The sequence below is a fragment of the Nonomuraea sp. SBT364 genome (assembly GCF_001083785.1).
GTDB lineage: Bacteria > Actinomycetota > Actinomycetes > Streptosporangiales > Streptosporangiaceae > Nonomuraea.
In genome coordinates this window covers 1-57,671 of sequence record NZ_LAVL01000026.1, presented here as the reverse complement: position 1 = coordinate 57,671, position 57,671 = coordinate 1, and the positions used below count along the sequence as shown (strand labels likewise).

47 protein-coding genes and 1 pseudogene (1 of these 48 running past the window's edge) are annotated in these 57,671 nt (G+C 71.9%); 36 read left to right on the top strand and 12 right to left on the bottom strand.

Annotated elements, in window-relative coordinates:
• The 9 genes in view from ADY59_RS15255 to acnA are tightly spaced (at most 29 nt apart) and all read left to right on the top strand, a layout consistent with a single transcriptional unit that may run on beyond the window.
• Positions 1-1,691, top strand: partial view of an ABC transporter permease gene (locus ADY59_RS15255; RefSeq protein WP_049562636.1) — the 3' portion only. The gene continues 82 nt to the left of window position 1, outside the view; 1,691 of the gene's 1,773 nt are visible here — the last part of the coding sequence; its start codon lies beyond the left edge, outside the window; the stop codon is at positions 1,689-1,691.
• Positions 1,684-2,793 carry an ABC transporter ATP-binding protein gene (locus tag ADY59_RS15250; protein ID WP_049562634.1) on the top strand — a complete coding sequence of 370 codons (1,110 nt, stop codon included), beginning with the start codon at positions 1,684-1,686 and terminating at the stop codon, positions 2,791-2,793. The genes ADY59_RS15255 and ADY59_RS15250 overlap by 8 nt, the downstream gene beginning before the upstream one ends.
• Positions 2,794-2,822: 29 nt before the next feature.
• Complete coding sequence (locus ADY59_RS15245; protein ID WP_231618730.1) at positions 2,823-3,872, top strand: isocitrate/isopropylmalate dehydrogenase family protein; 1,050 nt, start codon at positions 2,823-2,825, stop codon at positions 3,870-3,872.
• Complete coding sequence (locus tag ADY59_RS15240; protein WP_049562630.1) at positions 3,869-4,516, top strand: aspartate/glutamate racemase family protein; 648 nt, start codon at positions 3,869-3,871, stop codon at positions 4,514-4,516. Before ADY59_RS15245 ends, ADY59_RS15240 begins: the two co-directional genes overlap by 4 nt.
• Positions 4,513-5,745: a 3-oxo-tetronate kinase gene (gene otnK, locus ADY59_RS15235; RefSeq protein ID WP_049562628.1), complete on the top strand. Its 1,233-nt coding sequence runs from the start codon at positions 4,513-4,515 to the stop codon at positions 5,743-5,745. The genes ADY59_RS15240 and otnK overlap by 4 nt, the downstream gene beginning before the upstream one ends.
• Positions 5,742-6,353: a 3-oxo-tetronate 4-phosphate decarboxylase gene (otnC, locus tag ADY59_RS15230; protein ID WP_049562626.1), complete on the top strand. Its 612-nt coding sequence runs from the start codon at positions 5,742-5,744 to the stop codon at positions 6,351-6,353. Before otnK ends, otnC begins: the two co-directional genes overlap by 4 nt.
• On the top strand, positions 6,350-7,396 hold the full coding sequence (locus ADY59_RS15225; protein WP_049562623.1) for an Ldh family oxidoreductase: 1,047 nt from the start codon (positions 6,350-6,352) through the stop codon (positions 7,394-7,396). Before otnC ends, ADY59_RS15225 begins: the two co-directional genes overlap by 4 nt.
• Positions 7,384-7,689, top strand: coding sequence for a putative quinol monooxygenase (locus ADY59_RS15220; RefSeq protein ID WP_049562621.1), 306 nt, complete (start codon positions 7,384-7,386; stop codon positions 7,687-7,689). Before ADY59_RS15225 ends, ADY59_RS15220 begins: the two co-directional genes overlap by 13 nt.
• On the top strand, positions 7,686-10,256 hold the full coding sequence (gene acnA / locus ADY59_RS15215; protein ID WP_049562619.1) for an aconitate hydratase AcnA: 2,571 nt from the start codon (positions 7,686-7,688) through the stop codon (positions 10,254-10,256). The genes ADY59_RS15220 and acnA overlap by 4 nt, the downstream gene beginning before the upstream one ends.
• Before the next feature lie 109 nt (positions 10,257-10,365).
• Here the strand turns inward: acnA and ADY59_RS15210 are convergent, their stop codons facing one another.
• Positions 10,366-11,259, bottom strand: a complete 894-nt coding sequence (locus ADY59_RS15210; RefSeq protein WP_049562617.1) for an NADP-dependent oxidoreductase — start codon at positions 11,257-11,259, stop codon at positions 10,366-10,368.
• A gap of 70 nt (positions 11,260-11,329) precedes the next feature.
• Here ADY59_RS15210 and ADY59_RS15205 point away from each other — a divergent pair, with 70 nt between their 5' ends.
• Positions 11,330-11,917, top strand: a complete 588-nt coding sequence (locus ADY59_RS15205) for a TetR/AcrR family transcriptional regulator (protein WP_049562615.1) — start codon at positions 11,330-11,332, stop codon at positions 11,915-11,917.
• A 188-nt stretch (positions 11,918-12,105) separates the two neighbouring features.
• On the opposite strand, the gene ADY59_RS15200 is transcribed toward ADY59_RS15205, so the two are convergent.
• Positions 12,106-12,621, bottom strand: a complete 516-nt coding sequence (locus ADY59_RS15200; RefSeq protein WP_049562613.1) for a hypothetical protein — start codon at positions 12,619-12,621, stop codon at positions 12,106-12,108.
• Positions 12,622-12,785: 164 nt separating this feature from the next.
• On the opposite strand from ADY59_RS15200, the gene ADY59_RS15195 reads away from it, so the two are divergent.
• Together ADY59_RS15195 and ADY59_RS15190 are read left to right on the top strand one after the other, a co-directional pair.
• Positions 12,786-13,862 carry a serine hydrolase domain-containing protein gene (locus ADY59_RS15195; RefSeq protein WP_049562611.1) on the top strand — a complete coding sequence of 359 codons (1,077 nt, stop codon included), beginning with the start codon at positions 12,786-12,788 and terminating at the stop codon, positions 13,860-13,862.
• A gap of 77 nt (positions 13,863-13,939) precedes the next feature.
• The gene (locus tag ADY59_RS15190; protein WP_197093652.1) at positions 13,940-15,469 is read left to right on the top strand and encodes an alpha/beta fold hydrolase; all 1,530 of its coding nucleotides are present in this window, start codon (positions 13,940-13,942) and stop codon (positions 15,467-15,469) included.
• Here the strand turns inward: ADY59_RS15190 and ADY59_RS15185 are convergent.
• Complete coding sequence (locus ADY59_RS15185) at positions 15,409-16,638, bottom strand: sensor histidine kinase (RefSeq protein WP_049562610.1); 1,230 nt, start codon at positions 16,636-16,638, stop codon at positions 15,409-15,411. The genes ADY59_RS15190 and ADY59_RS15185 overlap by 61 nt on opposite strands.
• On the bottom strand, positions 16,635-17,291 hold the full coding sequence (locus ADY59_RS15180; RefSeq protein ID WP_049562609.1) for a response regulator transcription factor: 657 nt from the start codon (positions 17,289-17,291) through the stop codon (positions 16,635-16,637). Before ADY59_RS15180 ends, ADY59_RS15185 begins: the two co-directional genes overlap by 4 nt.
• 327 nt (positions 17,292-17,618) lie before the next feature.
• On the opposite strand from ADY59_RS15180, the gene ADY59_RS15175 reads away from it, so the two are divergent.
• Complete coding sequence (locus tag ADY59_RS15175) at positions 17,619-18,098, top strand: hypothetical protein (protein ID WP_049562607.1); 480 nt, start codon at positions 17,619-17,621, stop codon at positions 18,096-18,098.
• An 18-nt stretch (positions 18,099-18,116) separates the two neighbouring features.
• Here ADY59_RS15175 and ADY59_RS15170 read toward each other — a convergent pair whose 3' ends face one another.
• From ADY59_RS15170 to ADY59_RS15155, 4 genes are all read right to left on the bottom strand, one after another.
• Positions 18,117-19,484 (bottom strand): alpha/beta hydrolase domain-containing protein, encoded by a 1,368-nt coding sequence (locus tag ADY59_RS15170; protein ID WP_231618729.1) that lies wholly within the window; start codon positions 19,482-19,484, stop codon positions 18,117-18,119.
• Positions 19,485-19,581: 97 nt separating this feature from the next.
• The gene (locus tag ADY59_RS15165) at positions 19,582-20,412 is read right to left on the bottom strand and encodes an alpha/beta fold hydrolase (protein ID WP_049562605.1); all 831 of its coding nucleotides are present in this window, start codon (positions 20,410-20,412) and stop codon (positions 19,582-19,584) included.
• Between the two features lie 52 nt (positions 20,413-20,464).
• Positions 20,465-21,007 carry a MarR family transcriptional regulator gene (locus ADY59_RS15160; protein ID WP_082310114.1) on the bottom strand — a complete coding sequence of 181 codons (543 nt, stop codon included), beginning with the start codon at positions 21,005-21,007 and terminating at the stop codon, positions 20,465-20,467.
• 58 nt (positions 21,008-21,065) lie between these two features.
• Positions 21,066-22,253, bottom strand: a complete 1,188-nt coding sequence (locus ADY59_RS15155; RefSeq protein WP_231618728.1) for a PP2C family protein-serine/threonine phosphatase — start codon at positions 22,251-22,253, stop codon at positions 21,066-21,068.
• A 193-nt stretch (positions 22,254-22,446) separates the two neighbouring features.
• Here ADY59_RS15155 and ADY59_RS15150 point away from each other — a divergent pair, with 193 nt between their 5' ends.
• The 3 genes from ADY59_RS15150 to ADY59_RS15140 all read left to right on the top strand — a co-directional run bounded on the left by ADY59_RS15150 (position 22,447) and on the right by ADY59_RS15140 (position 29,666).
• Positions 22,447-26,637, top strand: coding sequence for a HAMP domain-containing protein (locus ADY59_RS15150; protein WP_442937701.1), 4,191 nt, complete (start codon positions 22,447-22,449; stop codon positions 26,635-26,637).
• Positions 26,638-26,691: 54 nt separating this feature from the next.
• Positions 26,692-29,070, top strand: a complete 2,379-nt coding sequence (locus ADY59_RS15145) for a SpoIIE family protein phosphatase (RefSeq protein ID WP_049562601.1) — start codon at positions 26,692-26,694, stop codon at positions 29,068-29,070.
• Between the two features lie 98 nt (positions 29,071-29,168).
• Positions 29,169-29,666, top strand: a complete 498-nt coding sequence (locus tag ADY59_RS15140; RefSeq protein ID WP_049562599.1) for a beta-class carbonic anhydrase — start codon at positions 29,169-29,171, stop codon at positions 29,664-29,666.
• A gap of 726 nt (positions 29,667-30,392) precedes the next feature.
• On the opposite strand, the gene ADY59_RS53375 is transcribed toward ADY59_RS15140, so the two are convergent.
• Positions 30,393-30,527, bottom strand: coding sequence for a hypothetical protein (locus ADY59_RS53375; RefSeq protein ID WP_269433603.1), 135 nt, complete (start codon positions 30,525-30,527; stop codon positions 30,393-30,395).
• A 45-nt stretch (positions 30,528-30,572) separates the two neighbouring features.
• On the opposite strand from ADY59_RS53375, the gene ADY59_RS48715 reads away from it, so the two are divergent.
• From ADY59_RS48715 to ADY59_RS15125, 3 genes are all read left to right on the top strand, one after another.
• Positions 30,573-31,313, top strand: a complete 741-nt coding sequence (locus ADY59_RS48715; protein ID WP_049562598.1) for a helix-turn-helix domain-containing protein — start codon at positions 30,573-30,575, stop codon at positions 31,311-31,313.
• Positions 31,310-34,444: a WD40 repeat domain-containing protein gene (locus tag ADY59_RS15130; RefSeq protein WP_049562596.1), complete on the top strand. Its 3,135-nt coding sequence runs from the start codon at positions 31,310-31,312 to the stop codon at positions 34,442-34,444. The genes ADY59_RS48715 and ADY59_RS15130 overlap by 4 nt, the downstream gene beginning before the upstream one ends.
• A 77-nt stretch (positions 34,445-34,521) precedes the next feature.
• Positions 34,522-34,989, top strand: a complete 468-nt coding sequence (locus ADY59_RS15125) for a hypothetical protein (protein ID WP_231618727.1) — start codon at positions 34,522-34,524, stop codon at positions 34,987-34,989.
• 3 nt (positions 34,990-34,992) lie between these two features.
• Here ADY59_RS15125 and ADY59_RS15120 read toward each other — a convergent pair whose 3' ends face one another.
• Both ADY59_RS15120 and ADY59_RS15115 read right to left on the bottom strand, forming a co-directional pair.
• A complete protein-coding gene (locus tag ADY59_RS15120; RefSeq protein ID WP_049562595.1) occupies positions 34,993-36,000 on the bottom strand; it encodes a hypothetical protein in 1,008 nt (335 codons plus the stop codon).
• Entirely contained in the window at positions 35,997-37,031 is a 1,035-nt protein-coding gene (locus tag ADY59_RS15115; protein WP_197093651.1) for a M48 family metalloprotease, read from the bottom strand. Before ADY59_RS15115 ends, ADY59_RS15120 begins: the two co-directional genes overlap by 4 nt.
• 261 nt (positions 37,032-37,292) lie before the next feature.
• Between ADY59_RS15115 and ADY59_RS15110 the strand changes: the two genes are divergently transcribed.
• The 15 genes and pseudogenes from ADY59_RS15110 (at position 37,293) to ADY59_RS15045 (ending at position 53,975) form a co-directional block, all read left to right on the top strand.
• Entirely contained in the window at positions 37,293-37,820 is a 528-nt protein-coding gene (locus ADY59_RS15110) for an effector-associated constant component EACC1 (protein WP_231618726.1), read from the top strand.
• A gap of 207 nt (positions 37,821-38,027) precedes the next feature.
• Entirely contained in the window at positions 38,028-38,624 is a 597-nt protein-coding gene (locus tag ADY59_RS15105; protein ID WP_197093649.1) for a TetR/AcrR family transcriptional regulator, read from the top strand.
• Positions 38,624-40,360: an ABC transporter ATP-binding protein gene (locus ADY59_RS15100; RefSeq protein ID WP_049562589.1), complete on the top strand. Its 1,737-nt coding sequence runs from the start codon at positions 38,624-38,626 to the stop codon at positions 40,358-40,360. The genes ADY59_RS15105 and ADY59_RS15100 overlap by 1 nt, the downstream gene beginning before the upstream one ends.
• The gene (locus ADY59_RS15095; RefSeq protein ID WP_049562587.1) at positions 40,357-42,309 is read left to right on the top strand and encodes an ABC transporter ATP-binding protein; all 1,953 of its coding nucleotides are present in this window, start codon (positions 40,357-40,359) and stop codon (positions 42,307-42,309) included. The genes ADY59_RS15100 and ADY59_RS15095 overlap by 4 nt, the downstream gene beginning before the upstream one ends.
• 71 nt (positions 42,310-42,380) lie before the next feature.
• Positions 42,381-43,049, top strand: coding sequence for a hypothetical protein (locus ADY59_RS15090; RefSeq protein ID WP_049562586.1), 669 nt, complete (start codon positions 42,381-42,383; stop codon positions 43,047-43,049).
• A gap of 6 nt (positions 43,050-43,055) precedes the next feature.
• Positions 43,056-44,069 (top strand): HEAT repeat domain-containing protein, encoded by a 1,014-nt coding sequence (locus ADY59_RS15085; protein WP_049562584.1) that lies wholly within the window; start codon positions 43,056-43,058, stop codon positions 44,067-44,069.
• 210 nt (positions 44,070-44,279) lie between these two features.
• Positions 44,280-45,719: an MFS transporter gene (locus ADY59_RS15080; RefSeq protein WP_049562582.1), complete on the top strand. Its 1,440-nt coding sequence runs from the start codon at positions 44,280-44,282 to the stop codon at positions 45,717-45,719.
• A 41-nt stretch (positions 45,720-45,760) separates the two neighbouring features.
• On the top strand, positions 45,761-47,062 hold the full coding sequence (locus ADY59_RS15075; RefSeq protein WP_049562581.1) for an SGNH/GDSL hydrolase family protein: 1,302 nt from the start codon (positions 45,761-45,763) through the stop codon (positions 47,060-47,062).
• A 31-nt stretch (positions 47,063-47,093) separates the two neighbouring features.
• A pseudogene (locus ADY59_RS54025) lies at positions 47,094-47,309 on the top strand (hypothetical protein); the annotation flags it as partial.
• Positions 47,310-47,397: 88 nt separating this feature from the next.
• Entirely contained in the window at positions 47,398-48,765 is a 1,368-nt protein-coding gene (locus ADY59_RS15070; RefSeq protein WP_053174772.1) for an amidase family protein, read from the top strand.
• A gap of 300 nt (positions 48,766-49,065) precedes the next feature.
• Complete coding sequence (locus ADY59_RS15065) at positions 49,066-49,614, top strand: TetR/AcrR family transcriptional regulator (protein ID WP_049562579.1); 549 nt, start codon at positions 49,066-49,068, stop codon at positions 49,612-49,614.
• A gap of 123 nt (positions 49,615-49,737) precedes the next feature.
• The gene (locus ADY59_RS15060) at positions 49,738-51,135 is read left to right on the top strand and encodes an MFS transporter (protein WP_231618725.1); all 1,398 of its coding nucleotides are present in this window, start codon (positions 49,738-49,740) and stop codon (positions 51,133-51,135) included.
• Positions 51,136-51,359: 224 nt separating this feature from the next.
• Positions 51,360-51,938, top strand: coding sequence for a DUF1989 domain-containing protein (locus tag ADY59_RS15055; RefSeq protein ID WP_197093648.1), 579 nt, complete (start codon positions 51,360-51,362; stop codon positions 51,936-51,938).
• A 7-nt stretch (positions 51,939-51,945) separates the two neighbouring features.
• Positions 51,946-53,067, top strand: coding sequence for an oxidoreductase (locus ADY59_RS15050; protein WP_049562576.1), 1,122 nt, complete (start codon positions 51,946-51,948; stop codon positions 53,065-53,067).
• On the top strand, positions 53,064-53,975 hold the full coding sequence (locus ADY59_RS15045) for a polysaccharide deacetylase family protein (RefSeq protein ID WP_156325508.1): 912 nt from the start codon (positions 53,064-53,066) through the stop codon (positions 53,973-53,975). Before ADY59_RS15050 ends, ADY59_RS15045 begins: the two co-directional genes overlap by 4 nt.
• A 38-nt stretch (positions 53,976-54,013) precedes the next feature.
• Here the strand turns inward: ADY59_RS15045 and ADY59_RS15040 are convergent, their stop codons facing one another.
• Positions 54,014-55,573 carry a PucR family transcriptional regulator gene (locus tag ADY59_RS15040; protein WP_049562574.1) on the bottom strand — a complete coding sequence of 520 codons (1,560 nt, stop codon included), beginning with the start codon at positions 55,571-55,573 and terminating at the stop codon, positions 54,014-54,016.
• 102 nt (positions 55,574-55,675) lie between these two features.
• Here ADY59_RS15040 and ADY59_RS15035 point away from each other — a divergent pair, with 102 nt between their 5' ends.
• Both ADY59_RS15035 and ADY59_RS48705 read left to right on the top strand, forming a co-directional pair.
• Entirely contained in the window at positions 55,676-57,100 is a 1,425-nt protein-coding gene (locus ADY59_RS15035) for a purine-cytosine permease family protein (protein ID WP_049562661.1), read from the top strand.
• Between the two features lie 85 nt (positions 57,101-57,185).
• Positions 57,186-57,671: cysteine hydrolase family protein (locus tag ADY59_RS48705; protein WP_156325507.1), on the top strand; the 486-nt coding region annotated here is incomplete at its 3' end.

The following is a 57,671-nucleotide window of genomic DNA, read 5'->3' as shown; positions in this document are numbered from 1 at the left end:
GGGAGAGCTGGCTGCAGTACGGCGTGTTGCTCCTGCTGGCCGTGCTGGTGCTGGCACCGGTGGTGCCGACGCTGTACCAGTCCTTCCTCGACCGTCCCCTGTACGAGGCGGGCGGCGTGCTCGGCGCCGGCAACTACGTGCGGCTGTTCACCGAGGCGGGATTCGGCCGCGTCGTGCTCAACACGGCGCTGTTCGCGGGGCTGACCACCGTGCTCAGCCTGCTCATCGCGGTGCCGATGGCGGTGATCGTGGTGCGCACGAAGCTGCCCGGCGGCCGCGTCTTCGCCGCCGCCATGCAGTGGCCGTTCTTCATCTCCTCGCTCATCCTCGGTTTCGGCTGGATCACCATGTACGGCCCGGCCGGGTTCGTCAGCGTCGAGGTGCGCCGCGTCCTCGGCTTCCTGCCGTGGGACCTGTACACCATCCCCGGCATGGCACTCACCGAGGCCGTGGCGCTGGCCCCGATCGTCTACACCTTCTGCGCGAACGCCCTGCGCCAGAGCGACGCCTCGCTGGAGGCCGCCGCGCAGGTGTGCGGTGCGGGACCGCTGCGCGTCCTGCGCTCGGTGATCCTGCCGCTGCTGCGCCCGCCCGTCGTCTACAGCTCCATCCTGGTGATCAGCATGTCGGTGGAGACGCTGAGCGTGCCGCTGCTGTTCGGCCAGCCGGTCGGCATCGACGTCTTCTCCACGTTCCTGTACCGCAACGGCCTGCAGTCGATCAATCCGGACTACGGCGTGCTGGGCGCGGCCTCGGCGATCATCCTGGTGGTGACGATCACCCTGGTCGCGCTGCAGGCCAAACTGCTGAAGAACGCCCAGCGGTTCGTCTCCGTACGTGGCAAGGCCACCCGCCCGCGGCCGCTGGACCTGGGGTGGCTGAAGTGGATCAGCGCTGCCGCCATCGCCTTCTACGTCGTCATGGGGGCCCTGATCCCCATCGGCGGGCTGGTGTTCCGCTCGTTCACGCAGGTGTTCACGCCGCTGCAGTCGCCCTTCAAGAGCCTCACCGGCGACAACTACGAGCGCATCTTCACCTATCCGGTGTACGTGCAGTCGATCGTCAACAGCCTGCTGGTGGCCGCGATCGGCGCCGTCCTGGTCAGCGTGCTGTCGCTGGCGGCGGTCATGGTGGCCAGGCGGTCGAGCTTCCGTTTCGGCCGCGCGGTGGAGTATCTGGCGCTCGCCCCGCAGGCGATGCCCGGCATCATCGTCGGCATCGGCCTGTTCTGGGCGCTGGCCTTCGCCCCCTTCGGGCTGGGCAGCCTGCTCCAGGGCACGCTGTGGGTGCTGATCATCGGGTTCGGGCTGCGCGCGCTGCCCAGCGGGTTCGGCTCCATCTCGCCGTCGATCATGCAGATCGGCCGCGAGCTGGACAACGCCGCCCGCGTGTCGGGGGCCGACTGGGTGCGCACGTTCACCCGCATCCTGGCCGCGCTGCTGCGGCCGGCCTTCGCCGGGGCGCTGATCCTGACGTTCGTGACGCTGCTCAAGGAGTACTCGCCCGCGGTCTTCCTGGCCTCGGCCGACACCAACATCATCGGCACCACCATGCTCGAACTGTGGGTGCAGGGCAACACCGGCTCCGTGGCCGCCCTGGCCAGCCTGCAGATCGCCATCACGGCGACCTTCGTCGGGCTCGCCGGACTCCTCCTCAAGGGACGCCACCAGAAAGCAGACGACAATGCCTGAGGTCAAGGTCGCCCACCTGTCCAAGCGCTTCGGCGACAACGCCGTCCTGCGCGACATCTCGTTCACCATCGCCGACGGCGAGTTCTTCACCCTGCTCGGCCCCAGCGGCTGCGGCAAGTCCACCACCCTGGCCTGCATCGCCGGCCTGGAGCAGCCCACCAGCGGGAGCATCGCCGTCGGAGCCGCCACCTTCGTCGACGCGGGCACGTTCGTGCCCCCCGAGGGCCGCAACCTCGGCATGGTGTTCCAGTCGTACGCGCTGTGGCCGCACATGACCGTCGCCCAGAACCTGGCCATGCCGCTGAAGATCCGCAAGGTCGACCGGCGCGAACAGGACACGCTCATCACCGAGGCCCTGGGCAAGGTGGGACTGGCCGAGCTGAGGGACCGCTACCCGCACCAGCTCTCCGGCGGCCAGCAGCAGCGCGTCGCGCTCGCCCGCGCCCTGGTCTACTCCCCCGGCGTCCTGCTGCTCGACGAGCCGCTGTCCAACCTGGACGCCAAACTGCGCGACCAGGCCCGCGCCTGGCTCAAGCGGCTGCAGACCGAACTCGGCATCACCACCGTGTACGTCACCCACGACCAGGAGGAGGCGCTGGCCCTGAGCGACCGCATCGCGGTGATGTCCAAAGGCGACATGGTGCAGATCGGCGCCCCCGAAGAGATCTACGAGAGGCCGGCCACCGCCGAGGTCGCCGCCTTCGTCGGCCGCTGCAACTTCCTCACCGGCACCGCGACCGGCCCGCGGGAGGTGCGGCTCGACTGCACCGGGCAGGCCGTCGCCGTCCCCGGCACCGCCGTGACCGCCGGCACCCGCGTCACCGTGGCGATCCGCCCCGAACGGCTGGAGATACTCCCGCCCGGCCGCACCGCGCCCGCCGACGTCAACGTGCTCACCGCCCAGGTGCTCACCAGCTCCTACGTCGGCGCCCGCCACGAGTACGACCTGCGCCTGGGCGACCACGTCAGCGAGGCCGAGACCTCCCGCCCCGGTCTGGCCGGAGAGGTGACGCTCGTCGCCGAGCCCGCCGCGTTCCTGCTCTATCCGACCACCGACGCCCTGCCCCAGGACGTCGAAGCGCTCATCACCATCGCACAGTGAGGACTTCTGTGACTTCCTACCGTCTTGGCGTGCTCGAAGGCGACGGCATCGGGCCCGAGATCGTGCCCGCGTCCGTCCTGGTCGTGGACGCCGCGCTCGCGGCGGCCGGCGCCGCCCCCGCCGACTGGGTGGAGCTGCCGCTGGGCGCCTCCGCCATCGGCACGCACGGCGATGCCGTACCGGAATCGACGCTGACGGCGCTGGAGGGACTGGACGCCTGGCTGCTCGGCCCGCACGACAGCGCCGCCTACCCCGAGCCGCACCGCTCCAAGCTCAACCCCAGCGGCACCATCCGCAAGCACTTCGACCTGTTCGCCAACATCCGCCCGGCCAAGTCGTTCGAGGGCGCCGACGCGATCGTCCCCGGCACCGACCTGGTCATCGTGCGGGAGAACACTCAGGGCTTCTACGCCGACCGCAGCACCTACAAGGGCACCGGCGAGTTCATGCCGTCGCCCGACGTGGCCATCGCCATGGGCATCATCACCCGGCCCGCGGTCGAGCGGATCGCCGTCGAGGCGTTCGAGCTGGCCTCCCGCCGGCGCGGCAAGGTCACCGTCGTCCACAAGGCGAACGTGCTGAAGCTCACCACCGGCATGTTCCGCGACGTCTGCCAGGAGGTCGCCGCGGGCTACCCGGACGTGACCGTGGACGACTTCCACATCGACGCGATGACCGTCCACCTGGTGCGGCGGGCGAACGACTTCGACGTGATCGTCACCGAGAACATGTTCGGCGACATCCTGTCCGACCTGGCCGGAGAGATCGCCGGATCGCTCGGCATCGCCCCGTCCATCAACTCCTCCCACGAGCGCGCCATGGCGCAGGCGGCCCACGGCTCCGCCCCCGACATCGCCGGCCGCGACCTGGCCAACCCGATCGCGATGATCCTGTCCAGCGCCATGCTGCTCGACTGGCTGGGCGCCCGGCACCAGGATTCGGCCCTGGCCGAGGCCGCCACGCGCATCGAGGCGGCGGTCGCCGACACCGTCCGCGCCGGCATCCGTACCCGGGACATGGGGGGCACGACCGGCACCCGGGCCTTCGCGGAGGCCGTCGCCGCCGGCGTGAAGCGATGACCTTCACGGTCGCCGTCGTCAACGCCACCCCGGCCTCCATCCAGCCCGCCGCCGACGGGCTCGCCGAAGGGTTCCCCGAGGCCACCGTCTGGCACCTGCTGGACGACCGGCTCGTGACGGAGGCCGACGCGGCCGGCGGCATGACGCCCGCGCTTACGCGACGCATGCTGGCGCTCGTCGACCACGCGGTCCGCGGCGGCGCGGACGCCGTGCTGCTGTCCTGCTCCATGTACGGCCCCGCCGCCCAGCTGGCGCGGCGGTTGCACGACGTGCCGGTGACGGGCTCGGACGAGGCGATGTTCGCCGAAGCCGGGCGGCGCCGGCCCGGCACGGTCCTGGTGCTCGGCTCGCTCGGCTCGGCGGCGGCGGACTCGGCCCGGCGGCTGGAAGAGGTGGCGGGCGGCGCCGAGATCCGCGCGGTCGCGGCGCCGGGAGCCGCCGCCGCGGCGGCCTCCCAGGACTGGCCGGACCTGACCGACGTGCTCGCGCGGGCCGCCGGGCCCGCCCTGCCCGGTGCCGACCTGGTCCTGCTCGGCCAGTACTCGATCAGCCCGGTCCATGCCGAGCTGGGCGACCGGCTCGGCGTGCCGGTGCTGAGCCCGCCGCTCGCGGCGGCCAGGGCGTTGCGCGAGGCCCTGCGATGAGCCCGCTGCTCGGCTGCGTGGCCGACGACTACACCGGCGGCACCGACGTGGCCGCGGCCTTCCGGCGGTCGGGGCTGCGTACGGTCCTGCTGTTCGGGCCGCCGGAGCCCGGCGCGGTCCTGCCGGGTTGCGACGCGGTCGTCGTCGCGCTCAAGACCCGCTCGGTCCCGGCCGGGGAGGCTGTGGCCGCCTCGCGCGCCGCCCAGGACTGGCTGGCCGGCGCCGGCGTCCGGCGGCTCTACGTCAAGTACTGCTCCACCTTCGACTCCACCGACCAGGGCAACATCGGCCCGGTCGCCCGGGCGCTGGCCGAGGCGGGCGGGGCCGGCCTGACCGTCGTGTGCCCGGCCTCGCCCGAACACGGCCGTACCGTCTACCAGGGGCACCTGTTCGTCGGTGACCGGCTGCTGTCGGAGTCGCCGATGCGGCACCACCCGCTCACCCCCATGACGGACTCCGACCTGGTCCGCGTCCTGGGACGGCAGACGCCGCACGGCGTCGCGCTGATCCCGCTGCGGACGGTGGAGCGCGGCGCCGGCGCGGTGCGATCCGCGTTGGACGAGCTGGAGGCGCGCGGCGTCCGCCACGCCGTGACCGACGCCGTCAGCGACGGCCACCTCGACATCATCGCCCGCGCCGCCGCGCACCTGCCCGTGATCACGGGCGCCGCGGGGCTGGCCCGCGCGACCGGCGCTCTCGCCGGCACGGACCTTCCCGCCACGGACCTTCCCGCCGGGGACGGCGTGCCGGCGCTGCCGCCGGGGCCGTCCGTGGTGCTCGCGGGCAGTTGCTCGGCGGCCACGCTGGAGCAGGTGGCGGTGGCGCGCGGGCGCATGCCCGCCCACCGGCTGCACGCGCACGACGACGGTCAGGCCGAGGCGCTGAGCTGGCTGGAGAGCCGGCTCGCCCGGGAGGAGCGGATGCTGGTCTACTCCTCGGCCCCGCCGGAGCGGCGTTCGCCAGGCGCGGCCGCGTTCCTCGAACGGGCGCTGGCCGCCGTCGCGGCCCGCGCCGCCGAACTGGGCGCGCGCCGCATCGTCGTGGCCGGCGGCGAGACCTCCGGCGCCGTGGTGAACGCGCTCGGCGTGACGGCCGCGGTCGTCGGCGCGGAGGCCGACCGTGGTGTCCCGTGGCTGCTCACCACCGGCGAACCGCGCCTGGCGCTGCTGCTCAAGTCCGGCAACTTCGGCCGTCCCGACCTCCTCGTCCGAGCCACGGAGACACCATGACCAGCCTGGCACGCCAGGTCGCCGACCTGGGCGCGTCCCTGTTCCACCGGCGGCTCACCCACGGCCGCACCGGCAACATCAGCGCGCGCACCGGCGACACGTTCCTCATCACGCCGACCGGCGGCTCGCTCGGCACCGTGACGCCCGGCGCCCTGTCCGTCGTCGACCTGGCCGGAAAGCACCTGGACGGGCCGCGCCCGTCCAAGGAGGCGTTCCTGCACGCCGCCCTCTACCGGGCCCGCCCGGACGCGGGCGCGGTCGTCCACCTGCACAGCACGCACGCCGTCGCCGTGTCCTGTCACGACGGGCTCGACCCCGAGGACGTGCTGCCGCCCCTGACCGCCTACTACGTGATGCGGGTCGGACGGCTGCCGCTGCTGCCCTACCACGCGCCCGGCGACCCGGCGCTGGGACCGCTGGCCGAGCGGGCGGCCCGTACCGCGCACGCGCTGCTGCTGGCCAACCACGGCCCGATCGTGGCCGGCGCCGGCCTCGCCGCCGCCGCCGACGCGATCGAGGAACTGGAGGAGACGGCGCGGCTGTGGCTGCTGCTGCGTGACCGTCCCGTCCGGCCGCTCACTCCCGGCCAGGTCAGGAGCCTGTCATGATCCCTTCCTCCGAACTGATCGGCTTCGGCGTCGCGGTCCTGACCGCGCTCGGCGTCCCCGAGCGGGATGCCCGGCTGGTGGCCGACAGCCTGGTCACGGCCGACGCGTGGGGGCACCCCTCGCACGGCATGCTGCGCCTGGAGTGGTACGCCGACCGCCTGCGCTCCGGCGCCATGCGCGCGGTGACCGACGTGGCGACCGTGGTGGACGGCGGCGCCGTCGCCGTGCTCGACGGCCGCGACGGCGTGGGGCAGGTCGTCACCGCGTACGCGGCCCGTGACGCGGTACGCCGGGCGGGTGAGCACGGCATCGGCGCGGTGGCCGTGCGCAACAGCAACCATTTCGGCACCGCCGCCTACTTCACCCGCATGATCGCCGCCGAGGGCTACGTCGCCCTGCTGACCACCAACGGCAGCCCCGCCATGGCCCCCTGGGGCGGCACGGAGAAGAGCGTCGGCGCCAACCCCTGGTCCATCGCGGTGCCGGGCGGGCGGCGCGGCCCCGTCGTGCTCGACATCGCCAACACCACCGTCGCCCGAGGCAAGATCTACGCCGCCCTGGAGCGCGGGGAGGCGATCCCCGAAGGCTGGGCCCAGACCGCGGACGGCAGCCCCACCACCGATCCGGCCCAGGCCGTCGACGGGCTCATCCTGCCCATGTCGGGGCACAAGGGCTACGGCATCTCCTTCATGATGGACGTGCTGTCCGGCGTGCTGACCGGCAGTTCCTACGCCACCGACGTGGCCGGCCCGTACGTTCCCGACCGCCGCAGCGGCTGCGGCCACCTGCTCCTGGCCCTGCGCCTCGACGCCGTGGCCGACCCCGCCGACTACGCCCGCCGCCTCGACGACCTCATCGACCGCACCAAAGCCGTGCCGCTCGCGCCCGGCTTCGACGAGATCTTCTACCCCGGCGAGATCGAAGACAGGAACGCCGCCAGAACCGGTGTGCGCCTGCCCGGCAAGACCCTGCGCGGCCTCGAACGCCTCGCCGATGCCTGCGGACTGCCGCATCCCGGGTGGATGACCGCATGTTCGTCGTGATCGTCCATCTGCGGGCGCGGCCCGACCGTCTCGGCACCTTCCTCACCGGCATCGAGGCCAACGCCCGCGCCACCCGGCGGGAGCCCGGCTGCCTCCGCATCGACGTCGTGCGCGCCGACGAGGACCCGCACCGGTTCATCCTGTACGAGATCTACCGGGACCGGACGGCCTTCTTCACCGAGCACCGCTCCGCGGCGCACTACGCCGCCTGGCGGCAGATCGCCGAGGAGTGCGTGACCGAGCATCGCAACACCTTCTGCCATCCCGTCTCGCTGCAAGGCAAGGACTCGTGACCGACTACCTCACGGCGGGAGCCCGCCGCTACCGCATCCATCCCGTCCACTCCCCCGCGCGCCTGCCGTACAGCCTGCGCATCATGCTGGAGAACCTGCTCCGCCATCGCGCGCCCGCCGAGCAGGTGGCGGCGCTGACCGGATGGCAGCCGCGCGGGGACCGCACCGCGGCGGTGGATCTGCGTCCGGCCCGCGTGTTCCTGCACGACACCAACGGGGTGCCCGCCCTCGCCGACCTGGCCGCGATGCGCGACGCCATGGCCGCACTCGGCGGCGACCCCGAGCGGGTCAACCCGGCCGTCCCCGCCGAACTCGTCGTCGACCACTCGATCATCGCCGACGTCTTCGGCCGCCCGGACGCCCTGGCGCGCAACGCCGAGCTGGAGTACGAGCGCAACGCCGAGCGCTACCGCTTCCTGCGCTGGGGGCAGGCGTCACTGCGCGGCTTCACGGTGGTGCCGCCGGGCAAGGGCATCATGCACCAGATCAACGTCGAGTACCTGGCTCGCGTGGTGATGACCCACGACGGTGCGGCCTACCCGGACCTGTGCCTGGGCACCGACTCGCACACCACCATGGTCAACGGGCTCGGCACGCTCGGCTGGGGCATCGGCGGCATCGAGGCCGAGGCGGCCATGCTCGGGCAGTCGGTGTCCATCCTCGTCCCCGACGTGGTCGGCGTGCGCCTGCACGGCGCGCTCCCCACCGCCGCCACGGCGACCGATCTCGTGCTCACCCTCACCGAGAGGCTGCGCGAGCACGGCGTGGTCGGCAAGATCGTCGAGTTCCACGGGCCCGGCGTCACCGCGCTGCCGGTCACCGACCGGGTGACGATCTCCAACATGAGCCCGGAGTTCGGCTCCACCGCCGCGCTGTTCCCCGTCGACGACGAGACCATCCGGTACCTGCGCTTCACCGGCCGTTCCGACGAGCAGGCCGACCTGGTCGAGGCCTACGCCAAGGCACAGGGCCTGTGGCACGACCCCGCCGCGCCGCCTTCCTACACCGCCGACCTCGACCTCGACCTGTCCAGCGTCGTCCCGTCGGTCGCCGGCCCCCGCCGGCCGCAGGACCGCATCCCCCTGGACGGCGTCAAGGCGGCCTTCCGCGCCCAGAACCATCCGCCCGTCGAAGCCCGGGCCGGCCAGGAGATCGGCCACGGCACCGTCGCCATCGCCGCCATCACCTCCTGCACCAACACCTCCAACCCGTCGGTCATGGTCGCCGCCGGGCTGCTCGCCAAGAAGGCCGCCGAACGCGGCCTGCGCGTCAAACCCTGGGTGAAGACGACGCTGTCACCCGGTTCGCGCGTTGTCATGGACTACTACGCCGAGGCCGGCCTGATCCCGGCCCTGGAGCGGCTCGGCTTCGCCCTGGCCGGGTTCGGCTGCATGACCTGCATCGGCGCCTCCGGCCCGCTCGTCGACGAGGTGTCGCGCGCCGTGGCCGAGCACGATCTCGACGTGGCCGCGGTCCTGTCCGGCAACCGCAACTTCGAGGGCCGCATCCAGCCCGAGGTCCGTTCCAACTATCTCGCCTCCCCGCCGCTCGTCGTCGCCTACGCGCTGGCCGGCACCGTGAACGTCGATCTCACCGTCGAGCCTCTCGGGACCGGCGCCGACGGCCGCCCCGTCCACCTGCGGGATCTGTGGCCCAGCCCGGACGAGGTACGCGCCGTCATCGACAGGGTGATCCGCCCCGAGATGTTCACCCGCGCCTACGCCGGCATCCTCGACGGCGACGAGCGCTGGCAGCGCCTGGACGCTTCCGCCTCCGCCACCTACCCCTGGGACCCCGGCTCCACCTACGTACGCCGCGCCCCCTACCTGGACGGGATGCCCGCGGAGCCGCCGCCCGTCACCGACATCCGCGACGCCCGGGTCCTGGTCAAGCTGGGCGACTTCATCACCACCGACCACATCTCGCCGGCCGGCGCCATCCTGCCGTCCAGCCCCGCCGGACGCTACCTCACCGGGCTGGGAGTCCCCCGCCACCAGCTCAACACCTACGCCTCCCGCCGCGGCAACCACGAGGTCATGATGCGCGGCGCCTTCGCCAACGTCCGCCTGCGCAACCAGCTCGCCCCCGGCACCGAAGGCGGTCTCACCCCCAACTTCCTGGACGGCGGCCGGGTCACCAGCGTGTACGAGGCCGCCTGCGCCTACCGGGCCGCCTCGGTGCCCGCCGTGGTGCTGGCCGGTGAGGGCTACGGCGCCGGCTCCTCACGCGACTGGGCGGCCAAGGGGCCCGCGCTGCTGGGCGTCGAAGCCGTGATCGCCAAGTCGTTCGAACGCATCCACCGGTCGAACCTGGTCGGCATGGGGGTGCTCCCGCTGCAGTTCCTCCCCGGGGAGGGCCCCGGCGAGCTCGGCCTGACCGGCCACGAGACCATCACCGTCGCCGGGCTCGCGGCACTCGACGGGCCGGACCGCCCGCCCACGCTCACCGTGACCGCCGGCGCCATCACCTTCCAGGCCCGCCTTCGCCTGGACACGCCACGCGAGGCCGCCTACTACCGGCACGGCGGCATCATGCCTTACGTCCTGCGCCACCTGCTCGCGGGCTGAGGCCCCTGTGGCGGCAGGGCGTTCGTGGATCATTCGGGCCGAGGACGCAGACGAGCGAGCGCGATGCACCGCCCCCGTCCGACGACCGCCCGGCGGGCCCGGCGGCGGCTCAGGCGACCACCACGCGCCGCCCGCGCGCGTGACCGGCCTGGCTGTCGATGTGCGCCTTCGCGGCCTCGGCGAGCGTGTACGACCGCTCGACCGGGATGTGAAGTCTTCCCCGCTCGATGAGGCCGACGGCTTCGGCGAGCGCTGCCGGCACGCTCCCGGCCGCACCGGAGAATCGCACCCCGAACTCCGGTGCGCCGAGGTCGGCGATGGAGATCACCTTCCGCGGGTCGCCGGTCAGCTCGACGAGCTCGCGGATCACGCCCGAGCCGGCCAGATCGAGGGCCGCGTCGACGTGGCCGAGCTGCCTCACCCGCTCGACCCAGCCCTCCCCGTACGTCGTGGCGAGGGCGCCCAGGTTGCGTAGATAGTCCTGGTTCGCCACCCCGGCCGTGCCGATCACCGTGATGCCGCGGTCGCGGGCGATCTGCAGCACCGCCGATCCGACGCCCCCGGACGCACCGCTGACCAGCAGAGTCTGGCCGGGCCGCACCCCGACCTCGCGGATGATGCGCAGCGCGGTCTCGACCACCGAGGGGTAGCCGGCCGCCTCTTCGAACGTCAGACCTTCCGGCATGCGGGCCCAGGCGGACAGCACGGCGTACTCGGCATAGGTGCTGGAGCCTTCGCCGAACACGTGGTCGCCGGCCTTGACGTCCTCGACGCCCTCGCCCACCTCGTCCACCACCCCCGAGGCGTCCAGCCCGACCCCGGCGGGCAACGTGATCGGATGGGCCTTCAGCATCTGGCCTTCGCGCACCCTCCAGTCGACGGGGTTCACGCCCGCCGCCCGTACGGCGATGCGGATCTGGCCGGGGCCCGCGTGGGGCTCCTCGGCGTCTATGAGTTGCAGAACGTCCGGGCCGCCGAACTCGGCGAAGCTCACCTTCTTCATGCGGCCGACCGTAGCACTAACGGTTAGCGTTTCGAAACGGATGGTCTTTTGTATTTGCTAGCATCAGGGCATGACCGTGCTGTTCGGACGCCGGGAGCGCAAGAAGGCCGCGACCCGCCAGAACATCGCCGAGACCGCCCTGCGGCTCTTCCTCGAGCGGGGCTACGACGCGGTGGGCCTGCGTGACGTGGCCGCCGAGGCCGACGTGGCGGTGACCACGATCTTCGCTCACTTCGCCTCGAAAGAGGCCCTGGTGTTCGAGCAGGACGGAACCTTCGAGCACCGCCTCACCCAGGCGGTCACCGATCGGCCGCCGGGCGAGCCGCTCATTCCTGCGCTGCGCCGCGAGATCCATGCCATGGTGCGACACTGCACGGCGGAGGGTGCCGCCCCGATCTGGCGCATGATCGACGAGTCACCGGCCCTGCGGGACTACGAGGTGGCGATGAGGCTGCGCCATGCGGAGTCACTGGCGGCGGCCGTCGCCGCCGACCTTGATCTGCCGTCGATCACGACGGCCTGCCGGACGATCGCCAGGTTCGTGATCGACGCGCATTCGCTGGCTCGCGAGGCGGCCGATCCGGAGGCCGCGGTGGACGAGATCTTCCGGATGATCGAGGCGGCCTGGGACGCCGCGGGCCGGAGGTCTACCTGCTGATACGCGCCCTGTCCCAGGCGTCCGCCCCCACCCCCGACGTCCTCGCCCGCGCCATCGGCGTCGTCCTCACGGGCCTGTCGGCAGCGGGTCCGGGGCCCTCGCCGTCAGCCTGAACAGCTCCGGCACGGGGGCGAAGTCGACGGATCCCGACGCATCGCCCGCCGTCGCGTCCGGCCGTCCCGCGCTGTTCACTGCCGCGGACTGGCCGGTGCCTCGGCGGACACCTGCTTGCATTTCTTCTCGGCGGCCTTGAAATCCGGGTCCTCACCGGCCTCCTGGGTGATGCGCATCATGCCGCCCTCGGGGTCGGGGTAGGCCTCGACGCCGTTGTCGCGCATGCACTGGGCCATCTTGCGCAGGTCCTCGGCCATCTTGGGGTCGTTGCGGACCCGCTGCCGGCCGGTCGGCGCGTACTGCCTGCACGCCTCCTGGGCAGCCTCGACCTTGTCCTGCGGCGCGTCGAGCGTCATCGTCAGCCTGCCGCTGGGGTCGGGGTCCGGCATGTCGATGTCGTGCTCCCGCATGCATTGGGCGTACTTCAGCGCCCTCTCCTGCGAGTCCGCGCTCGGTGCGGCGCGGGCCCCGGTCCGGTCTCCGGCCGAGGCCACATCCGCGCCGCCCGGATCGCCGGAACCGCAGCCGGTCAGCCCCAGCGTGAGCACGAGCGGTGCCGTGACCAGCGCGCGTAGAACCCGTCCTGTCATGGAATCTCTCCTCGTCGAACGAACCGTCGGGATGGACGTCGTCACGAACAGAGATCAATAGCGCAACGCCCCTATGGAAGGGATATGGTCCGTCGATCGGCCCTCGATCGGTGCCGGCCAGTAGATGTGGACCCTCGAAAATCCCCAGCGAGAGGATCACATCGATGAGGCGTGGCACGACTGCCGGCACGGCCGCCGGGGTGGCATGCGCGGTGCTGGCGCTCAGCGTCCCCGCACCCGCCGGCGCCGAGCAGGTCAAGCTGGGAGACGTCCAGCGGGCGATCACGAACCTGGCGAAGACCGACGGCGTGGTGGGCGCCATCGGCGAGGTGTACGTCGGCGGCGAGCGGGTGGGCAAGGGGACGGCCGGCTCGCGTCTGCTCGGCGGCAAGGGCGGGCGCATCCCCTCGGATTCCCGTTTCCGCATCGCGTCCCAGACCAAGCTGATGGAGGCCACGGTCGTCCTGCAACTCGTGGGTGAGGGCAAGCTCGGCCTGGACGGCAAGCTCGGTGACCTGCTGCCCGAGCACGACTTCCCGGACGGGGCCGAGACGATCACTGTGCGGGATCTGATCCGGCACACTTCAGGCATTCCCGATTTCCTCGAAAGCGGGGCGTTCGACGTCTTCGACTTCACCACCGCCTACAAGCCGATCGACCTGGTGAAAGCCGCATACACCCTGCCCCTGGGCGAGCTTGGCCGGTACCGCTACTCCACCACCAACTACGTCCTCCTAGGCATGATCATCGAAAGGGTGACCGGCCACGATCGCGCCGTCGAGTTCAAGCGGCGCCTGTTCGCCCCCCTCGGCATGAAGAGCACCTACCTGGCCACCAGGGTCTCCGACCGGATCAAGGGGCCGCACGGACACGGTTACTCCCCCGACGCCAAGGGCCGGCCCCGCGACGTCGACCGGCTCAACGCCACCAGCTACGGCGCCGAAGGAGCGATCTCCACCGCGCACGACGTCAGCGCCTTCTACCGCGCGCTCGGCCAGGGCAAGCTGGTCCCCGCGGATCTGCAACGGCAGCTGCCACGACCGTTCCCCGGCCTGTGCGGCGGAACGGTCTCCTCGGCCTCCGGCGGCATGCCCGGCATCACCTCCACCACCTTCTCCTCGGCCGACGGCCGGATCCAGTTCGCGGTGGCCGCCACCTTGAAGGTCGACAACGAGAAGGCGACGGCCGTCGGCGAGGCCGTGAACAGGGCTGCCGAAGCCGTGCTGTGCCCCGGCCCATGACCGGAGCCGTCCGCCTGCCCTCTGCCGGAGGCCTTGGCGGTCCTCCTCCACGTCCCGACCAGGAAGGAATCGTTGCCGTGAACCGTTGGACCAGGGCGCGCCTCGGGGTGCTGAGTTGCGCGATGGTGGGCACCGCCCTGCCGGGCATCGCTGTCGCTGACCGGGCCGATCCCGCTGTCGACTGGAAAGCCTGCCCCTCCTACTCCGATGCCGCGATCGTCAACATGGGCTATCCCCGAGAGCGGATAGCGGCGTTCCGCGCCCAGATGAAGCGCCTGAACTGCGGGACGGTGAGCGTCCCACTGGATCACAGCCGCCCTGACGGCCGGAAGATCACCATCGCGATCACCCGGCTGGCCGCCGTGGACCAGGAGCACCGGCTCGGCGCCCTCGCCGTCGCCCCCGGCGGGCCGGGGCAGCCCGGGTACCTCGATCCCCTCAGGGTCACGCTCGCCAACAAGGAGAGCGCGCGGCTGAACGACCGGTTCGACCTCATCGGCTTCGATCCCCGTGGCGTGAACTACAGCACCAAGGTCAACTGCGAAGGTTCAGGTCAGATCCACGGGAACTCCGGTCCCTTGACGAAGGCGGCGGCCAGGCGGAACTACGACGCCGGGGCAGCCGGCAACCTGGCCTGCGGGCGGACCGATCCCGCCTTCCTCGGCCGGCTCACCACCGTGAACGTGGCCCGGGACCTGGATCTGGTGAGAGCCGCCTTGGGCCAGGCCGACCTCAACCTGCTCGGCGTGTCCTACGGCACCTGGCTCGGCGCGGTCTACCGCAGCCTCTTCCCCGACCGGACCGGCCGCGTCTTCCTCGACAGCGTGGCCTTCTCGGGCAACAGCCTCGCCGAACACGAACAGGCGCGCGTACGGGCCACCGAACGCAATTTCTCGCGCTTCGCCGCCTGGCTCGCCCGTCACCACAAGATTTTCGGCCTCGGCACCACCGGCCGGCAGGTGCGCGCCGCGGTCCTGAAGCTCGGCCGCGACCACGACCGTAACCCCAGGTCCTTCACCGACCTGAAGGCGACCATCGACGGCGGCTCGATCGCCGGGCTGGCCGCGAGAACCTCACGCGACTGGCCGCAGGCGGGCAAGGCGCTCGCCGAATTGCGGGATGCGACCGGCAGCACCGCGCCGCCCACCGTCAAGCAGATCTTCGGCGCCCGGCAGCCCCCGCCCGTTCCCGGCGCGACGGAGTGGGTCAACATGACGATGAACCGTGCGGTCATGTGCAACGAGGACCATAGCCGGCTCAGCTTCTCCGCCGCCTGGTCCGCTTACCAGAAGCTCCTCAAGCGCAATCCGGTCACCGGCCGGGCCTCGCACTTCGGCGCCGGATGCGCCGGCTGGCCGCTGCCGGCACAGACGACCCGGCTGCGCCACGGCGAAGGGTCGCTCGTCCTGGCCGGGCACCGTCACGAGTTCATGTCCGCGTACGAATACGCGGCTCAGATGCAGGCCAAGATCGGCGGCAGGGTCTACACCGTCGACGACGACGCCCACTCCTCAGCCCTCCGCGAATGCGCCGCCGACGTGGTCGCCTACTTCGCCAGCGGCCTGATCGACAAGGGCTGCGCCGGCGCCAAGGTGCCGGCGCCGTGATCCGGCGCCCTTCCGCCCGGGGCATCGGGGTCCGGGAGGTCGACGGTGATGTCGAGGCCGCCGCCGGGGCGGGCGGCGACCGCGACGCGTCCCCGGTGGGCGAGGGTGATCGCGCGCACGATGGACAGCCCCAGGCCCAGGCCGTCGGTGCGGACGCGGGCGCCTTGCCCGTGCACGAACGGCTCCAGCAGCGTCCGCGCCTCCTCCGGCGCGATCTCGCGGCCGGTGTTGCTGATCCTCAGGACGGCGCGTCCGGCCGCTGCGTACGTTTCGATCATGAGGTGCCCGCCGGTGTGGTTGTAGCGGAGCGCGTTGTCGACCAGGTTGCCGATCATCCGTTCGAGCAGCACTGGCTCGCCGGTGACGGGTGCGGGCCGCAGCCCGGCGCGTACGGATATGCCGGCGGTCGCCGCCCGCCCCTCGGCCGCGCCGAGGGCGGTGGCCGCGATGGCGGCCAGGTCGGCCGGTTCCCGCGCGCTGAGCCCTGCCTGGCTGCGGGCCAGCAGCAGCAGCCCGTCCAGGACGCGTTGCATGTGCTCGACGGCGTCGCGGACGTCACCGGCCATCGCGAACAGCTCGTCGCGGCTGGGCCGGCCGTCCAGGGTGACGTCGATCGCGGTGCGTGCGGTGGTCAGCGGCGTACGCAGCTCGTGGGCGGCGTTGGCGGTGAACAGCCGCTGGCTGTCCAGGATCCGTTCGCGCTCGGTGACGCCGCGCTGGATGCGGTCCAGCATGTCGTTGACCGTGCCGGCCAGCGCCGACAGCTCGTCGGCCGGGGTCGTGACGGGGACCCGCTCGGTGAGGTTCTCGGCCGACAGCCGCCGGGCGGCCGAGGAGATCACGCGGATCGGCCGCAGCACCCGGCCGGCCACCAGCCAGGCCAGCACGGCGGACAGGACGGTCACCACCACGAGCGCCAGACCGGCCTGGGGCAGCAGCGCGGACAGGGTGTCGGCCCGCACCTGGCCGACGAGATCGTGCAGGTCCCGCGCCCGCGGCGGCATCAGCCGGAGCGTGCCCTGCGGGTCGGGGCCACCCGGGTCCAGGTGGGTGACGAGCGCGGGGCGTCGCCGCATCAGCAGGTAGGTCAGCCCGGTCAGCGCGGCCCCGGCGGCCAGCACGAGGGCGGTCTGCAGCGACGCGAGCCGGGCCCGGGCCGTCAGCTTCATGGGCTGATCCGGTAACCGGCGCCGATGACGGTCTCGATCACGGGCGGGTCGCCGAGCTTGCGGCGCAGCGTGCCGACGGTGATCCGGACCGCGTTGGTGAACGGGTCGGCGTGCTCGTCCCACGCCATCTCCAGCAGCGTCTCCGCGCTGACGACGGCGCCGCCGGCGGCCAGCAGCTGCTCCAGCACGCCGAACTCCTTGGGGGTCAGCCGCAGCAGCCGCCCGTCCCGCTCGGCGCTGCGACGGGCCGGATCCAGCGCCACGCCGCCGGCGCGCAGCACCGTCGGGCGGGCCGGCGCGCTGCGCCGCACGAGCGCGTGCACGCGGGCGACCAGCTCCGAGAACGCGAACGGCTTGCCGAGGTAGTCGTCGGCGCCCAGCATCAGCCCGCCGACCCGGTCCTCCACGGCGTCGGACGCGGTCAGCATCAGCACCCGCGACCTGCCCCGCCGGGCGAGCCGGCGGCACACCGCGTCGCCGTGCACGAGCGGCAGGTCCCGGTCCAGGACGACCACCTCGTACGGGGTGAGCTCGCACTTGTCCAGCGCGCTGCGCCCGTCCAGTGCGACGTCGACGGTGAAACCGTGCTTGCGCAGCCCGGCCTCGATGTATCCGGCGAGGGGCTGCTCGTCTTCGACCAGGAGCACACGCATCCGGGCAGTATCGCAACGCCCGCATATGGGCCACATATGGTCCGCGACCGTGGCCGGCACGTCGCGGACCGACAACCGAACGCCGAGCGGCGAAACTTTTCGACGCTGAAAATTTCACGGTACGCGGGCCGGAACGCTACGTGGCGCCGGCGGCCGAATACACCGGTAGCCGGAAATCAATCATCCGGCGGAGTGCCGTATCAGGCGGCACTCCGCCTGGTTAACGCCCATCCGATTCGGTGCCGGAGAATGTCCCGCTGGACGGTTCCCAGGCGCCGCCAATAACGTCGTCGAAACGGACGTCACTTCAGGCAGAGGAGACGAGAATTGCCATCCACCACCTCGCGGCGCCGCGTCGCGGCACGGCTCCTGACCGTCGTTCTCGCGCTGCTGGCCACGGCCTCCGTGCCGGCCCACGCCGCCACCTCCAGCGCGCAGGTGCCCATCACCCTGGAGGTCTACGGGGACTACGGGCAGAAGCTGTCCGGCATGTACGGCTGGGTCGAGTTCAACGACAGCACGACGTACACGTATCAGTTCTATCTGTGCCGCGAGTCGAGCTACAGCGCCGCCGGCGGCTACGTCCGGATCAATGACCGTACCGTCCAGCGCGCCTCCCACAGCTTGAATTACGGCGACACGAAAATCGCCCAGTGCAAATACCCGGCAAGGCTGTACAGCAGGACCGATTATGTCGGCAGCACCGTCACGAACGTGACGTTCGAGGTCGAGGGAGTGAATTTCAACGGGCAGAATCAGGCGACCTGGAGAAGGAATTCGGCCACGTACGACAACCCGTTCAACTGACCGCCGGCGCCCGCGGGGTCATGGGCGGGACGGCCCGACGGCGTCGGCGAGGTTCCGCAGCGCGTCGGCGGGCAGCAGGTAGCCCGCCTTGAGGTTGTGCGCGTCGGCGGCCTTCACCGCGGCGACGTACCGGGCCCGGCTCGGGTAGAGCGCGTCCAGTTGCGCCTGGTCGAAGGGGATGTGGGTGCCGAACAGGACGCAGAACGTCTCACCTGAGTTGTCGCCGGTGTTCAATGCGGTCGGCACCTCCACCTGGGAAGGCCGGATGCCGCCGAGCGCCAGGCCCAGCTCGTCGCGAGCTTTGGTGCCGTCGGCGTTGAACAGCAGCGGCGGCGCGGTGGGCGGGGCGATGCCGCGCTCGACCCAGCGGGTCAGGTGCAGATAACCGGCGGCGATCATGTGGTGCAGCGGGGCGCGGCTCCACGGCGGTCTGGCGCAGTCGAAGGTGGGCGCCGCGCCGAGATCCCGTTCCAGCAGGGTCCGGCGTTGCTGCTGGCCGTGCCAGCCGGAGTGGGCCGTGCCCGCGACCTCCCAGCGGCGGAACCGGTCGGTGTCGGCGGGCCGCACCGGTGAGCGTACGTCGGTCTCGGACATGATCTGGAACACCTTCTCGGCGCCCGCGCGGGTGGGCGCCGGGCCGACGATCGGCGCGTACGCGTGGTAGACGGGCTCCATCTGAGGCAGTACCGCGTCGTACATGACGCTCAGCCTGCCCGCCGACTGCGACGCGCCGATGGCCAGCACCGTACGGGCGCGCAGCCCGCCGAGGACGCCGCCGTGCGCCCGGATCGCCTTGCCCGCCTGGGCGAAGACGTCGTAGGAGAGCTGGTCGGCGTTGAACTGGCCGCCTCCGGTCACGTCCAGCGCGCCGTAACGGGCCGGGCTCCAGGCGCGTAGCTGGTTGACGCCCACGCGCTGCGCGGAGACGCCGACCCACGCGTAGCCCGCCCGGGTGATCTGGTCGACGCTCCACAGCGCGTCCAGGTCGTAGCCGGCCGAGACGTTCTGCCACTCGGCCAGCACCGTCCCGTTGAACCTCGCCGGGGAGAGCGGACGGCGCACGATCACCCGGGTCCGGTACGGCACGGCGGTGGCGAGCGTCTCGCCGGTGGCGCTGTAGGCGTCGGCCTTGCCGGACAGGTAGAACTCCTGCTCGACGTAGCCGAGGGAGGCCAGGTCGGCGTCCGTCGCCAGCCATGGGTAGGTGTCCGTCACCTCCGGTGCGGCCGGGTCGCCGGGCGGCGTGCCGGGGACGGGGCCCTCGACGAGCGGGGCCGGGACCGGTCGTGGCGCCTGGGCCAGGACGGGCGCGCCCGGCAGCATGGCGGCCAGGGCGGTCACCGCGCCCGCGATCATGAGCCGGGTCGATCTCGTACAGGTCGGCATGCGCATGTGACACCTTCCGCGAGGGCCGCGCGGAACCGGACGCGACGGCCGTACCCACGGATCATGTACAAGGATGCGGCGCCCGGCATCGGTAGTTTCACCGTCCATCGCCGGTGCCGCGTGGATCGGTGAAGGCCAGGAGGAGGGCGGCGGTCCGCGTCGGGTCCTCCATCTGGGGCGAGTGCCCGAGGCCGGGCAGCAGCTCGACCTTGGCCCCCGGAACGGCGCGGTACCGGGCAGCGGACGAGGATCGCCACCTGCGGTCCTCCTCGCCGAAGATCACCAGCAGCGGCTTGCCGAGGGGCGTCAGCCGATCCGGGAGCGCCTGCTGCTCCAGGTAGTCGCGGGACGCCTGCATGGTCATGGTGAACGTGTGGAAGGTCATGCTGCGCACTTCGTCCAGAAGTTCCCGGGGGATCCGGTAGCCCGCGCGGCTGAACCCGGTGGCGGCCAGCCGGCGGATCTGCTCGTCGGTCGGAGGCCACTGCGCCGGTCCGATGGCGGCGGGCTCCTGGGGGATGAGGGCGTCCAGGCTGGGACCGGTGTTGATGAGCGCGAGCGCGGTCACCAGGCCGGGTCGTTGCCCGGCGAGGGCCGTGGCGGTGCAGCCGCCGGAGGAGTGGCCGGCCACGATGGCGCGCTCGACGCCGAGCCGGTCCAGCACCACGCCGGCCCGGTGTGCCTGGTCGGGGATCCCGTAGCCGCCGTCGGCCGGTTTGGCCGACCTGCCGTGCCCGAGCAGGTCGATCCGGATGACGTGATGGGATCCGGTCAGCATCGGGACCAGCGGGTCCCACGAGCGGACCGAGGAGGCGGACCCGTGGATGAGCAGGAGTGCGGGGGCGTCGCGGGGGCCGTCCTGGCACACGTGGATGTCGCCGCCGTCCAGCGCCAGGCTCGACTGCGCGCCGCCGTCGGAAAGGGTCATGAGGCCACTGTCGCCGACGCCGGACGGCGGCGGATCGCACGAATGTTGCCTATCAGGCGATGAATCGTCCGGCGATGACGGTCCACGGGTCATCGGTGTGGTCCTCGCGCTGGGCCCCGACGCGGCTCGCGGCCGCGGTGAACGCGCTCAGCCCGAGCATGAGGGCCGCCCGTGCCCCTTGCGGCATCTCGTCCATGACCTGGGCGAGGTCTGCCTGGCGTCGTGCGCGCAGCTTCGCCAGCAGGGCTCTTCCGGAAGCGGTGAGGCTGATGGTCAGCTCGCGGCGGTCGCCCTGGGAGGCCGAGCGGCGCACCCAGCCGGTGGCCTCCAGACGGTCGCAGAGGCGGCTGGTGGACGACGGCAGTGCCCCCAGCGCCTCGCTGAGCGTGGCGAGGTTGATGTGCTCGTGGGGTTCGAGGGTGAGCAGCGCCTGAAGCTGGATGGAGGAGACCTTGGTGACCGCGGCGTGCCTGGAGTGCGCCCAGACGGCGACCAGGGCGGCGGCGGCACTCTCGACGACGGCCCCGGACGTGGCCGAGCTGGGGGTTCGGGTGGCGGAGGGGGGAAGATGGCCCAGTTCGCGGTGGTGATTCATACTGGTTTCCAGGTTGGGAAGCAGGACTGCGCGCGTGCGCTCGGCACGGCGCCTCCAGTCACGGGAGAGGCCGGCTAGGGTCTGCCCCGGCGGCGGCCCAGTCTAGGCACACCACGACGGCGTCGTCGACGACGTCTCCCACGGCTCGGAAGGCCAGCATGTCACGGACGATCGTCCGGACGGCCTCTCCCGCGGGCTGCAGGCGGGTGGATCGGACGGTCGACTCCAGGAGGGTTTCGCCGAACTCCACGGCGGCCGGGGACCGCGCGCCGTACACCCCGTCGCTGACGATGACCAGCCGGTCGCCCGGTCGCAGCGCTATGGGCTGCTCGGTGTAGCCGGTGGTGCCGAACATGCCGAGGGGCAGTTGCGCGTCCAGCTTGACGGTGTCGACGTCGTTGCCGCGCAACCGGATCATGCGGGGGGAACCGGCTTCGACCGCGGCCAGCTCGCCGGTGACGGCGTCGAAGCGCAGCAGCAGCGTGGAGACGTGCTCTCGCCCGCCGTACTGCGCGTGCACCGCCTCGTCGGCGAGGCCGGCCTGCTCGACGAGGTCGGCGCCGGAGCGGCGGGCGTTGCGGATGGCGGTGACGGCCAGCGAGGTGAGGAGCGCCGCGCGCAGGCCCTCGCCCATGCCGTTGGTGATCGAGAGTGTCAGGGAGTCGTGCTCGCAGCTCCAGTCGAAATTGTCCCCGTGAACCGCGTAGGCGGGTTCGAGCTGGCCCGCGATCTCGTAGCGGCCGCCTCGGTGGCCGTAGCCGGGCAGCAGTTCCCACTGCATCTCGGCGGCCAGGGTCAGCCGGGAGGAGCGCCGGGCCCGCCGGTAGCGGTCGGTGACCCGGCCGGCGCCCCACAGGGCGGCGGCGAGGGTGCAGGCCAGTTCGCGGAGCTCCTCGACCTGGGCCGTCCTCGCCGGGGATGGCAGGCGGACGCAGAGGACGCCAAGGCGCTCGCCGGACGCTGTCATGGGCAGGTGGAGGGTGTCGCGCTCCTCGTCCCACAGCGGTTGCTGGGAGGCGAACACGCGGCCCGGCTCGCTGGAGTCGATGCGGATCTCGGGGGTGCCCGGACCGGGCGGGTCGAGCACGGGCCTGAGTACGGTCAGCGCGTAGTCGGCGAGCAGCAGCTCGACGCCGCGTGCGGCCGTATGGGCGATCAGCGCGTCGCGGGCGACCTCACTGAGATTGTAGGGCTGTGCCGCGCGCAGCTCGCGATAGACGGCGCTCATGTCGTTTTCGGTGGTCACCGGGCCATTCCTCACGGGCTGAGAGTGCGCGATGCGGTTGTCGAGCCGCGTGCGCCTACGCTAGCCTCCAAGCCAATTATTTGCACTATGGCAATCATTCTGAGAGGCGGGCGACAGCGTGAGTGGCAGCCGGTCGGGGACACGGCGGGTCGGCGACGCGGGAGAACTCGAACTGCGGCAGTTGCTGACCGGACTGACCGCCGTCAGGGACGGGGACTTCGGCACGCGACTGCCCGCCGACGCCGACGGCCTGCTCGGGGAGATCGCCTCGGTGTTCAACGGCATGGTCGACCAGCTTTCGACGGTCACCTCCGAAGTGACCCGGGTGGCCAGGGAGGTCGGCACCGAGGGGCGGCTGGGCGGCCAGGCCGACGTGCCGGGCGTGTCGGGCACCTGGAAGGACCTCACCGAGTCGGTCAACGCCATGGCCGGCAACCTCACCGACCAGGTACGCAGCATCGCCGAGGTGACCACGGCGGTGGCGGAGGGCGACCTGTCGCAGAAGGTCACCGTGGACGCGCGGGGCGAGATCCTGGAGCTGAAGAACACCGTCAACACGATGGTCGACCAGCTCTCCTCCTTCGCCGACGAGGTCACCCGGGTCGCCCGCGAGGTCGGCACCGAAGGCCAGCTCGGCGGCCAGGCCGACGTCAAGGGGGTGGCGGGCACCTGGCGCGACCTGACCGACTCGGTGAACTACATGGCGGGCAACCTCACCGCCCAGGTGCGCAACATCTCGCAGGTGGCCACCGCGGTGGCCAAGGGCGACCTGTCACAGAAGATCACCGTCTCGGCCAAGGGCGAGATCCTGGAGCTGAAGAACACCCTCAACACGATGGTCGACCAGCTCTCCTCCTTCGCCGACGAGGTCACCCGCGTGGCCCGCGAGGTCGGCACCGAGGGCCGCCTGGGCGGTCAGGCGGACGTCAAGGGCGTGTCGGGCACCTGGAAGGCGCTGACGGAGTCGGTCAACGTCATGGCCGACAACCTCACCGCGCAGGTACGCAGCATCGCCCAGGTGACCACGGCCGTGGCCAAGGGCGACCTGTCGCAGAAGATCCGGGTCGACGCGCGGGGCGAGATCCTGGAGCTGAAGGAGACCATCAACACGATGGTCGACCAGCTCTCGGCGTTCGCCGACGAGGTCACCCGGGTCGCCCGCGAGGTCGGCACCGAAGGCCAGCTCGGCGGCCAGGCGCAGGTCCGCGGCGTGTCCGGCACGTGGAAGGACCTCACCGACAACGTCAACTTCATGGCCTCCAACCTGACCAGCCAGGTGCGCAGCATCGCCCAGGTGGCGACCGCGGTGGCCCAGGGAGACCTGTCGCAGAAGATCATCGTCGAGGCCAAGGGCGAGGTGGCGGCCCTCGCCCAGACGATCAACACGATGGTCGACCAGCTCTCGGCGTTCGCCGACGAGGTCACCCGGGTCGCCCGCGAGGTCGGCACCGAAGGCCAGCTCGGCGGCCAGGCGCAGGTCCGCGGCGTGTCCGGCACGTGGAAGGACCTCACCGACAACGTCAACTTCATGGCCTCCAACCTGACCAACCAGGTGCGCAGCATCGCCCAGGTCACGACGGCCGTGGCCAGGGGCGACCTGACCCGCAAGATCGACGTGGACGCGCGCGGCGAGATCCTGGAGCTGAAGACCACGATCAACACGATGGTGGACCAGCTGTCATCGTTCGCCGCCGAGGTGACCAGGGTCGCCCGGGAGGTGGGCAGCGAGGGCAGGCTCGGCGGCCAGGCCGAGGTCGAGGGCGTCTCGGGCACCTGGAAGCGGCTGACGGAGAACGTCAACGAACTGGCCGGCAACCTCACCCGGCAGGTGCGCGCGATCGCCGAGGTGACCAGCGCCGTCACCTCGGGCGACCTGACCCGCTCCATCACCGTCGACGCCTCGGGCGAGGTGGCCGAGCTCAAGGACAACATCAACTCGATGGTGAAGTCGCTGCGCGAGACCACCAAGGCCAACGAGGACCAGGACTGGCTGAAGTCGAACCTCGCGCGCCTGTCAGGGCTGATGCAGGGCCACCGGGACCTGGCGACGGTCGCCGAGCTGGTGATGAGCGAGCTGGCGCCGCTGGTGTCGGCCCAGTTCGGCGCGTTCTTCCTGGCGGAGGAATCACCATCGGGCGCCGAGCTGAAGCTGATCAACGCCTACGGCTACCCCGCGGGCGAGGCCGACACCCGGTTCGCGATGGGCCAGACCCTGGTCGGCCAGGCCGCGCGCGCCCGCCGCACCATCGCGGTGGACGACATCCCGCCCGGCTACGTCACGGTCTCCTCCGGGCTCGGCCAGACCACTCCGCGCTCGCTGATCGTCCTGCCGATCGTGGTGGAGGAGCAGGTGCTGGGCGTGATCGAGCTGGCCTCGCTCAACTCCTTCACCCCCGTGCACCGGGCCTTCCTCGACCAGCTGATGGAGACGATAGGCGTCAACGTCAACACGATCGTCGCCAACGCGCGCACCGACGAGCTGCTGGTGGAGTCGCAGCGGCTGACCGCCGAGCTGCAGGCCCGTTCGGCGGAGCTGCAGAACCAGCAGGAGGAACTGCAGCGCTCCAACGCCGAACTGGAGGAGAAGGCGGCGCTGCTCGCCTCGCAGAACCAGGACATCGAGACCAAGAACCTGGAGATCGAGCAGGCCCGTCAGGAGCTGGAGGACCGGGCCCAGCAGCTCTCGCTCGCCTCGACGTACAAGAGCGAGTTTCTCGCCAACATGAGCCACGAGCTGCGCACGCCGCTCAACTCGCTGCTCATCCTCGCGCAGTTGCTCGCCCAGAACCCCATCCGCAACCTGACGCCCAAGCAGGTCGAGTACGCCACCGTCATCCACTCGGCCGGCTCCGACCTGTTGCAGCTGATCAACGACATCCTCGACCTGTCGAAGGTCGAGGCGGGCAAGATGGACATCAGCCCCGAACGGGTCGGGATGCGGCAGCTCCTGGACTACGTCGAGGCCACGTTCCGGCCGATGACCACGGAGAAGAGCCTGGAGTTCCGCATCACGACGGCGCCGGGCGTGCCCGACAGCCTGCTCACCGACGACTCCAGGCTGCGCCAGGTGTTGCGCAACCTGCTGTCCAACGCCGTCAAGTTCACCGAGACCGGCAGCGTCGAGCTGCGCATCGAACCGGCCTCCCCGGCGCAGTTGCCGCCCTCCGTGCGGCCGCACGGCCCGGCCGTCGCCTTCCGCGTCATCGACACCGGCATCGGCATCGCCGAACAGCAGCTTGAGACGATCTTCGGCGCGTTCCAGCAGGCCGACGGCACCACCAGCCGCAAGTACGGTGGCACCGGCCTGGGCCTGTCCATCAGCCGGGAGATCGCCTACCTGCTCGGCGGCGCGATCAGCGCGCAGAGCTCGCCCGGTCAGGGCAGCACGTTCACGCTCTTCCTGCCCGCCGCCAGGCCCGACTTCGCCGAGCAGGGCGCCGGCACGGCGTCGGCCCCCGTTCAGCGCACGTCCGAGACCCCGGCCGGCGGGGCTGACGTCCAGCCCGCGGCCCCGGCGCCGCCCCACCAGCAGCGCAGGCTGCTGGTGGTGGAGGAGCGGTCGCGCGGCCTGCTCTCGCTGGTGGCCGAGAGCGTCCTGGCCGATCTGGCCCACCGCGACTCCGGCGGCGCGCACTCGCCGGTGGAGATCGTGACCGCCGTGGGAGGCCAGGAGGCGGCGGCGATCCTGGCCGCCGCCCCCTGCCACTGCATCGTCCTCGACCTCGACATGCCGGGCAGGGCGGGGTACGGCCTGCTGGAGGCCATCGACGGCGACGCCGCCCTGCACGGGGTGCCCGTCCTGGCCTACAACAACTGGCGGATGGACTCGGCGCAGGAGCAGGCGCTGCAGTCGCGCGACGCCTCTCAGCCGCTGGAGCTGTTGTCGAGCCTGGACGAGCTGCGCGAGCGGATCGCCCTGCACCTGACCGCCGAGCAGCCCGGCGACGTGCTGCCCCTGGTGCGTTCGGAGGAGGCGGAGCTGCCGGTCGAGCAGCAGGTGAACGGCACGCTGACCGGCCGCACCGTCCTGGTGGTGGACGACGACGCGCGCAACCTGTTCGCGCTGACGAGCATCCTGGAGATGCACGGCCTGCGGGTGCTGCACGCCGAGGACGGCCGCAAGGGCATCGACACGCTGATGGCGCACCCGGAGATCGACATCGTGCTGATGGACGTGATGATGCCGGAGATGGACGGCTACACGGCCACCGCCGCGATCAGGGCCATGCCGCAGTACGCGGAGCTGCCCATCATCGCGGTCACGGCCAAGGCGATGCCGGGCGACCAGGAGAAGAGCATGGCGGCGGGCGCGAGCGGCCACGTCACCAAGCCCGTCGACGCCGACCATCTCCTCGGGCTGATCCAGCGGTGGATGACGCCGTAGCCGCCACGCCACGCCGCAACGTCATCGCGCCACGTACAGAAGGAGCAGCGCGCTGTGCTCACCCAGCAACACCCGGGCGACGAGCCTGCCACCCCCGACGCGGGCGCCGTCCCCGCGCGGGCCGTCACCAACGTCGGCAGGCTCGCGGCCACGATCGAGCGGCTGCGCGAGCAGATCAGGCAGGCCCAGCACGCGGCCGAGGGTCGGGCGCTGATCGAACTGGCCAAGGGCATCTTGATCGAGCGGCTGAAGTGCGGTCCCGCCGAGGCGGCCCGGCAGCTGGCCGACCTCGCGGAGAAGGCCGGGGTCTCCCAGCTCGAACTGGCCGCCGACCTCATCGACCAGGCCGCCCACGACCGCCTGAGCGATGTCTCACGCGCCTTCCTCGCCAGGACCGCGAGCGAGCCGGCCGGCCCCGGCGACGACACCTCCATCACGGTGCGGTTGCGCGCGGCGGAGAGCGGCGCGCTGGACGCGGCCGACAGCCAGCTCGTCGCCGAGTCGCTCCTGGAGCACGCGCTGGCCCCGCTGGGCGCGACCGCGGTCGCGGTGTGGGCGGCCGGCCCCGACGCCTCCCTCACGCTGACCGGCTATGCCGGCTACAGCGCCGAGGAGGCCAGGCGGTGGCGCTACGTCCCTCCGGGCGTGGCCACGCCGGCGCGCCGCGCGCTGGTCGAGCGCCGGACCGTCTGGTTCCCGGACCTCTCCGAGACCGGCCTGCCGTCCATCGGGCACCATCACCTGGCCGGTGGCCGGGTCACCGTCCCCGCCGGTACCGGGGGCCGGGTGCTGGGGGTGCTGGAGATCGGCTGGCCGCACGCGCTGGAGCCGCAGCCGCCCCAGATCCACAAGCAGGTCGAAGCGCTGGCGGAGCTGTGCGCCCATACGCTGGAGACGCCTGACGGGCCCACGTCCGCGCCGGGGATGGCCGAGCTGGTCAACCTCACCGACGGGCTGCACGACTCCGCGCTGCTGCTGTGCCCGGCGTTCGACAAGGACGGCCTGCTGGTCGACTTCCTCATCCAGCACACCAACAGGTGCTTCGCCGATCCCGCCGGGCGGCCCCGCGCCGCCCTGACGGGGGCGACCATGCTGGAGGCGTACCCGCTGGCGGCGCACGACGACGGCCTGTTCGGCAAGATCGAGCACGTCTACGGCACGGGTGAGCCGTACCGCGCCGAGCGGGTGCCGCTCACCGCGCTGGTCGACCAGGTGTCGCTCACCACCGTCGCCGACGTCAGCATCACCCGCCACGGTGACTGCGTCCTGCTGATCTGGCGGATCCAGGGCGAGGCCGTGCGCCTGGCCAGCCTGCTGCAGCACGCCCAGCGCCTGGGCCGCATCGGCGGCTTCGAACAGGACCTCCAGACCGGCGAGATCATCTGGAACAGCGAACTGTTCCATCTGTACGGCATGCCGCCCGGTGAGCGTCCCATCCCGTTGGATCATCTGAGCGAGCACGCCCACCCGGACGACGCCACCGCCATCGGCCGTTTCCTGCGTACCGTGCTGCACCACCGGCTGCCCGCCTCGGTCGCCTTCCGCCTTCAGCGCCCCGACGGCGTCGCCCGTCACACCCGCGTCGTCGCCGAACCGGTCATCGACGCCGAGGGGCGCATGCTGGCGGTGCGCGGCGCGTACCAGGACGTGTCCGCCCAGCACTGGACCGAGGTCGCGCTGGCCGCCACCCGCGACCAGCTCGCCCACAGCGAGCAGCAGGCGGCCGAGAGCAACAGGCTGACCCTGCAGCTCCAGCGGGCCATCATGCCGTCCACCCAGCGGTTCGTCGAGGCGTCCGGCCTGCACATCGCGGTTCGCTACCGGCCGGCCGAGAAGGAGCACCTCGTCGGCGGCGACTGGTACGACACCGTCGTCCTGCCCTCCAAGCAGGTGCTGCTCTCGCTCGGCGACGTGGCGGGCCACGGCATAGAGGCCGCCACCGGCATGGTCGTCCTGCGCAACGCCCTGCGCGGGCTGGCCGTCACGGGCGCGGGCCCCGGCCAGCTGATGACCTGGCTCAACATGGTCGCCCATCACCTGACCAACAGCCTCACCGCCACCGCGGTGTGCGGCCTGTACGACCCGGGAACGCGGACCCTGCGCTGGGCCAGGGCCGGGCACCTGCCGCCGATCCTGGTGCGCGGCGGCTGGGCCGAGGAACTGCCGCTGGTCCGGGGCATCATGCTCGGCGCCATCTCCGAAGCCGACTACGAGGAAGGGCACGTCCAGCTGGAGAGCGGCGACACCCTGCTGATGTACACCGACGGGCTGATCGAGCGCCGCGACCGCGAACTGCAGCACTCCCAGCGGCAACTCCTGACCACGGTGCAGCACCCGGTGACCACGCTCGACCACCGCCTGGACCACCTGCTCACCCACAGCCACTCCGACACCGACGACGACACCTGCCTGCTCGGCATCCAGGTGCACTGAAGCGCGGCACGGCTCCTGCCCGTAGGTAGATCTTCGGCCGTCCCGCGCGGCGTGGCGGCGGCGGCGCGCGATGATCTCCTGTGGAACGGGGAGGGCTCATGAGTGTCATCGACGAACTGATCGCCAACGCCGGGCGCCACACCGCGGGCCACGAGCACTGGGGGCTGCCGTCGGAGCCGCGCCTGGGGCTGGCGATCGTGACCTGCATGGACGCGCGCTTCGACGTCTGGCGCGTGCTCGGGCTGGCCGACGGGGACGCGCACGTCCTGCGCAACGCCGGCGGGGTCGTCACGGCCGACACGCGCCGCAGCCTGGCCATCAGCCAGCGGCTGCTGGACACCACCGAGATCATGATCATCCACCATACGGACTGCGGCGCGACGAAGATCACCGAGGACGCCTTCCGCGAGGCCGTCTACCGTGACACCGGCATCAGGCCCGACTGGGCCGCCGAGGCGTTCCCCAAGGACGTCGACGGTGACGTCGTGCAGTCGATCGCGCGGATCAAGGCCGACGAGCTGATCCCGCATCGGGATCGTGTGCGCGGGTTCGTCTGGGAGGTGGAGACCGGGCGCCTGCGCCCCGTCAAGCCGTAGGCCCGGCCGGCCGCGCCCAGGCCCGCCGCAGACGCAGGACACCGCGATGCCGCCGGGCCCGGAGATCTCCGCGACCCGCACGGCGGCGACGTTCGGCTCCGTGGCGGCAGCTGAGCCGCGCGCGGCCCTGTCCCCCGAAGGGGTGATCCGCAGCTGGTCAGGGCGCCCGGAGGTAGGCGGCCCCGAAGTGGGCGTCGGCCGGGGTGCCCGCCCCGGAGTGGCAGTAGACGTCTATCAGGAGCCCGGGCGGCGCCGCATGGGAGTTGACCGATCCCCGTGTACGCGACCCGGTACCAGCCTGTCCCGAGGCGGGTGACGGCCGGGGTCTCGCCGCCGGTGCTGTGGGAGCGGCGGGTGTCGACCTGCGGGCCTCCCGGATCGCCCGTGGTCGTGACGTAGGCGGCGGGGGCCGACGCGTCGCGGTGCAGCCCGGTCTCCTGCGTGTAGGACAGGACCCACGGGGAGTCGATCCGGCGGGGCGTGGCATCCTCGCCGATCGCGTAGCAGCCTACGGTCACCTCCAGGCTCTCACCGGCAGCGGACGTCCCTTCCGGGGGGCAGCGCGCGGGCGTTCCCGTCCCGTACGCGCCCACCTGGAGGTATCCCCTGTCGGCGGCGTACGGCGCGCCCTTGAGCACCGCCGTGTAGCGGCCGGTCCCCTCGTGGCGGACGTGGCTGACCAGGCCGGCCGAGTCGAACGTCCCGTCGTTGCGTGCGGGGGCGAGGTCACCGGCGCTCCGGTGTGGTCGAAGCGGCGGCGGGGGCGAGCGGTGACAGGCCCGCCAGGGCGGCGGCCGCGAGCAGGACGACCGCGAACCCGGCGGATGCCCGTGAGCGCCCGCCCCTGTAACCCTCCGCCACCTCCCGGCGACGTACTGGTGTGCCGACCTGTGAAGGAGCTCGACGTTGCCCGACGCCTCCGCCCCCGAAGCCGACGGGCCCGACCCCAGCCGCATACGGGACAGGCGGGACTTCGCCCGCGAGCTCTCCCTGCTCCGCGAGCGGGCGGGCCTGACGGTCCGGCAGGTCGCGGCGAAGGCCGGCGGGTACGGCGCGCACAGCACCGTCGGCGACTGGTTCGCCGGCCGGGGCCTGCCGTCGGCGGCGTCCCGGGACCTGCTGGCGCGGGTGCTGCTGGCGTGCGGGGTCACCGACGCGCCGTCACTCGAGGAGTGGCTGAGCGCCTGGCGCAGGACGCGGCGCTCGCCCGGCCGCCGCCCCGCCGGACCGGAACCGTACCGGGGACTGGCCTCCTTCGGGGTCGAGGACGCCCGGTGGTTCTTCGGCAGGCGCGAGCTGACCCGCCGGCTGGTCGCCCGCGTGGGCCGGCTGCGGGACCTGGGCGGAGGCGTGCAGGTCGTCGTGGGGTCGTCCGGGTCGGGCAAGTCGTCCCTGCTGCGCGCCGGCCTCATCGCGGCGCTGCGCGCGGGAGAGCTGCCCGGCTCCGGGGACTGGCCCGTGGTGCTCTGCGTGCCCGGCGCGCGGCCGGTGGACGAACTGGCCGCGAGGCTGGCGGCGCTCACCGGACTCTCCCCGGACGAGATCGCGGCGACGATCCGCGAGGACCCCCGGCGCTGCTCCGCGCACGCCCGGCGGGCCGCCGCGCCCGGCGGGCCGCCGCGCCCGGCGGGCCGCTCGTCCTGGTGATCGACCAGTTCGAGGAGGTGTTCACCCTCTGCGCCGACGAGGACGAGCGGCGCGCCCTCGTCGGCGCGCTCCGCGCCGCCGCCTCGGCCGGCGCGCTGGTCGTCCTCGGGCTGCGGGCCGACTTCTACGCGCCCCTGCTGCGCTTCCCGGAGCTGGTCGCCGCCGTGCAGGACGGCCAGCTGGCCGTCGGCCCCATGAACGAGGCGGAACTGCGCGAAGCGATCACCGAACCCGCCCGCATGGCCGAGATCGACCTCGAGGACGGGCTCGTCGAGCTCCTGATCAGGGAGGTCGCCCCCCGGGGCGCGGACCGGGCCGCCCACGACGCCGGTGTCCTGCCGCTGCTGTCCCACGTCCTGCACGCCACCTGGCGTCAGGGGCACGGCAGGAAGCTCACCGTCGCCGGGTACCACGAGGTCGGCGGCCTCGACGGCGCCGTGGCCGCCAGCGCGGACCTGGTCTACGACGCGCTGTCGCCGGCAGCGCGGGAGACGGCGCGCCGCCTGCTCCTCGATCTGGTGCACGTCGCCCCCGGCACCGCCGACACCCGCCGCCGGGTCGCCACCGCCGAACTGCTGGCCAGGCACGGCGGCGACCGGCCGGCCGAGGCGGAGGACGTGCTCGACCGCTTCATCGCCCAGCGGCTCGTCACCGCCGGCGCCGACAGCGTCGAGATCAGCCACGAGGCCCTGCTCACCGCCTGGCCCCTGCTGCGGGGCTGGCTGGGCACCGACCGCGCGGGGCTCGTCGCCGGCCGCGAGCTCGCCACCACCGCCGCCGCCTGGCAACGGGACCACCACGACCCCGACGCCCTCTACCGCGGCGCCCGCCTGCTGGCGGCCCAGCAATGGGCGTCCGGACGCGCCCTCCCGCCGCCGGTGCGGGCCTTCCTCGACGCCAGCACCCGGCACGCGCGCCGCCGCACCCGGCGTACGCACCAGGTGATCGTGGCCCTGGGCATCCTGCTCGTCCTCGCGCTCGGGGCGTCCGGCCTCGCCTTACAGGCCCAGCGCACGGCCGTCCAGCAACGGGACGAGGCGCTGTCGTTGAAGCTGAGCGCCGAGACCGGCGCGCTGCGCGCCACCGATCCCGCGCTGGCCGCCCAGCTCAGCCTGGCCGCCTACCGCCTCGTCCCCGGCCCGGAGGCGCGCGGCAGCCTGCTCAGCGCACTGGCCGGCCCCTACGCGACCCGGCTGACGGGCCACACCAACGCCGTCTACGCCACGGCGTTCAGCCCGGACGGGCGGCTGCTCGCCACCGGGAGCACCGACGGGACGCTGCGCCTGTGGGATCGGTCCGCCCCGCACCGCCCCGCGCTCCTGTCCACGTCCGGCCCGCGTACGGCAGGCGTGCTCGCCGCGGCGTTCAGCCCGGACGGCCGGGTGCTGGCGACCGGCGGGGAGGACGACCTCGCGCGCCTGTGGGACGTCAGCGTCCCCGCTCGTCCCCGGCACCTGGCCACGCTGGCCGGGCACACCGGCGACGTCCGGCGCGTGGCGTTCGCCGGCGGGCGCACGCTCGTCACCGCCGGCCACGACCGGCTGGTGCGGCTGTGGGACGTGACCGATCCGGACAATCCGCAGCCTCTGGCCGAACTGGACGGCGGGCAGGACGCCTCGCCCACCGTCGCGCTCGCTCCCGGCGGGCGCACCCTGGCCACCGCCGGATCCGACGGTCCCGTCCGCCTGTGGGACCTGGGCGATCGGCGGCGCCCCGTCCCGCTGGCCACGCTCCGCGGTCACACCGGCCCCGTCCTGTCGGCGGCGTTCAGCCCCGACGGCCGCACGCTGGCCACCGGCAGCTTCGACGACACGCTGCGCCTGTGGGACGTCGCCGACCCGCGCCGCCCGGAACCGCTGGCCACGCTGACCGAGGAGGGCGGCGGGATCGCCGCGGCGGCGTTCAGCCCCGACGGCCGCACGCTGGCCACCGGCGGCTACGACTTCGCCGTCCGGTTGTGGGACGTCACCGGCGGCCCCGACCCCGGTGATCCGATCACGCTCAGCGGGCACGCCGACACGGTCTTCGCGGTGGCGTTCAGCCCGGACGGCCGCACGCTGGCCTCCGCCGGCAGGGACGCCACCGCCCGGCTCTGGGACGTCCCCGGCCCGGCGCTCGGGGGCAACAGCGGCACGGTGTACGCCGCGGCGTTCGGCCCCGACGGCCGCACGCTGGCTGCCGCGAGCCATCGGACGGTCCGGCTGTGGGACGTCGGCGCGCCCGGCGGGCCCGTCCGGCTGGCCGGCCTGCCGGGGCACACCGACGGCGTCGTCGGGCTGGCGTTCGACCCCGGCGGGCGGACCCTCGCCACGGCGAGTCTCGACCGGACCGTGCGGCTGTGGGACGTCGGCGTGCCGGGCAGACCCGCCCTCCTGGCCACGGTGAGGGGCCACGCGGACAACGTCTACTCGGTGGCGTTCGGGCCGGGCGGGACGACGCTGGCCACCGCCGGGGCCGACCGCATCGTGCGGCTGTGGGACGTGGCCGATCCCCGGAGGCCCGTCGCGCTCGCCACGCTGACCGGCCATGCCGACACGGTCTACTCGGTGGCGTTCGGGCCGGGCGGGACGACGCTGGCCACCGCCGGGGCCGACCGCATCGTGCGGCTGTGGGACGTGGCCGATCCCCGGAGGCCCGTCGCGCTCGCCACGCTCTCCGGTCACACCAACGCCGTCAACGCCGTGACGTTCGGCAGCCGGGCGAACCTGCTCGCGTCCGCCGGCTTCGACGGCACGGCCCGGCTGTGGGACGTCGCCGACCCGCGCCGCCCGGTGCCCCTGGCCACGCTGACCGGCCATTCCAACGCCGTCGCGGGCGTCGCGTTCGCCCCGACCGGCCGGACGCTCGCCACGGCGAGCTTCGACGGCACCCTGCGGCTGTGGCAGCTCGAAGACCCCCGCCGGCCGGGTGCCCCGGCCGTGCTGAGCGGCCACACCGACCGGATCTACACGGTGGCGTACGGCCCGGACGGCTTGCTGGCCTCCGGCGGCGTCGACGCCACGGCGCGGCTGTGGGACACCGATCCGGGGCGGGTGGCCGGCCGGGTGTGCGAGCGCGCGCACCCGGCGATCACCCGCGCGCAGTGGGCCCGGCACATCCCCGGCGTGCCCTACCAGCCCCCTTGCGGCTGACAGCGCGGCGCCCAGCCGCTCGAAGGCCGTCAAGGCGCGCCGGGCCATAGGCTGACCGCGACAGCGAAGGAGCGCCGATGATGACCACCGACCCGACGATGACCCGGATCGGCCAGGGCGTGGAGCTGCACCACCACCAGGGCCGACGTGAAGCCGCCCGTGACCTGTTCGCGCAGATCTGGGATGACATCGGCGGTGAGCGGGGCGACCCGCTGCACGTCTGCGTCCTCGCCCACTCGATGGCCGACGTGCAGGACGACGTGCGCCAGGAGCTGACGTGGGATCTGCGGGCGCTCGCCGCCGCCGATCAGGTCACCGACGATCGGGTGGCGCAGGCCGGCGTGCCGCTTTCGGTGGCCGGCCTGTATCCGTCGCTGCACCTGAACCTGAGCGAGTGCTATCGCAAGCTGGGCGATCTCGACCGCGCCCGCGACCACCTCCGCCGGGCGCGGGCCGGGATCGGCGCGCTCGGCGACGACGAGTACGGGAACCTCATCAGGGGCGGCCTGGAGCGGCTGGCCGGACAACTGGGCGACGCCCCCTGACGATCACTGGGGCACGTACTGGAAGGTCACAGCGTTGTCCAGGGCGGTGACGTCGCCCGAGACGGTGAATTCGGTCGTGCTCTCGTCGACGCCGAAGAACGACGGCTGACGAATCCTGACCTGGCCCGTCCCGCGGGCGGTGACCTGACCTCGGGAGACGGTGATCTCGCAGGTGGGATAGCTGACAACCTTGATCTTCACCTGCTCCGGGCCGGGGTGGTTCGACCACGGGTACGGGCAGTTCTCGCGGGTGATCTCCGTCCCCTTCGAACACCGGTCGAGGAGCGTGCGCACCTGCTTGTCGACCTCGTCCTGAACCGTGGCCTTGACCACGGGCCGCAGCACGCCGGGCTCCGCGTACCGGTCGGCGCCGGTGTAGGCGATGACCGGCTCAGCCTCCAGGAGCGGCTGCTCGGGCAGGGTGACCCGGTAGCCGCCGGGATACCCGTAGGCTCGCAGGACGTCGTACTCGGCACTCGCCGACGCGCCGGCCACCAGGACCGGGCCGGCCGTCTCGACCTGCGTGTACGCTTCGCCGATCGCGCCCTTGACGATCCGCCATTCGCGGAACAGCCCGGCCACGGTCGCCCGCTCGTCGCGCTCGAGGGTCAGCATCACCTGCTGTCGTTGCCCGCCGACGGAGTAGCTGACTCCGACGGTCGCCTGATCGTCCTCGGCGGGGACGACCGGTCCGGCCTCGACGGCCGTCGGCGGGGTGTAGCCGGGCGATCGGAGCACGGCGCCGCCGCGCAGGTCCGTGCCGGTGAGGTCCCGCTCCGGGTCCGGTACGACGAGGGCGCCGGCCGCGTCGGCGTCGCGGTCGTTCAGCGCCTGGAAGAACGCGCGGACCGTGTTCGCGGGCTGGAAGAGCACGCCCTCCACGATCTTCAGCACGAGCACCAGAAGCACCAGCGTCATGAAGACGGCGGCGCCGACGGCCACCGGCCGCCGCCTGGACCTGTGGTCGACCAGCGCCGTCGAGAGGTCGCCCTGCGGGTACGTGGTCGTCATGATTCGTCCTCCGGCAGGGGGTAGGCGCCGCCCGGCTCCTCCAGCCGTTCCAGGCGCAGCTCGAACGGCGGATGCGAGGCGCAGATCGCCGCGGCCCAGCCGTTTCGCCCGCCTTCGAAGGAGCGGCGGAACCGGCTGAGCACCTGGCGCATGCCCGAGCGGTACCCGGCCAGCACGGCACCCTGGTCGGCGCGGTACTCCGCCTGCCGGGACTCGACCGCCTGCGCGGGCACGACGAGGTAGCGGACGGTGACGAAGACCGGCCAGAACACCGTCCAGACGAGAAAGCGCAGCAGGGAGTTGCCCGTCTGGTTGAGCAGGAAGCCCGCCGCGGCCTGCACCAGGTACAGCGGCAGCGCCACGCCCCGGATGAAGAGGGCGGAGATGGGGTCCCCGTTGTGCCAGTGCACGAGCTCGTGCGCGAGCACCGCGCGGATCGCCTCGCGGTCGTAGGCGAAGTCTTCGAGGAAGCCGCGGGTGATCACGATGTGCCGGGTGTAGGCGAACGCGCCGGGGTCGTCGGTGTCGTCGATCAGTACGGGCGGATGGCCGGCCAGCTTCAGCCGGGCGGCGGCCTCCTCGACGAGCGGCAGGATCAGCTCCGCCTCCCTCCGGCTGAGCCGGCGCGCACCCGTGATCTGCAGCAGCCGCCTCTCGAGGAGCACCCGGTACAGCGTGTAGAGCAGCCCGACGCCGATGCCCATCGCGATGGTCGCGAGGATGACCGCGAGCCCGTCGATCAGACCGTCCTGAAAGGGCCCGATAAAGATCCAGAGCAGCCCGAGAATGAGGCCGATCGCCATTCCCGCCATCGCACCGGCCACGGCCGCACCGACGCCGCTCGTTTTTGCCGACAAACTTGCTATGGCATCACCAAAGAGCGGAATGTCCACCCTCGACGCGAAAATAGTGGCATCGCCGGAGACGACGGAGAAGATGGTGGCGAGCAGGGCGCCGTACAGGCCGAGGGAGACCGCCGCGGCGAGCGCGGCGGGAATGTAGAGCCAGGCCGCGACGAGCGCGGTCAGCATTCCGTACGGGTTGCGCAGGATTCCCAGCTCCAGCCAGACCAGCAGGCTGGGGAAGCCGGGGGGACGTCCGCCCAGCAACCGTTCGATGAACGGCGAGCTCGACTTGATGGGCGCAGGGGATGACATTTCGGATGACTGCATGATATTTGACCAAATTCCGGATGGGAGGGGTTCCGGGCAATGCGGAAGTATGCCGTACCTGACGATGATGAGTCCGCTAAATTCCCCAAGACGCCGTGGCGTGTGTGAGAGGAGCTCAGGTTGAGAGTTACCGTTCGGGTACGAAGTGCGGGCAAATCCGGCAATCTCGAATCGGACCTGGCCCGCTATCTGAACAGTCAGGAAAAGCTGCGCGGCAGAGTACGTCTGACCGGCGCGGGCCGGCCGGCACCCGGGATGAGCCAGCCTGTCTCCGCCATCGTGCTGGAGCTCCTGGGATCGACGGGCGTGGTCTTCGCCGCCGCCACGATCGCCTGGCTCAGGCATCGGACCGCCGACACCAAGATCACGTTGCGGCGGGCGGACGGCATGGAGTTCGAGCTCTCGGCGCAGCGGGTGCGCAGGCTCGGCCCCAAGGAGCTGAGCGCGCTGGCCGAGCAGATCGCCGAGCTGGCCGGTGAGCCGGGCCCGCCCCGGCCCGCCGGGGAGGACACCCGGCAGGACGCCCGGCAGGACGCCCGGCAGGACACTGTGGCGGCGGCCGATCCCGCCGCCGCCGAGATCACTCCGGGCCAGACCGGCGGCGCTCCGGAGCCGCTGGCGGAGCTGCGGCAGGTGGACAACGCCTGATCTTCATCCTGCTCCGCCATGACCGGCGCCGGACCCGGCGAGGAGCACTCCCCGGCCACGAGACGTACGCGGCCGGATGACGCGGACGTACGGCCCGGCCCCGCCCATCGTGGCGTGCGCGTGACGCCGAGGGCGAAAACCGGTTGAGCGAGTGAGTACTCGCTCAGTAGGTTGTCCCCTATGACCAAAAGGCGCAGAGTGCCCGCTATGGCGCCCGAAGACCGCAGGGCGGCGCTCATCGCGGCCACGATCCCCCTGCTGCGCGAGCACGGCACCGCGGTGAGCACCCGTCAGATCGCCGAGGCCGCGGGCGTGGCCGAGGGCACGATCTTCGGCGTCTTCCCCGACAAGGCGTCGCTGCTGCGGGCCGCACTGATGAGCGCGTTCGACCCGCAGCCCGCGATCGACGCGATGGCGTCCATCGGCACGCGTGCGGAGCTGCGCGAGCGGCTGCGCGAGGCGGTCGCGATGCTGCGCGCCGGCATGCGGGCCAACGCCAACCTCTTCACCGCGCCCGGGGAACTGATGGCGCGCGACGCCGAGTTCCGCGAGCGGATGATGCGGGGCCGGCAGCGGATGGCCGCCGGGCTCGCCGCCCTCATGGCGCCCGACCGCCACCGGCTGCGCCGCTCCCCCGAGGACGCCGCACACCTGCTGCTCATGCTCATCGCGGTCAGCGCGCACCGCGGCTTCGGGCACGACGGCGGCTTCGGCGACGTGGACGACGACGAGATCGTCTCCATGCTGCTCGACGGCCTGCTCATCCGCCACTCCCCCGACCCTTCGACAGGAAGCGCTCCCTGATGCTGCTCCGTCTGCTGCGGGTCCAGCTCAGGCCGTACGGGAAAGAGATCACGCTCGTCGTCCTCTTCCAGTTCGTCCAGACGCTGGCCACGCTCTACCTGCCCACGCTCAACGCCGACATCATCGACGACGGCGTCGTCAAGGGCGACACCGGTTACATCATGCGCGTCGGGCTGGTGATGCTCGGCGTGACCCTCATACAGATCATCTGCTCGGTCGTGGCCGTGTACTACGGCGCCCGCACCTCGATGGCGCTGGGCCGCGACCTGCGGGCCGCGATCTTCCACCGGGTGCAGGACTTCTCCGCCCAGGAGGTCAACGCGTTCGGCCCGCCGTCGCTGATCACCCGCACCACCAACGACGTGCAGCAGGTCCAGCTGCTCGTGCTGATGACGTTCACCATGATGGTGGCCGCGCCGATCATGTGCGTCGGCGGCATCGTGCTCGCGCTGCGGCAGGACGCGGCGCTGTCGTCGCTGCTGGTCGTCGTGCTGCCCCTGATGATCGTCATCGTGGGCGTGATCGTGATGCGGATGCGCCCGCTCTTCCGCGCCATGCAGGAGCGCATCGACCGGATCAACCAGGTGCTGCGCGAGCAGATCACCGGCATGCGCGTCATCAGGGCGTTCGTCCGCGACCGGCACGAGCGCGAGCGCTTCGGCGTGGCCAACGACCAGCTCACCGACGTGTCCCTGCGGGTCGGGCGGCTGATGGCGCTGATGTTCCCCTCGGTGATGCTGGTGGTGAACCTGTCGAGCGTCGCCGTGGTGTGGTTCGGCGCCGACCGCATCGCCGGCGGCGCCATGCAGGTGGGCGCGCTGACCGCGGTCATCTCCTACCTGATGCAGATCCTCATGTCGGTGATGATGGCGATGTTCATGTTCATGATGATCCCGCGGGCCGAGGTCTGCGCCGAGCGCATCCAGGAGGTCCTCGGCACCGAGCCGACCGTGCACCCGCCGGCGGACCCGGTCACCCCGGACAGGCACGACGGAAACCTGGAACTGCGCGCGGCGGGCTTCCGCTACCCGGGCGCCGAGGAGCCGGTGCTGTCCGGCGTGAGCTTCGCGGCGCGGCCCGGCCGCACCACCGCGATCATCGGCAGCACGGGCAGCGGCAAGACGACGCTGCTCAACCTCATCCCCCGGCTGTTCGACGCGACCGCCGGCGAGGTGCTGGTCGACGGCGTCGACGTACGCGACCTCGACCCGGCGGCGCTCTCCCGGGCGGTCGGCCTGGTCCCGCAGTCGCCGTACCTCTTCACCGGCACCGTCGCCTCCAACCTGAGGTACGGCCGGCCGGACGCGACCGACGAGGAACTGTGGCGGGCGCTGGAGGTGGCGCAGGCGCGCGAGTTCGTCGAGGCGATGCCGGGCGGCCTGGACGAGCCGATCGCGCAGGGCGGCACGAACGTCTCCGGCGGCCAGCGCCAGCGTCTGGCCATCGCCCGGGCACTCGTCCACCGGCCCGAGATCTACCTGTTCGACGACTCCTTCTCCGCCCTGGACTACGCCACCGACGCCCGGCTGCGCGCGGCGCTGGCCGGGGAGATCGCCGACGCCACGATCGTCATCGTGGCCCAGCGGGTCAACACCATCCGTGACGCCGACCGCATCGTCGTGCTCGACGACGGCCGCGTCGCCGGCATCGGCGACCACGCCGAGCTGATGGAGACCTGCCCGACCTACCGCGAGATCGTGCTGTCCCAGCTCACCGAACAGGAGGCCGCGGCATGACCACGCAGACGCCCGCGCGCCGGCCGCAGCCCGGTTTCGGGCCCGGCCGGATGATGTCCGGGCCCGCCGAGAAGGCCTCCGACTTCCGCGGCACCCTCCGCCACCTGATGCGGCTGCTGCGCCCCGAACGCCCGCTGCTGGTCGTGGTGCTGCTCCTCGGCGTGGCCGGGGTCGCGCTGACCGTGATCGGGCCCAAGATCCTCGGCCACGCCACCGACCTGATCTTCGCCGGCATCGTCGGGGTTCAGCTGCCCGCGGGGCTGACCAAGGAACAGGCCCTGGCCGGGCTGCGCGCCCAGGGGCAGGGCACCTACGCCGACATGGTGGCGTCGATGAGCGTCGTGCCGGGACACGGAATCGACTTCACCGCGCTGGCCGGCGTGCTCGCCTGGGTGCTGGCGATCTACCTGCTGGCCGGGCTGCTCGGCATCGCGCAGTTCCGGCTCACCACGACCGTGGTGCAGCGCGCCGCGTTCCGGCTGCGCGAGCGGATCGAGGCCAAGCTGGGACGGCTGCCGCTCAGCTACTTCGACGGCCAGCCGCGCGGCGAGATCCTCAGCCGCGCCACCAACGACACCGACAACATCGCCCAGTCGCTGCAGCAGACGCTGAGCCAGCTCATCTCGTCGGTGCTCACGGTGGTGGGCGTGCTGGCGATGATGTTCTGGATCTCGCCGGTCCTGGCGCTCATCGCGCTGGTCACGGTGCCGGTGTCGATCTACGTCACGGCCGTCGTGGGCAAGCGGTCCCAGCCGCAGTTCATCGAGCAGTGGTCGTCGACGGGCCGGCTCAACGGCCACATCGAGGAGATGTACGGCGGGCACACGCTGGTCAGGGTGTTCGGCCGGCAGCGGGAGGCGGCCGAGACGTTCACCGAGCACAACGACGCGCTGTTCGCCTCCAGCTTCCGCGCCCAGTTCATCTCCGGGCTCATCCAGCCCGCGATGATGTTCATCGGCAACCTCAACTACGTGCTCGTGGCCGTCGTCGGCGGGCTCAAGGTGGCGTCGGGCTCGATCTCGCTCGGCGACGTGCAGGCCTTCGTCCAATACTCGCGCCAGTTCAGCCAGCCGCTGACCCAGGTGGCGGGCATGGCGGGCATCGTGCAGTCGGGCGCCGCCTCGGCCGAGCGGGTCTTCGAGCTGCTGGAGGCTCCCGAGCAGTCGCCCGACCCGGCCGAGCCGGCCCGGCCGGCGCGGATCAGGGGCCGCGTGGCGTTCGAGAACGTGTCCTTCCGGTACGCGCCCGACCGGCCGCTGATCGAGAACCTGTCGCTCACCGTGGAGCCCGGCCAGACGGTGGCCATCGTCGGCCCCACCGGAGCCGGCAAGACGACGCTGGTCAACCTCATCATGCGCTTCTACGAGGTGACCGGCGGCCGCATCACGCTCGACGGCGTCGACATCGCGGCCATGTCGCGGGAGGAACTGCGCGGCTCCCTCGGCATGGTGCTCCAGGACACCTGGCTGTTCGGGGGCACGATCGCGGAGAACATCGGCTACGGCGCGGAGGGCGCCACCCGCGAGCAGGTCGAGGCCGCCGCCGAGGCCGCGCACGTGGACCGGATCGCGCACACGCTGCCCGACGGGTACGACACGGTCCTCGACGAGGAGGGCGCGAGCGTCAGCGCGGGCGAGAAGCAGCTGATCACCATCGCCCGGGCGTTCCTGTCGGAGCCGGCGATCCTCATCCTGGACGAGGCCACCAGCTCGGTCGACACCCGCACCGAGGTGCTCATCCAGCGGGCCATGAACTCCCTGCGCGAGGGGCGTACGAGCTTCGTGATCGCGCACCGGCTCTCGACGATCCGCGACGCCAGCCTGATCCTCGTCATGGAGGACGGGCGGATCGTCGAGCAGGGCACCCACGAGTCGCTGCTGGCCGCCGGCGGCGCCTACGCCGGGCTCTACTCGGCGCAGTTCGCCGAGCCCGTCACGGAGGTGAACTGACGGGCCGCCACCTCCTCGCTTGACCTTGACACAATGACAAGGCCTTCACTGATGCCGAGGAGGTGGTCCCGATGACCATGCGAGAACAGGACATCGATCCGGTCCGGGCTCTGGAGGCTCTGGAGCACGGCCACGCGTCAGTGCGGCTGCGGGCGGCGATGGCCGTCGGCACGGCCCCCGACCCGCGCTACGTCGGCCCGCTCGTCCGGCGGTGCGCGATCGAACCGGATTTCCCCGTGCGGGACATGCTGACGTGGGCGCTCACCCGCCACGCGGCCTCGCTGACCGTTCCGCAGCTGCTCAGAGAGCTCGGCTCGCAAGGCGCGCAGGCGCGGAGCCAGGCGCTGCACACGCTGTCCAAGATCGGGGACCGGCGGGCATGGCCCGCGATCACGCGGGAGCTCCTGGCCGACGCCGACGACGAGGTCGCCAGGAGCGCCTGGCGGGCGGCGGTCGTGCTCGTGCCCGAAGACGAGAAGCCCGGGCTGGCGGCGGCGCTGTCGGCACAGCTCGGGCGCGGCGGACGCGAGACGCAGCTGAGCCTCAGCCGGGCGCTGGCCGCGCTCGGCGAGGTGAGCACACCCATGCTGAGCGCCGCGGCGGCGCACCCCGATCCGCGCGTGCGCGCCCACGCGATCGCCACGCGACGGCTGCTGGACGACCCCGGCACCGGGTTCGAGTACGCGATCGAGGAGGCCAAGCGCATCGTGGCGCTCGGCGGCACCGGAGGGGAGGACTGATGGGCCGTGCTGATCGGTGAGGTGGCCCGGCGGTCCGGGGTCAGCGCCCGCATGCTCCGGCATTACGACGCGCTCGGCCTGGTGCGGCCGACGGGCCGTAGCGACGCGGGCTATCGGGAATACTCCAGCGAGGACATCCGGCGGATCTTCCAGATCGAGAGCCTGCGGTCCCTGGGGCTGTCGCTGCGCGAGGCCGGGCGCGCCCTCGACGATCCGGGCTTCGCCCCCGCGCAGCTCGTCGACGACCTCATCCGCCAGACGCGCGAACGCATCGCCGCCGAGACCGAACTGCTCACGCGCCTGCGCCGGATCGACGCCGCGGAACCCGCCGGCTGGGAGGACGTCCTGCAGATCGTCGCACTCCTGCACGCGCTGGGATCCAAGAGCGCCGGCGGGCGCCAGCGCGCGGCCCTGTCCTCGGCCGGGGAGGCTTCGATGCCCGTGGAGGCGCTGGTCGAGGCGGCGCTGAGCGAGAGGGACCCGAACGTCGCCGGAGCGCTGCGCTGGGCCCTGGCGCGGCTGGCGCGATCTGGCGACGACGCGTTGGCGCTGCTGGCCGAGGGACTCGGCTCACCGGCGGCCGAGGTGCGCGAGCGTGCCGTCCGGTCCATCGCCGAGCTCGCCGACGACGCGGCGACCACCCTGCTGCGGGACGCCCTCACGCACCCCGACCTCGTCGTCCGCAGGCACGCCGCGCTGGAGCTCGGGGCACGCGGGGTCGCCGGGGCGATCCCGGCGCTCATCGACATCGTCGTCGAGGGGACGAACGACGTCGAGGCCGCCGACGCCCTGAGCGCGCTGGCGAGCAGTCCCGCCTCGGCGGACCAGATCGCTTCCGGGCTCGTCGATCGCCTGGGCGGCGATGCCGCCGGACCGGCCGCGCGCCGGCGCCTGACCCAGGCGCTGGCGGGCATCCCGGGAGCCACGGCCTCACGGGCCCTCGCGGAGCTGTCACACGACGAAGACCGTGCCGTCGCGCTCACCGCGACTTACATTCTCGGGATCCGCGACACGCGATGACGGGCTCCGCCCCGTGCGCCTCGCGTGCGCCTCGCGGGTGCCGACCGGCCCGGCCGCGCGGTCCGGGCTCCTTCCGCACAACCTCTATCGGGACATGAGTTCCCTTTAGGTGGCGTCGGGTGCTACTGTTCCCTCAACTTAACGGAACAAATGGCCCGTTTATGGTTCGGTGTCTCCGCGAACCGACCGCCCCGGAAGGAACTCCCCGTCATGTCCGCCCTGGCAACCCCGTCGACGACCCCGACACCCGGCACCCACCCCCGGCGCCTGACCGGCCGCCTCAAGGTCACGCTCGCGGTCCTGCTGGTCGCCCAGTTCATGCTGGCCGTCGACTTCTCGATCCTCAACGTCGCCCTTCCCCGGATCGGCGACGGCCTCGGCTTCTCCCTGGCGAACCTGCAATGGATCGCCACCTCCTTCGCCCTGCCCGCCGCCGGGTTCACCCTCCTGTTCGGCCGCATCGGCGACCTCATCGGCCGCAGGCGCATCTTCCTCGGGAGCATCACCCTGCTCGGCGTGGCCTCCCTCGCCGGCGGCCTCGCCCCCACCGCCGAACTCCTCATCGCCGCCCGCGTCGCGCAGGGCCTCGCGACGGCCGCCGCCACCCCCGCGGGCCTCGCGCTCCTCACCACCTCCTTCGCCGAAGGGCCACTGCGCCGCAAAGCCCTGGCGCTCAACGGCGCGCTGATGTCGGCCGGGTTCACCACCGGCGCCATCCTCGGCGGCGTACTGACCGACCTGCTGTCCTGGCGGTGGGCCTTCTTCATCAACGTGCCCGTCGCCCTGGCCGTCGTACTCATCGCGCCCGTCGTCATCCAGGAGTCCCGCCCCGCCGTACGCCCCAAGATCGACCTGCCCGGCGCCGTGTCCGTCACCCTCGGCCTGCTCGCTCTCGTCTACGGCCTCACCCAGGCCGGCGAGCACGGCTGGACCCACCCCACCACCCTCGCGGGCCTGCTCTCCGGCGCCGCGCTCCTGGTGGTCTTCGCCGTGGTGGAGCGCCGGGCCGCGCAGCCGCTCGTCCCGTTGCACGTCCTGAAGAAGCGCACCGTGGCCTGGGGCAACCTGCTCGGCCTGCTCGCCTTCGTCACCGAGACGTCCCTGGTGTACCTGCTCACCCTCTACATGCAAAAGACCCTCGGCTTCTCCGCGCTCGCCGCCGGGATCGCCTTCACCGTCCTGGGGCTCGGGACCGTGACGGGCGGCCTGCTCGCCTCCAGGGCCATCGCGCGCACGTCCGCCCCGGCCGTACTGGTCGCCGGAGGGCTGCTGCAGGCGGTCTTCACCGCCGTCCTGCTCCTGCTCGGCGACACCGCGGCCTCCATGGGGCTGCTGCTGCCCGCCACCTTCCTGGGCGGCGTGGGCAACATGCTGGTCATCGTCGGCTTCATGGTCACCGCCACCAGCGGGCTGCCCGACCACCAGCAAGGGCTGGCCACCGGGCTGACGTCGATGTCCCAGCAGGTCGGCATCACCATGGGCACCCCGATCATGTCGGCGATCGTCACCGCCGCGACAGGTGGCGTGCTCTCCGCCGGAGCGATCCTGCACGGCGTCGGCGTCGCCATCGCGGCCAACGCCGCCCTCGTCCTGCTCGGCGTCCTCATCGCCGCAGCCTTCCTGCGCGCACGACACCACGCGCACGCCTGACCCCCTTCCCCGCCAGCCCGAACCTCATCCGAGGAGATGTGATGAACCCCTTCGCAACCAGGACCGGCACGGCGCTGACCGCGCTCTTGACCGCGCTCATGACCGCCCTCGGCGCGCCCGCGGCCGCCGCCGTCCCCGCTCACGCCGCCGCCGACCGGCAAACCGGCAGGCAGGCCGGCTGGCAGGCCGCGTGGATCGCCGCCCCGCAGCGCGCCAGCACCGGTTTCGAACCGAACTGGTCGGAGGAAGGCTTCAGCGGCCAGAGCGTGCGCCAGGTGATCAGGCTGACGGCCGGCGGCTCGTCGGTACGCATCCGCCTGTCGAACGACTACGGCCCCTCCGCCGTACGCCTGACCGGAGCCACCGTGGCCCACGCCGGGCAGGGCGCCTCGGTACGGCCGGAGACGGTGCGGCAGCTGACCTTCGCCGGAGCCACGTCCGCCGACATCCCCGCCCGCGGCACCCTGGCCAGCGACCCGCTGCCGCTGCGCGTGCGGCCGTTCCAGTCCGTGGCCGTCACGCTCTACTTCGCCGGCACCACCGGACCGGCGACCTTCCACTCCCAGGCGTACGCGAGCAGCTACCGCGCGCGCGGCGACCACCGCGCCGACACCACCGCGCACGCCTTCACCCAGGTGACCCACTCCTGGTACTACCTGTCCGGCGTCGACGTCACCGGCGGGAACGGCAGGCGCGGGGACGCCGTCGTGACCTTCGGCGACTCCATCACCGACGGGTTCGGCTCCACCACCGACGCCGACGACCGCTACCCGGACGAACTGGCCGAGCAACTCGCCGCCAGAGGCCGGGCCAGACCCGTCCTGAACGCCGGCATCGGCGGCAACCTGCTCCTCCACGACTCCGCCTGGTACGGCGACCACGCCGCCGCCCGCTTCCGGCGAGACGCGCTCGACCAGCCGGGCGTCGGCACGGTCGTCCTGCTCCAAGGCGTCAACGACATCGGCTTCAGCGAGTCCGACACGCCCACGTACAAGCCCGCGCCCGTCGTCTCCGCCGGCGAGCTGATCGCCGGATACCGCCGGCTCATCCGGCAGGCACACGCCAAGGGCGTCAAGGTCGTCGGCGCGACCCTGCTGCCCTTCAAGCACTCCGACCACTGGGGCGCGCACGCCGCCGCCGTCAGCGACACCGTCAACCACTGGATCCGCACCTCGGGCGCCTTCGACGCCGTCGTCGACCTCGACCGCGCCATGGCCGCCCCCGGCGACGCCGACACGCTCGACCCCGCCTACGACAGCGGCGACCACCTGCACCCCGGCGACACCGGCTACACCGCCATGGCCCGCCTCGTCGCCGACGCACTGACCTCCACGCGAAACTGACACCCTGGCAACATCTCCACCGCAGCTGGTGATGCTCTGTGGCATCCTCCATTCCGCCAGCCGACATGCCGCTGTTTTGCTGAAGCCGCACCCCACAGGGGCACGACCGGAGGTGGTCCACTGTCTACACCGCGCACGTCTGTTCGCCGTCTACAGCTTCAGGCCCGACATCCTCGCCGACGGCGTGCCCGGGCTGCTCCTGGTGGACCGGATCGGCCGCCGCCCGCTGCTCACCTGGACGTTCGCGCTCATGACGGTGGCCTTCACCTTCATGGCCCTGACACCCGCCGCGCCTCTACCGCTCCCGTCGACATCGCTACGGAAGGAGCCCAGCGTTGACACTCAACCCCGCCGACGGCATCGCGACCGGCGAACGAGCGGCCGCGGGCGAACTCGACCCTGCCGAGGTCACCGGGCGCGCCCTGCGGGAGGCACGCTCCCCCCGGGCCGGAGCCACCTTCATCGAGCTCACCGCCGGCCGCGCGGCCCGCGAGGCCGCCGCCGCCCGCGACCGGCTCACGACCGGACGGGCCAGAAGCCCGCTGGACGGGGTACCCGTCGCCGTCAAGGACCTGTTCGACGTCGCCGGCACGGTGACGACCGCGGGCTCGCGCACCCGCACCGCCCTGCCGCCCGCCGCACACGACGCCGCCGTGGTCCGCAGGCTCACCGAGGCGGGAATGATCTGCGTCGGAAAGACGAACCTCAGCGAGTTCGCCTTCTCGGGGCTCGGCGTCAACCCCGCCTTCGGCACGCCGCCGAACCCGAACGGCGCCACTGAACGGCTGGTCCCCGGCGGCTCCTCCGCCGGATCCGCCGCCGCCGTCGCCCTCGGGATCGTGCCGATCGCCATCGGCACCGACACCTCGGGCTCGGTACGCGTACCGGCCGCCTTCTGCGGCGTGATCGGCTACAAGGCCGGCGAGGGCAGATACGCCACCGGCGGCATGCTGCCGCTCGCCCCCACCCTCGACACGGTGGGCATCCTCGCCACCTCCATGCGTGACGTCCTCGCCACCGACGCCGTCCTCACCGGCAGGAACCCGTACCCGGGCCCGCCGGACAACCGGCCGCTCCGCCTCCTCGTCCCCCGGGGCGCGCTGATCGACGACTGCGCACCCGAGGTACGCGGCCCGTTCGAGGACCACCTGACGCTCCTGGCCCGGCAGGGCGCCGACATCGAGGAGCGGGACGTACCCGTCCTGCGGGCCGCGCTGCGCGTCCTCGCCGAGCACGCGACGATCGTCGAGGCGGAAGCCCACGCCGCCTACGCAAGCCTGCTCGCAGCGGGCGGCGGCGCGCACGTCGACCCCGGGGTCCTGCGCCGGCTCGCCCGCTACGACAGGCGGCGGCGCGACGCCGCCCCGGTCTACCGGGCCATGCGAGGGCTCCGGGAGGGCATCGCGGCGGAACTCGGCGACGCGTTCCTGGCCTGCCCCACCGTCTGCCACCCGGCTCCCCCGCTGGCCGGGCTGCTGGCCGACGACGACCTGTACGACCGGGTCAACCAGCGCACGCTGCGCACCACCATGCTGTTCAGCTACCTCGGCCTGCCGGGCGTCAGCCTCCCGGTCGGCGCATGGGGAGCCGGCGGCGCGGGGTTCCTGCTGTCGGCCGCGGAAGGCCGCGACGACGCGCTCCTCGCGGCCGCGGCCCGCGCCGAGGCTGCCTCACCCCACGGCCGCGACGGCGCGCCCAGGTGAACGAAACGGGAGCCGACACGGCCTCGGGCAGGGTCGGCTGCGGGCACGTTCACGACGTTGGGCGGCCGGCACGTCGGAGTGGCGGGCGCCGGTGTTACGCCGGCGGTCGGAACCGGCGATCACCAAGGTGCGTAGCGGCCCGAACTGCGGCTCGACCGGGTCGGCCCGGGAGGCATACGTCAGCCTGCCGGTGAGGGCGGTCCCGCCAGCCGCCATCTGCGGCGTCCCCCAGGAGTGAGTGCTCGGCCCACGAACTGCGGGGAGCTTGACCGCGCAAAGTGTGAGTGGTTTATTACTCACATGACGATGACGAGGTCGCGCCGGCTGTCGACGGCGGAGGAGCGACGCCACACCGTCCTGCGCACGGCGATCAAGGCCTTCGCGGCACGTGGTTACTACGGCACCACCACGACAGAGGTCGCCAAGGCCGCAGGCATCTCGCAGGCGTACCTGTACCGGCTCTTCCCCGACAAGGAGGCGCTGTTCGTCGCGGTCGTGGACTACTGCTCGTCGCGGATCCGCGAATGCCATGCCGAGGGTGCGGCGGCCGCCGCCACGGCCGAGCCTGCCGCAACGCTGGCCGCGATGGCCGCCGCGTACGCGGAGCTGATCGCCGATCGCGATCTGCTCCTGGTGCTGCTGCACGCCACGTGCGCGAGCAGCGAGCCGGCGATTCGTGAGGCGGTGCGGGCGTGCTATGCCAAGCAGGTCGAGTACGTGCGGGCGGCCTCGGGCGCCTCCGACGAGCAGATCCGCCGGTTCTTCGGTGACGGCTTGCTGGCCAATGTTCTCGTCGGCATCGACGCGGCCGCGCTGGATGCGCGGTGGGCGCGCACCTTGCTCGGCTGAGTCGTCATCGGGCCGCGTGCGGGCGGCCCGTGTTTTTTGGCTGGACGGTGAGTGGTCAATCACTCTCTCTTGTGTGCGAGGAAGGTGTCCATGCCTGGATCCTGGAGATCACGGAACGGCCTGATGCTGGCGCTGCTGGCCTTCGCCCAGTTCATCAGCGCCATTGACTACAACATCGTCTATGTGGCGCTGCCGGAGATCGGCCGCCAGATCGGATTCTCCACGCAGACGCTGCAATGGGTGGTCAGCGCGTATGCCGTCGCGTTCGGCGGGTTCCTGCTCCTGGGCGGGCGAGCCGCCGACCTGCTGGGGCGGCGCCAGATGTTCGCTGCCGCACTGGCCCTGTACGGCATCGCATCCCTGGCCGGCGGGCTGGCCACCTCCCCCGCCCTGCTGATCGCGGCCAGGGCCGCGCAGGGACTCGGCGGCGCACTGCTTCTGCCGGCCACGCTGTCACTGATAAACACCACGTTCACCGAGGGGCCCGCGCGCAGCCGAGCCCTGGCGGTCTGGGGCGGCGCCGGAGGGGTCGGGCTCGCGCTCGGCTCCCTGCTGGGCGGCGTTCTCACCGATGCCCTGGGCTGGGAGTCGGTGTTCTTCGTCAACGTTCCCCTCGCCGCCGTCGCCATTGCCGCAACGTTTGCCCTGTTTCCCACGGAACCTCGTAGCGACAGACGCGGCGGTTTCGATCTCCCCGGCGCGCTCAGTGCCACACTGGGGTCCACACTGCTTGTCTTCGGGCTGGTTCAGGGCCCGGAGGCGGGATGGGGCAGCCCGACCATCGTGGGCGCCTTGCTCGCGGCGGCAGCCTTCCTGGGACTGTTCGTCACGATCGAGGCTCGCTCCGCCGAGCCGCTGATGCCGCTGCGGCTGTTCATCAACCGCAGTCTCACCGCCGCCATGGCGGTCACGTTCATCTTCATGGGGACGTTCGGCGCGCAGTACTACATCCTGACCGTCTACCTCCAGGACCTGCGCGGCTTCGACGCTCTGGCGACGGGCTTGGCCTTCCTGCCGGGGGGCCTCATGGCCCTGGCAGGCACCAAGGTGAGCGAGCGGATGCTGATCCGCACAGGCACCCGCACCACGCTGCTCACCGGCCTGGGGCTGGGGGCAGCCGGGATGATCACATTCGGGCTGGCGCTGTCCCCCCACGGCGGCTACGCCGTACTCTTGCCCGGCATCGTCATGACCAGCCTCGCACAGGGCATTGCCTGGACGGCCATGTTCGTGGCCGCCTCCACCGGTGTCGCACCAGAACGTCAAGGCATCGCCTCGGCGATGGCCTCCACCACCCAGCAGATCGGCAGCGCGGTCGGATTGGCCGTCCTGGTCGCCGTCATCAACACCGGCCCTGCCGGTGCCGCCACCACCGATGGACTACGAGCCGCTGCCTTGCTGGCGGCCGCACTGACCCTCGCCGGTGCGGCGGTGGCCCGCACCCTGCGCAAGCCCCAAGCCGCAAAGCCAGCGCAACAGGTCACTTCGACATCACCCGGCGACACCCGCACAGGCAGCTGACGGCAGCTCATCATCACAGCCGGACATCTACGCCGCACACACCCGTTCGACATGCCGGCTTGCCGGCCGGCATCGGCACATCACCGGTTCCGGGGACCCGCTGGCACCGACGATGGAGAAACCACCCGCACTGTGTGAACCTCCACCTCCGGAACACAATCCGATGCCAATCTCCATGGCCGCGGTGACGAGGCCACTGATTGGCTGTGGGCATGCGAGTCATCGTGCCTGCCACACAAGGGCGGGCGGTCAAGGTCAGCGCCGGTCAGCGCGTACGCGTGGTCGACCTCGAAGGCGGCCAGGTCGGCGACGTGTTCGCCTTCGCCGCCGACGACGTGAGCGAACACCTCAGCGCCTCCCACACCCGGGCCACCACCAGCCGCCTGTTCCCCGCCCCCGGGGGACCGTTCGTCACCGACCGGCGCAGGCCCATCCTCACCCTCGCCGCCGACACCTCACCGGGCGAGCACGACATGCTCATCGCCGCCTGCGACCCGGCACGCTATCGCGACCTCGGCGCCCCCGGCCACGCCTCCTGCGCCGACAACCTGACCGCGAGCCTGGCGAAGCTCGGCCTGGCCGTCCCGGCCGTCCCCCAGCCCGTCAACGTGTTCATGCGGATCCCCGTCGCCGGCGACGGCCGGCTGAGCTGGCTCACCTCGACCAGCCGCCCAGGCGACGCCATCACCTTCGAAGCCGCGATGGACTGCCTGTTCGTGCTCTCGGCATGCCCCCAGGACCTGGTCGGCATCAACGGCCACAAGCCGACCCCGCTGGCCATCGATCTGCTAGACAAGGAGTGAGACAACGATGAACGACCATCCTGCCCTGCGCCCGGACCGAATCGGCGACCTCGACCTCGCCAACCGGCTCGCGGTCGCGCCCATGTCCAGAGTCTCCGCCGCCGCCGACGGCACGCCGACGGACGACATGGCCGACTACTACACGGCCTTCGCCGACGGCGGCTTCGCCCTCGTCCTGACCGAGGGAACCTACACCGACACCCACTACAGCCAGGGATACCTCAACCAGCCGGGCATCGTCACCGCCGCCCACGAAGCCGCCTGGCACGAGATCGTCACACGCGTGCACGCCCGAGGCGCGTCGATGATCCTCCAGCTCATGCACGCGGGCGCGATCTCACAAGGCAACCGCTACCGCGACGACACCCTCGCACCGTCCGCCGTCCGGCCGCTCGGCGAGAAGATGCCCGAATACGGCGGCCACGGCCCCTGGCCCACCCCGCGCGCCATGACCGGCGACGACATCGAACACGCCCTCACCGGCTTCGTGGACGCCGCCATCCGCGCCCAGCGCGCCGGATTCGCCGGCGTCGAAGTGCACGGCGCGAACGGCTACCTCGTCGACCAGTTCCTGACCGACTACACCAACCAGCGCTACGACCGCTACGGTGGCATGGTCGCCAACCGCGTACGCCTGGCAGCCGAGATCGTCTCCGCCATCCGCGCGGCGACCGGCCCCCGCTTCGTCGTGGGCATCCGGCTGTCGCAGGGCAAGGTCAACGACTTCACCCACCGATGGGCGGGCGGCTCACGCGACGCGGAGATCATCTTCGCCGCCCTGGCCGAGGCCGGCGCGACCTACCTGCACATCGCGAGCGAAGGACGGGACTGGGTGGAAACCGCGACTCTCGACGGCGGCGTCACCATCACCGGCCTGGCCCGCAAGGTGACCGGACTGCCCGTCCTCGCCAACGGCGGCATGCACGACCTCACCCAGGCGGCCAGCGTCCTCGAGGACGGCCACGCCGACATCGTCACCATCGGCAGGGGCGCGCTGGCCAACCCCGACCTGCCCCGCCGTCTCGCCCAGAGCCTGCCCCTGGCGGCCTTCGACCACGAGATGCTCCAGCCGATGGCCACCCTGAGCAACGCCCGCCTCTGGCGCGCCGCGGGCCAGGTGCCGGCTTGAACCCCGGCGAGCCGGACGGCCGGCCCGGCGACGCCGACGAGCCGGGCCACGGATGGCAGGGACGGGCCGCCGCGGTGGTGACCCTGACGTTCGACGTGGACGCGGAGACACCCGTGCTGGCGCACGGCCGCGACTTCGCCGAACACGCGAGCACCATGTCCCACCAGGCCTACGGCCCGGACGTCGGACTGCCCCGCATCCTCGACCTCCTGGCCGACCTGTCCGTCCCCGCCACGTTCTTCGTGCCCGGCTGGGTGGCCGAGCACCGCCCCTGGCTCGCCCCGTCGATCGCCGAGCACGGCCACGAAGTGGCACACCACTCCTACAGCCACCGGCCGCCCACCTCGATGACGGCCGAGGAGGAACGCGCCGACTTCGAACGCGCCCTGGCCGTGTTCGACCGACAGGACATCGAGATCCACGGACACCGCGCCGCCCTGTGGGAGGCGTCCTGGCAGACCACCGGCCTCGTCGCCGAACACGGCCTGACCTACGACTCCTCCCTCATGGGCGACGACCGCCCGTACAAGGTGGCCACCCCGGCGGGCGAGGTCGTCGAACTGCCCGTGCACTGGTCGCTCGACGACTGGGAGCAGTACGCCTACCTGCCCGCCCCGCATATCGGCTCCGTCATCGAATCACCCGCGAAGGTGATCGAACTGTGGCGGGCCGAACTCGACGGGATGCGCCACTACGGCGGCCTGTTCAACCTGTGCCTGCACCCCTTCCTGTCCGGCCGGCCCGGCCGCGCCCTGGCACTGCGACGCTTCCTGGAGTACGCCCTCAGCCGCGCCGACGTGACCTTCGCACGATGCGCCGACGTCGCCCGGACAGCCGCCGCCGACCCCGCACTGACCATCCGCCACCCACAGCCCCCGGCCGCGGAACCCGACGTCTACCCGCACTGAACGAGGACCCGGACCCCGGGCTCACGCCGGGGCCCGGCTCAATCCATCGCCTCGATCGTCAGCGCCAGGAACAGATCCACCCGATCCTCCGTGCGCCCCACATCCCTGCCGGTCAACTCGGCGATCTTGCCAAGCCGGTTGCGCAGAGTGTTGACATGCACGTGCAGCGCCGTGGCCGTGGCCGCCCACTGCCCGTCATGGTCGAGAAACGTCCGCAACGTCAGCTCCAGCTCACCACCCCGCCGCGCGTCATGCTCCTTCAACGGCGCCAGCAACTTGCCCGCGAACTGCCGCAAAGTCTCCGGCTCGACCAGCCCCAGAAGCAACCTGTGCGTACCGAGCTCCGCGAACGCCCGCACGACCGGCCCCGACCGGCCGCGCCGCACCACCTGGCACGCCTCCCTCGCCTGCAGCAACTGAGGACGCAGCTCAGCCGCATGAAGAGCGAGACCACCCAGACCCGCGACCGGACGCAACCCCGGGAACCGCTGCTCGACCGACCGCACCAGACGCTGCGCGAGCCGGGGCAGCTCCCCCTCGGGCTGCCGCCACGGCAACACCGCCACCACATCCTGCGTACCGCCCGCCACAACCGCCGGAACGCCTTCCGACGCGAAGAACTCCCCGACCACCTCCGCCAGCCCATGAACGGTGGCCACCTCCCCCAGCGCGAACGCCACCGCGCACACCGCCAGCGGACCGTTCGGATCCACCCCGAAGGCACGCAACCGTCCCGGAACCTCCGCCGCACGCCGGCCACCGGACAGGATCATCTCCAGCAACTCGCTCGCGAAGCGCAGCTCGATCGCCTGCACCGCCTGCTGCTTGGCGACCTCCAAGCTGAGAAACCTCGCCGACTGCTCCAACGCCTCCCGCTCGGCCGCCGTGAGCTCACGCAGCGGACGCAGGCAGATGAGCGCCGCATCGATGTCACCCACCGCGCCGACCGGGAACAACGCCGCACGGCCCGGCTCCCCCACATCCACCTCCAAAGCGGGAGGATGACGGGACAGCGCCGCCGCCACCGCACGCAACTGCTCACCGCCGAGAACGGCGCCGGCCACCGCGAGCGGGCGCGCCATCCGATCGATCACCGCCAGCGGAAGATCATGATCACGCCGCAGCACGTCGAGCACACCGGAAGCGCCCGCACCCCGCGAGATCGCCGTGGCCAGAGCATCCCCCCGGCGCACCATGCCGACCAGCGACTGCTTACGCTCATCGGCCAGCATCTCGGCCGCCGCCTGAGACACAGCCGTGAACGGCACGGCGATGGAGATCTCCAGCAGCGGCAACTCCTCCGCCCGGCACGCCTCCACCAGCTCCTCCGGCGTGCGGGGCAACTCATCACGCAACCCGAACAAGATCCCGGCAGCCCTGGCCCCCTTGACGTTCCGCACGAACCGCGCCGCCGGCACCCGATCGAGCCACAGCCCGTTCGTCATCACCAGCTCGCCCTCACGCACATAACTCGACGGATCCGGCAGCTCCGTGTTGTGCACCCAGGCGACAGGCTCCTCCAACGCGCCGGGCCGACCCGCCACCAGCACCCGCAACTCCAGCGAGGGCCGATCCGTCAAAGACCGCAGCGTGAACATGGTGTGACTCTACACAACCCCACGAGCATCCCCTGGACGTTCATCCACTGCATTTTGCTTCTTCAGCCTGATTGTGTGGGGTATCTCACCAAGGAGGCCACCATGCATGCGAACACGACCAGCCCGGTCGAAGGCGTGCCCTTCGACGACCACGGCGTCGAACCCATCCCACCCTCATCCCGGGACTCGACCCCGTGGCAGCAATTCTGGATCTGGACCGGAGCCAACATCGCCCCGATCAACTGGGTCCTGGGATCACTCGGAGTCACACTCGGGCTGAGCCTGATCGAAACCATCACCGTCATCGCCATCGGCAACCTCGTCGGGTGCGCGGTGTTCGGCCTCTTCAACCTCATGGGCCACCGCACGGGCGTCAACCAGATGGTGATCGGCCGCGCCGCATTCGGCCGCAAAGGCGCGATCATCCCCGGCATCGTCCAAGGCCTGCTCACCATGGGATGGGTCGGCGTCAACACCTGGGTCGTACTCGACCTCGTACTCGCCCTGCTCGCCCGCATGGGCATCCACGGCGACCTCGGCCTGAAATACCTCGTCGCCGCCATCATCATGGGCGGCCAGCTCTTCCTGGCCCTCTACGGCTTCTACGCCATCCGCACCTTCGAAAAATACACCGTCCCCGCCACCGTCCTCATCATGGCCATCATGACAGTGCTGGCCGTACTCCAGGTCGACCCCCAATGGACCACCGCCACCGCGGCCACCACCGGCGACAAACTCACCGCCGTGACACAACTCCTGACCGCCATCGGCATCGGCTGGGGCATCAGCTGGCTCCCCTACTCAGCCGACTACAGCAGATTCGTCCGCACCGACGCCTCCCCCCGCTCCGTCTTCTGGTCAACAGCCCTCGGCATGTACGTGCCCACCGTATGGCTCGCGGCACTCGGCGCCTACCTGAGCAGCAGCGGCAGCGGAAGCGACCCCTCCGACCTCGTCACCAACGCGTTCGGCCTGCTCGCGGTCCCCGTACTCCTCCTCGTCATGCACGGCCCCATCGCCACCAACATCCTCAACCTGTACTCCTGCTCACTGGCCGCACTGTCCATCGGCCTGCGCATCGCCCGCTGGAAACTCACCCTCATCGCCGGCCTGGTCGCCTCCGCCGTACTGGCCGTCTTCGTCCAGGCCGACGACTTCGCCCAGGCATTCGACCACTGGATGGTCTCCATCCTCGTCTGGATCAGCCCATGGGCCGCCATCCTGCTCGTCGACTTCTTCGTGATCCGCCGCGGACACATCGAGGTCAAAACGCTCTACGACACCGACGCCTCACCCCACGGCCCCATCAGCCGGCCCGCCCTGACCAGCCTCGCCCTCGGACTCGTGGCCGCATGGAGCTGGCAGTACGGCATGGTCCCCCTCACCCAGGGCCCCATCGCCCGGGCACTGAACGACACCGACTTCTCATGGCTGTCCGGCGGCCTCGTCGCCGGCGGCCTCTACTACCTGCTCACCCGCACACGAACCCAGAAGCCCGCCCGGCGGCTCCACACCACCAAGCACTGACCAGGGCGAGCACTGACCAGATCAGCCCGCAACCCGACCAGCCCATGCCTACAACGCCGGCCCCCCAGCCACCAAGCTGAACGACATGACCAGCGCCCTCCTCGTCATCGACGTCCAGAACTCCTTCCTCCAACTCCCCGACTGGCAGCACACCTCAAGACCCGACATCGTCCCCCAGGTCGACCGCCTCGCCACAGCCGCCAGAAACGCCGGAGACACCGTCATCTGGGTCCTCGGCTCACGCCCCGGAACCGGCACCGTCTTCGACCCCGCCCAAGGCCACGTCCGCCTCATGGACGGCCTCCACCCACACCCCGGCGAACCCACCCTCACCAAAACCGCCCACAACGCCTTCACCACCACCAACCTCCACCAACTCCTCACCCAGCGCGGCACCACCAAGCTCACCATCTGCGGAATCCGCACCGAACAATGCTGCGAAACCACCGCCCGCCTTTACAAAGTAGATCATTGTCCAGGGGGTCCCGGCGTCCGGCTCTACCCGACCGAACTCCGTCGGCACCACCCAAGATCGCGCTTCGCACCAGGTCGTAGTCGCTCACCGCGGCAC

Excerpts from the sequence above, each read along its gene's own strand:
- ADY59_RS15250 (WP_049562634.1), top strand. The coding sequence starts at position 1,684 with ATGCCTGAGGTCAAGGTCGCCCACCTGTCCAAGCGCTTCGGCGACAAC.
- ADY59_RS15240 (WP_049562630.1), top strand. The coding sequence starts at position 3,869 with ATGACCTTCACGGTCGCCGTCGTCAACGCCACCCCGGCCTCCATCCAG.
- otnK (WP_049562628.1), top strand. The coding sequence starts at position 4,513 with ATGAGCCCGCTGCTCGGCTGCGTGGCCGACGACTACACCGGCGGCACC.
- otnC (WP_049562626.1), top strand. The coding sequence starts at position 5,742 with ATGACCAGCCTGGCACGCCAGGTCGCCGACCTGGGCGCGTCCCTGTTC.
- ADY59_RS15225 (WP_049562623.1), top strand. The coding sequence starts at position 6,350 with ATGATCCCTTCCTCCGAACTGATCGGCTTCGGCGTCGCGGTCCTGACC.
- ADY59_RS15220 (WP_049562621.1), top strand. The coding sequence starts at position 7,384 with ATGTTCGTCGTGATCGTCCATCTGCGGGCGCGGCCCGACCGTCTCGGC.
- ADY59_RS15210 (WP_049562617.1), bottom strand. The coding sequence starts at position 11,259 with ATGAAGAAGGTGAGCTTCGCCGAGTTCGGCGGCCCGGACGTTCTGCAA.
- ADY59_RS15205 (WP_049562615.1), top strand. The coding sequence starts at position 11,330 with ATGACCGTGCTGTTCGGACGCCGGGAGCGCAAGAAGGCCGCGACCCGC.
- ADY59_RS15200 (WP_049562613.1), bottom strand. The coding sequence starts at position 12,621 with ATGACAGGACGGGTTCTACGCGCGCTGGTCACGGCACCGCTCGTGCTC.
- ADY59_RS15195 (WP_049562611.1), top strand. The coding sequence starts at position 12,786 with ATGAGGCGTGGCACGACTGCCGGCACGGCCGCCGGGGTGGCATGCGCG.
- ADY59_RS15185 (WP_049562610.1), bottom strand. The coding sequence starts at position 16,638 with ATGAAGCTGACGGCCCGGGCCCGGCTCGCGTCGCTGCAGACCGCCCTC.
- ADY59_RS15180 (WP_049562609.1), bottom strand. The coding sequence starts at position 17,291 with ATGCGTGTGCTCCTGGTCGAAGACGAGCAGCCCCTCGCCGGATACATC.
- ADY59_RS15170 (WP_231618729.1), bottom strand. The coding sequence starts at position 19,484 with ATGCCGACCTGTACGAGATCGACCCGGCTCATGATCGCGGGCGCGGTG.
- ADY59_RS15165 (WP_049562605.1), bottom strand. The coding sequence starts at position 20,412 with ATGACCCTTTCCGACGGCGGCGCGCAGTCGAGCCTGGCGCTGGACGGC.
- ADY59_RS15160 (WP_082310114.1), bottom strand. The coding sequence starts at position 21,007 with ATGAATCACCACCGCGAACTGGGCCATCTTCCCCCCTCCGCCACCCGA.
- ADY59_RS15140 (WP_049562599.1), top strand. The coding sequence starts at position 29,169 with ATGAGTGTCATCGACGAACTGATCGCCAACGCCGGGCGCCACACCGCG.
- ADY59_RS15125 (WP_231618727.1), top strand. The coding sequence starts at position 34,522 with ATGATGACCACCGACCCGACGATGACCCGGATCGGCCAGGGCGTGGAG.
- ADY59_RS15120 (WP_049562595.1), bottom strand. The coding sequence starts at position 36,000 with ATGACGACCACGTACCCGCAGGGCGACCTCTCGACGGCGCTGGTCGAC.
- ADY59_RS15115 (WP_197093651.1), bottom strand. The coding sequence starts at position 37,031 with ATGCTGACCGCGCTCGTCGCGGCCTGGCTCTACATTCCCGCCGCGCTC.
- ADY59_RS15105 (WP_197093649.1), top strand. The coding sequence starts at position 38,028 with ATGGCGCCCGAAGACCGCAGGGCGGCGCTCATCGCGGCCACGATCCCC.
- ADY59_RS15100 (WP_049562589.1), top strand. The coding sequence starts at position 38,624 with ATGCTGCTCCGTCTGCTGCGGGTCCAGCTCAGGCCGTACGGGAAAGAG.
- ADY59_RS15095 (WP_049562587.1), top strand. The coding sequence starts at position 40,357 with ATGACCACGCAGACGCCCGCGCGCCGGCCGCAGCCCGGTTTCGGGCCC.
- ADY59_RS15090 (WP_049562586.1), top strand. The coding sequence starts at position 42,381 with ATGACCATGCGAGAACAGGACATCGATCCGGTCCGGGCTCTGGAGGCT.
- ADY59_RS15080 (WP_049562582.1), top strand. The coding sequence starts at position 44,280 with ATGTCCGCCCTGGCAACCCCGTCGACGACCCCGACACCCGGCACCCAC.
- ADY59_RS15075 (WP_049562581.1), top strand. The coding sequence starts at position 45,761 with ATGAACCCCTTCGCAACCAGGACCGGCACGGCGCTGACCGCGCTCTTG.
- ADY59_RS15065 (WP_049562579.1), top strand. The coding sequence starts at position 49,066 with ATGACGATGACGAGGTCGCGCCGGCTGTCGACGGCGGAGGAGCGACGC.
- ADY59_RS15060 (WP_231618725.1), top strand. The coding sequence starts at position 49,738 with ATGCTGGCGCTGCTGGCCTTCGCCCAGTTCATCAGCGCCATTGACTAC.
- ADY59_RS15050 (WP_049562576.1), top strand. The coding sequence starts at position 51,946 with ATGAACGACCATCCTGCCCTGCGCCCGGACCGAATCGGCGACCTCGAC.
- ADY59_RS15040 (WP_049562574.1), bottom strand. The coding sequence starts at position 55,573 with ATGTTCACGCTGCGGTCTTTGACGGATCGGCCCTCGCTGGAGTTGCGG.
- ADY59_RS15035 (WP_049562661.1), top strand. The coding sequence starts at position 55,676 with ATGCATGCGAACACGACCAGCCCGGTCGAAGGCGTGCCCTTCGACGAC.